This window comes from Ellagibacter sp. (assembly GCF_048412355.1).
GTDB lineage: Bacteria > Actinomycetota > Coriobacteriia > Coriobacteriales > Eggerthellaceae > Ellagibacter.
Genome location: NZ_DBFSAP010000022.1, coordinates 57,672 through 115,342 on the forward strand (window position 1 = coordinate 57,672; position 57,671 = coordinate 115,342).

The window sequence follows — 57,671 nt, forward strand, 5'->3', positions numbered from 1 at the left end:
GCACGTAGGGCTCATAGGTCGCATACGCCATGACCACGAGGTCGTCCGAGGCAATTGAAGGGTCGTTTCCGCAGGTGGCAGCTTTGTTGAAGCGTGACGCGATCTTTTCGGGGGAATAGAGGCCGCGAGCTGCGAGGTGTGCTGCGCCGCAAGCCGCACGCTCGATCGCGCCGAGCGCTCCCTTGTGAGGCACGACGATGCTCTTCGCATGGGAAAGATACGACACGCTTTGCCAGAAACGGCAGTCGCGACGCTGCTTTGCCGCCGTCGCCGGGTCGGACGAGAGGGCGTCATAGGGCAGAAGGTCGACAAAGATTCCCTGGTCAAAGCCTGCTTCGATGGTCTCCTCCGTCGCGAAGCGCGTACCGCGAAGCCACACCTTGCCGAACAGCGCCGCCTGATGCGGGTTCGTCTCGGGAGTCGACACGACGTATTCCTCGCCCAAAAGCGCCGGCGCCTCGGCGACGAAGCGGTCGTAGTCCGCGCGCGGCATTCCCAAATCGATGTCGTCGTCCCACGGGATGAAACCCCCATGGCGCAGCGCCCCGAGCACCGATCCCGAATCGAGGAAGTACGTGATGCCCAGCTCGCGGCAAACGCGATCGATTTCCTTCAAGATGCGCAGCTCGAGCAGCTGGAGTTTCCTTAGGTCCCTATCATCGTATTGCATTGCATTTCCTCATCTATCTGCCCGAATAATCCTTGCAACCTACCATTGCGTGCGCTGACCCGCCGCCGCTGCCTCATAAAACGCCGCAAGGCGTGCCGAGGTGTCGGCGATGTCGAACCCGTGCGCGCGAACCTGCTCGCACGCGTCGCTGCGCGCAGAGTCCGCCGCAGCATGAAGCATCCGCACGCATTCGCCAGCCCATGCCTCGGCGCCTGCGGAAAGCGGCATGCGGCTCGTGCGGTCGCTCACCACCGCGAGCTCGGGCACGCCCGTCGAGACGATGGTCGGAAGCCCCGATGCCTGCGCCTCGACCGCCGAGAGGGCAAGCCCCTCGTTCACCGAGGGGAACACGAACGCGTCCGCCGCCCGCAGAAGCCGCGGCACGTCGTCCACTACGCCGAGGAAGCGCACCGCATCGCCCAGCCCCAGCTCATCTGCGCGCGCCTTCAGGGACTCTTCGAGCTCGCCGCGTCCGGCGCACAAAAGCGCTGCATCGGAGAGCTCGCGCGCTACCTGAGAAAACACCTGTAATAGGAACTCGTGGTTCTTCACGGGAATCAGACGGCCCGTATGGCACACGACAGGGCGGCCGGAAAGCCCCAGTTCAGCCTTCGCCTGCTCATGCGCAGCCTCGTCGCACGCATAGCGCGTCATATCGATGCCATTCGGCACGATGGCGAAGCGCTCGCCTTCCACAATCGCGCCCCCGAAGCGGTCGAGCCCCGCCTCACGCGAGCATGCCATGAAATAGTCAGCCACACGGCGCACGGGATGCGCAGCCACGTTGAAAGCAAGTCCCGCCAGGCCGCCCACGTAGTTCTGCGCATGGCTGTGCGCAATCGTGAAAGCTCCCGCCCGCTTCGCCTCCGAAAGGTAGACAGGCGCGCACGAGCCGATATGCCCATGCACCACGCGCCATTCCGGATGCTCGGCGAAAAGCGCGCGAACGCTGCGCCGATAGGCACCCGCATTCAACCCCGTGAAGCGCGGCACGCGGAAAAAGCGCCCGCCGAGCCGCTCGATTTCGGCATCGTAGTCGCCTTCGCGCTGCTCGTGCACGAGAAAGTCGAACTGGATGCGATCGCGATCCATCGCGCGGTAGAGGTTCATCACCATGGTCTCGGCTCCGCCGCGATCCATCACGCCGATCACCTGCAGCACACGCATCAGCAAGCCTCCTTAGCATCGGCCGCGCCGTCCCGTATAGCTTCGCCCTCGGCCCCGATGATGTGGTCGGGCCCCTTCTTCACGACTCTCGCCAGAAAGAACAGCAAGATTGCCACACCGGCGAGGCACGCACCCGCGCCCGCGAAGCTCACGCCGTTCATATCCCACCTATCCACGCAGAAAAACGTGAGCGGGATGACGGCGAGAAACGCGACGACGTTGCCCGCGAAGTTCGCCCAGAAATGGCGCAACGTAATGAGCAGGTCGCCGAAGAACCACAGAAACGCAGTGGCGGCGGTCGAGACGATGATCGGCTGCAACAGGTAGACGTAGGGCACGATGCTCTCGCCGAACAAAAGCGCGAGCGCCCAGGCGCCAATGAACTCGAGCACGATCGCGCAGGCAACCGTGACGCCCACGATGCCCGCGACCGTCTTCCCCAAAAGCGCCACGAAACCGCGCGCGTTCCCCTCGAAGAACAGCTTCGGGAAGATGTCGAGCAGCGGCCCGTAGAGATACTGCGCGCCCATCTGGATGACGAGCGCGGGCGCGGCGACCGACGAGTAGATACCGAGCGCCGCCGAACCCACGGTGAGCGCCAGGTACTGCTTGGGGATCGCGAAGATGGCGCTCGCCGCCACCGAGGCGACCACGGCAGGAAGCGAGGTCTTCAGGAAGAAGAGCGCCTTCTTGCGGGAAAGCGAGATGCGCACGGGCTCGAATCGCTTGCAGTGCGGCAGGTCGAAGGCGAAGAGCACGACCGCCGCGGCGACGAGCATAGCGATAATCGCCGCATCGAGGTTGCGCGTCGCCCAGTAGATGACCACGAACGCCACGAGGGTCGAGGTGCCCTGCAGGATGAACGACTTGCCGATGTAGTCCATGCGGCGGTTGATCTGGTCGACGCCGTGGAGGATGTCGATCACGAGCCCCACGCCCTTGAAGGCGTAGAAGAGCGCCACCGTGATGAGCGCCTCGGGAGCGCAGGTGAGGGCCGCATATATCATGCAGGCAACGAACGCGCCCGCAAGCGTGAAGCAGCGGAATCCCATGTACTCGCCCACCGTGTTCTCGCGGCGGATGTCGGAGATCTGGTAGGTCCCCATCTTGTAGTTGGCGAAGGTGCCGAAGATGCCCACGACCGACATGGCGAGCGAGAGCAGGCCCGCATCGTCGTAGCCCGACGACAGGCGCACCACGAAAATGGTGGTGAACCACTGGCAGGCGAGGTAGGTCATAGAACCGATGGAGTTCCAGATCATGTTCGCCTTCACGGAAAGCTTCTCAGGCACCTCGGTTTCTACCGCCGCGTCGGCTTCGAGCGCATCGCTGGCCTGCGAAGCGGCTTCCCGAGGCGTTTTCGCATCGCTCATAGGCGATAGGCTTCCATCACGTGCACGGCGCGATCGGACTCGGCGGGCGGCGTGCGCCAGTCGCCGTACTCGATGGTAAGGAACTCCTCAGCCCCGGCGGGAGCTGTGTACTCGCGGTCCTCGAACTTCATGCGCACAGGCTTGAACAGGCTCTTTGGGTACGTCTTGTTCGGATTCCCCTCGCCAACGACATCGATGACGCAATCGGAAGCGCCCTCGTTCACCTCGCGCGCGATGCCGTCGAGCTTCGCCGCGAGCTTGTAGAGATCGGCGTGCTTCGCAAACGGGCACACGATCTTCTTCGCCAGGCGGACGACGGCGCTCGAACCCACCGTCGGGTCGGCCACGGCGAAGCTGCGCCAGAGCCCCACACGGGAGTGCTTCTTGAGAAGTCCCGCGCGTGCCGGATCGAAGTTTTCCAAGGGGAAGATGTCCACCCACACGCCCGTGGCCGCCTTCTTCCCCACGAAGTTCTCGTAGATGATCGTGGTCGTGTCGACGATCTTCGCAAACTGGTAGATCGACGATTTGTCGCGATAGGACACGAGCTTGAAGCGCTCGGAGGTGCGCCACTCGTTGAAGTGGTCCATGAGCAGCTCGTACTGGTCGCGCATCATGACGATGTCCATGTCGTCGTCCCACGGGATGAAGCCCCCGTGGCGCACAGCGCCGAGAAGCGTGCCGTAGCCTAAGAAGTATTCCACGCCATGCGCGGCGCACACGCGGTCGATCTCGTCCATGATGTCGAGCTCGATCGCCTTCATGTCGTCGACGGAGAGGCGCTCCATGTTAGTCCTCACCTGCGCCTACGTTCGCGTCCACAGGCTTGTTCGCAGCCTCGCCCGCTTCCGTATCCGTGTTCTCTATAGCGTCCAGCTCGGCAAGCGCCTCGGCCTGCGCGAGCGCCGCGACCTTGTTGCGCAGCTGCGAGAGCTCGACGGTGGTGAAGAACTCGCGCACGAGCAGGATGGCGATGATGGCGAGGAACACGCAGTTCGACGGCGATTCGATGCCGAAGATGTTCGAGAAGAAGAACGCGATGTGTGGGAACACCGCCAAAAGCAGGATGACGAGCGCGAAGATGAACCAGAACGTGCTGTCGGCGATCTTCAGCTCGGAGTGGCGGATCTTGCGCAGGACGTAGATGAAGACGAGCAGCGCACAGACGATGAGCGTGATTCTGAATAAGAGGGTCATTTACTTTCTCCTCCTGAACCATTGCACGATGAGAATGGACAGGCTGATGCGCAGCATGTAGGACACCGATTTCGTGAAGTTGAGGTAGCTCTCGCCGGCGGTGCGCTCGCGCATCTCCACCTGCATCTCCTCCACCTTGTAGCCATGGCGCATGAGAAGCGAGATGGTGTCGGGCTCGGGGCCGAAGTCGAGCTCGTTGGCGAACAGCGGGATCATCTTCGAGTCGAACAGGCGCATACCCGACGTGGGATCTTGGATGCGCTTGCGCGTGGTCACGAAGATCATCGCCGTGATGAGCGCCGAGCCCGCCATGCGCGCGGAGAAGGGCTTCTTGCAGTCGGCGAAGCGCGATCCCACGACCACGTTCGCGCCAGTTTCCTCCGCGACCTCGACCATGTCGTCGATGTAGGCTGCGGAATGCTGACCGTCGGCGTCGAACTGGATAGCGTAATCGTAGCCGTGCGCGTACGCGTACTTCATGCCTGTCTGGAACGCCCCGGCAAGACCGAGGTTCACCGGCAGCGAGATCAGATGATAGCCTCGCTCGCGGCAGATGGCGGCGGTTCCATCCTTCGAGCCGTCGTTCACAATGACGTAATCGATGTCGGGCGCGTTCTTCCGCAGATCCTCGATCGTCGATACGATGTTCTCCTCTTCGTTATACGCAGGTATAACGGCGAGCACTCGTTTGTTCATAACCTTCCAACCTGATACCGTGCAGCCCCTCGAGCGAGCGCGGTGAGCTGCGTGAAATTTGACACACGATTCTTTATTTTACCTCTTTTCGATATCGTTCACGGACTCAACCTATAATAAGGGCGAACGAAGAGAGGACCTTCAGGAGGAAATTGTGGCGACCCCCGCTGAAAATCGCACGGCGCAAAGCTTGCGCATCTGTTTGTTCTCGGCGCTTTACCGGCCGAGCATGGGAGGCGTGGAAACCTACACCGAAAGCCTTGCGCGCGCATTATACGAGATGGGAGCCGAGGTAACGGTTGCAACTTGCAATACCCACGACCTCGCCGCGCGCGAGCGCGAGGACGGCGTGAACGTCGTCCGCTTCCCGTGCAAGCCGCTTTTGGGGGGTCGGTTTCCCTTCGTGAAGAATGACGAGGAAGCGAAGCGGTTGTGGAAGCATCTTGAAGACGAGCACTTCGATTACGTGATCGCGAACACGCGCTTCTACACCCTGACCGAGCGTGCGCTCGACTTCGCGGCGCGCACCGGCGTGGTGCCGCTGCTCATCGAGCACGGGTCGGCGCACCTTACGATGGGTAGCGCCCTTATCGACCCGGCGGTGCAGGCGGTCGAGCATGCGCTCACGAAGCGCGATCTGCGCTACCCATTCGTCGCGTACGCCGTGTCGAGGAAGGCGAGCGCATGGCTCGGGCATTTCGGGATCGAGTCGGCGGGCGAGCTTCCCAACTCGATCGACGCCGATGCGTACACGGCCCAGGCGAGCGCGCGAGACTTCCGCGCCGAGCTGGGCATTCCCGCAGATGCCCTCACGGTTGCCTTCGCGGGGCGCCTCGTTCCCGAAAAAGGCGTGGTTGAGCTTGCCCAGGCCACAGCGGCGATCGCCGAGCACCCGGATGCGGGCGGGCGTGCCGTGCATCTTATCATCGCGGGCGCGGGCCCCAAGCAGAGCGACATCGAGCGAATCGGATGCGGAAGCGTCCATCTGGCAGGGCGGCTGGAAAGGCAGGACTTGGCGGCGCTCATGTCGCAGGCCGACGCGATGGCGCTGCCCTCCCGGTCGGAAGGCTTCGCCACGACTCTGCTCGAGGCCGCGGCGTGCGCCACCCCCGCGATCGTCACCCCCGTCGGTGGCACCGACGAGCTCGTAAGCGACGAGCGCTTCGGCACCATCATTCCCGATGCGCGCACCGAGACGGTCGAGGCAGCGCTGCGCGAGGCGGCACGCAACCCGCAACGACTCGCTGAGCAGGGAGCGAACGTCGCGAGGCGCGTGCGGGCGGAATACAGCTGGAGGCGCACCGCCGAGCGAGCGCTCGCCGCGTGTCGCAAGGCGAACGAGAAGTAAGGTTCCTAGTCGTCGATCGCGGTGATGCGGTACAGGCGCATGTCGTCGCGCGCGAGCACCACCTCGAACCCGGGCGTGGAGTCGCGCACGTAATCGATGCCGCACCACAGGCTGTTGTCGTCGTAGGTGAAGAAGAAGTTGCTGTCGGGATCGGATGGGTTGTACCATCTTCCCTGGTCAAGCAAAAGCAGGTACTCGGCTCCGACGTTCTCGACGGCTTCCTTCACCCGATCGTCGTAGGAAATGCTGTCAAGGCGGCTGCGGATGAGCGCGCTGTCCCCGGTTTCCCCACCTTCGCCATAGGTGCGCAGGTAGCGATAGTACGTGCGCATGCCGTCGACCACGTAGCAGAAGCAGCTGCCGTCGTTGGGATTGTTGATGACGACGGCATCTTCGGGAAGAATCTGCTCGACCTCGGCGACGAATTCCTTTTCCGCGGTCGTGTAGATATAGTCCACGTTGTTCTGCCACGAAAGCCGCTGCCAGACCAGCGTCATCGCCCCGCGGCCCATGTTGGGAACCTCGCTCGACGGATTGATGTCGGTGCGCGGGTCATCGAGGAAAAACGTTCCCCACACCAGCACAAACGCGCAAAGAGCGCATGCGATGGAAGTCGCCCACACAGGTGCCTTGTCGCGCGAGCGGGAAAGAAGCCGCGCAATTGCGCGCGCAACGAGCGCTATGCCCATCGCCGCGAGGGGGATACCGAAGATGGCAGCCATCGCCGCCACGCGGTAGTAGTCGGTGTACCAAAAACCGGTCAGCAGATGCTGCAGGCGGCCGGAGGTCGACACGTCGACGATGAACATCCCACAGGCGAGCACATACGAGGCAGAAAGCCACAGCCAACGGCGCTCCTTGAACGTCCAGAACATGCCCACGAACACGAACACCATGAGCACGAGCTGCACGCCGTCGTCCATGAACCCGAGCATGAGCGTATGGAGCAGCGCCTCGAGCGGATACTGCGCGGCACCCCACGAGTGTTCCACCACCGCGCTCAGGAAGGGCAGATGGTACACCACCCACCAGATGATGCAGATAAGGACGGCCGCGACCGCCGCGAACAGGATGCGCAGCCGCCATTTCGCCGCTCCCTCGCGACGGAGAAGGTCGGCCGCGATTGCCGCCCGGTAGATGCAGAAGGGAATGAGCCACACGGCTACGACGAACACGGCGTTCGGCTGCGCGAGCGCCAAGGCGATGATACCGATGACGAACAGAGCCCCCGCGCAGATGCGCTCACGGCGCGAAATTCCCGTGCGCAAGATCGCCACGAACAGCGCCGCTACGAGCGGCAGCAGGCAGTAGGCGGACGTGTTCGGGAACAGCGGGCCCCAGGCGAGCAGCATCCAGGGAAAGGCCGAGAACATAGGCGCGCAGGCGGCGCCCCAGCACACGATGTCGCGACGCCCTTGGAAGACGATGCGCATGAACGCGAACATGCTTGCAGGCAGCGCCAGCGCCACGAACACGAAGTTCGCGGCATTTTCCGAAAGCGGAATGGGGACGTCGAGCAGGCTCACCATGAAGGCCGCGACGTTGTACCAGGCCGTCGGGTAGAAGCCGCCGCCGGGAAGCGGGTTGATCGCCGCGTCGGCCGCGCCCGCATAGAGCGACGTGCTGAAAGGCGACCAGTTCCCCGTCTCGACGAAGCAGCGAATCGAGCCTAAATGGCTCACGTTGTCGTATTCCTGCATGTAGTTCGAGGGGTCGCCCAGAAACGTGGTGAACATGCCCACCGACACGACAACGCCCACCAAAAGGTAGAGCGCGAGCGCGCACAGGTCGAAGCGGCATGCCTCGCGGCTGCGCTCACCGAAGCGACGGCGAGACAGGTCGCGTGCGCGCACACGACCGACGATGCAGATGATAAGACCCACCGCGAGCTGGGGGAAGAAGATTGTCGCCCAGTTGGTGTTGATACCCAGGGCGGCGTATGCCAGACAAAGGGCGATCGTCGCCGGAATGCCCAGAAGCGGCGCGAAGGCGATAGCCGACGCCACGTGCATACGAAGGCCCGCAAGCACGAGCGCTCCCGGAACGAACAAGAACACAGCCCCCGCAAACGCAGCAGCGAAGAACAAACCCCACATACCTTACCTTCCTAAACATCGCACAGCGCGATGCGAAATCACAAATTCAAGCCAACGAGGGCGCCGCATCGGACGCCCGCATGCCAAACTCAGTCATTATACTATCGTTTCTCTTGCAGGTACTTTGCCATCCCAGGCAATGCGAATGAGAATTCGCCAGCCACAGGCTCATCGATCACGCCTGCTTCAAGCAAACGCTTTTTGTAGGTCGACACCCAACTCGATTTCTTTCCTGTGCGTTTCGCTATCTCATCCCGAGGAGTTTGGCCCTCGCTATTCATTGCCCTTAGAAAAGCCACGTCTCCCTTGGACAGCTCGGAGCAGGTGGCGCTCAAGACCCTGTCTTCAAATTCCATCCGCGCGACTTGAATACCGCTTTGAACGTGGTTCGCCGTTATCGTCTTTTCTCGACGAGAAGCATTCCAAGAGCGGTAGCCAACCAGCTGGAACATGAACGGGAAACCGCCTATTGCTTCGCACGCTACATCCAACGCATCGTCGTCGATGGTTTTGCCAGCATCTTCTATGGTCAAGCGAAACGCCTCGTACACCTCATAATCGGGAATTGTACCCAGGTCATGCCTTGCAGCACGCCTTAAAAACGAGGTGGACTTTCCGGAAAGCAAAGCGGAAACCTTAGAGGGCAGGCCAGCCATCAGCAATGCAACCTTCTTCCCTTCGCGGACGAAGTGCTGGTAGGTAGTCACCAGTTCGACCATTTCCGAAAGATCGCCGTCAATTTCATCGACGGTAATCACGACACCCGTCTGTGTTTCTTCAAGCTGGCTGAATATCGCATTCATTTTCGTTCGCCAGTTCCCGGAGGCAACATTGTTTTCCCACGACACGCTTGCGATCGAAGCCACGCCGATGCCGGTAAGCTTCCTGGGACAATCAGCGGCGAGCAAGTGGGACGCCGCATCGCCGATTCTCTGAAGAATGTCATCGAGCATTCCACGAGACGCCGTCGTATCCGCGACTATCCACCCCTCTTGCTGGGCGCGATAACCAAGATAAGTAAGAAGCGCCGTTTTGCCGGTGCCGCGGGCACCAACGAAAATAGAGCAAAGATTCGGATTGGACTCAGGGAACTCAAACGCTTGGACCATTTCGTCGATGAGAAGTTCCCGGCCAGCCATATATGCAGGAACCTTCCCGAACATCGGGGTGAACGGATTTGTCTGATTATAAGCAGTTGCCGCAGACATGCATGGCCTCCTTTGGAGAATCGACTTCCCAAATATCATAGCGCAGTAATCATTGTTTCTCTTGAGCGACTTTAATTTTTTTGAGCATTGTTGACTTTTTTGACTTTCGTTGACTTTTTTCTGCGCGTATCTCAGTTTTCAAGAAACTTAAATGTGCACGTTTCTATGAGTTGACAGCAAAAAGGGCCCGCTTTGAGCGAGCCCTTAATCAAATGAAGCGCAAGGAACTACCAGTACCAGGAATTCGGCAGGGCGCTTGTGGCCACGATCACGCCGTCCTTGTAGTACTCGCGCTGCGCGGCGGCGGAGTGCGAACCCGTCCACCAGGAAGAGACGTCGATGTAGTCGTACCAGTCGGGCTGGATGCCCCAGATGTCGCAGTTGAGCGTGCGATCGTAGTTGTCGACGACGATCTTCACGGGGAAATCCCAGTCGTTGCGGAAGCGGAAGTCGGAAGAGCCCCAGTTCACCATCGCGTCTTGCCCGATGGGCACATATGTGGAAGGCGTCGTGTGGTTCTGACGCTCCACGATGGTGAGGCCCGCGCGAACCACCGCGCCGTAGAGCGTGGTGGACGCCTGGCAGATGCCGCCGCCATAGCCCGAGCCGCCGACGACGCCGGCGATAAGGTAGCCCTCGGCCGCGCCGCACGGTCCGCAGGTATCGAAGAACGACACCGTCTCGCCCGGCCACACGACCATACCGTCGAAGTTGGAAAGCGCACGCGACATGTTGTACCACCCGTTGAACGTGTTGGTGGAAACGGTCGAGAAATGCGCGAGAAGATCCGAGAAGTCATCGGGGACGTACGTCGTGGGAGTCAGCACGAAGCGCTGCGCGATGGAATTGTTGCGCGTGTAGACCTGCACGTTCGTACCGCTTTCCGCAATGCCGTCGGCAATGTCGAGCGCGAGGCCGTTACCCTTGCACACGAAGCTAAACGACCGGTCGCCCGCATACTTCGGGTACCATTTCTGCGCGTCGTTGCCGAACGGCGTGCACTGCCACACGTTCGTGCCGGGGGTGCGGCCGCCGTTGGCCACATCGAGCACCTTGCGCGAGAAGGGGAACGCGATCGTGTAGGAACCGTCGGCGTTCGCCGAGATCTTCACCACCTGCGCGTTCGACCCGTTCTCGGTATGCAGCTGCACGTTCGCGCCGCTTGTGCGGGAGGCATCTTGCACGTCAAGCTTCACCGACGGATTGGTGTATGCGCCGATAGTGTAAAAGCCCTCGATGATAATCGGAGTTTTCTTCAGGATGAACGACGATGCGTCCGCACTCGAGCCAAGTACAACGTTCTTCCCCGAAAGGGAGAGCGCGAACTCGCCGCTCTTCGAGGTGATGCGGTACGCGCCGTTTCCAAGCGGCACGAGCTTCCACAGCTGGGAATCGGCCCCGTCGGCGGTCTGCTGGCAGACGTTCGCGCCCGCCGCAGCGCTTCCGCCCTCGATTGCGAGCACATTGCCCGAGCACAGCGACTCGATCGTGCAGTAGCCGTCGTCGCAGGTCGTCACGTGCCACTTCTGCGCATAGCCGCCATTGTCCGTGTGAACCTGCACGTTGGCGCCCGATTCGGTTGATGCGTCGAACACGTCGAGGTCGGTACCCTTGTCGCTCGAAAGCGCAAGCTCGTAGGTGCCGTCGGCGTACGTGCTCTCGCACGGGCTGAAGACGAACGATTGGGCGATGGCCCCGTTCGGAGTCCACGTGCGCACGTCCGTGCCCGCGGCGCAGATTCCGTCGGCGATGTCGAGCGCGAGCACGTTGCCCTTCGAGATAAGCGAGAAGGAGCCGTTGCCATTGTCGACGAGGCGCCACTTCTGCATGCTGTTGCCAAACGGCGTGCATTGCCACACGTTCGTGCCAGGAGTGAGCCCACCATTGGAAACGTCGAGCACGAGCCCCGAGCCCATCGAGGTGATGGTGTAGTAGCCCTCAGAGTCGGGCTCGATATACCACTTTTGGGCCTGCGAGTGGTTGCTGGACCACAGGCGAACGTCGGCACCGGAGACAAGAGAGGCATCTGCTACGTCGAGCGCGTAGGATGTGTCGCCCGCGGCGCAGATTTCGTAGACGCCTGCGGCGAGCAGGGCCTCGGGGGCAGGGTCAGAAACGGGCGTGAGCGCGAAACGCTGCGCGGGAGCGCCATTGACCGTGTAGGTCTGGATGTTCGTGCCTGCAACCGCAAGCCCGTCGGCGATGTCGAGCGCGAGGCCCGAAAGCTTGGAGACGAGCGTCACCGAGCCGTCCGCCGCACGCGTGATCTTCCACTTCTGAGCATCATTGCCGAAAGGCGTGCACTGCCACACATTCGTGCCAGGGGTGCGCCCGCCGTTGACCACATCGAGCACCTTGCCGGTTGCTACCGAGGTAATCGTGTAGTAGCCCTCGCCCACCGACTCGATGCGCCACCTCTGGAAGAGCGTGCCGTTCGCGGAAGCGAGCTCAACGTTCGCACCCGAGTAGAACTGCGAGCCTGCCGTGGAGAGCACGGCCTTCGTATTCGCAGCAGCAGAAATCACATACACGCCTTCGAAGGACTCCTCACCTGCGGTTTCACCTTCGCCTGCGGCACCGCCCTCGCCTGTGGCGGAGGGTTGTGCGGCCTCGGGTCGCGCGGTCTCGGGCACGGCAGGCGCGACGGCACCGGCAGCATCAGACTGCGAAGGCGTTGCGACCTGGGATGTTCCCGCGTCCGCCCCCGCGCTGCCCGCGGCTAAGGAGCCCTCTGCCGCGGCATCCGCCGAGGGCGCGCCTGCGACCGCCGAACCATCGGATGCGCCGGGGGCTTCCTCGGCGAGCGCGCCCGCAGGCACGCACCATACCGAAAGCGACGCTGCGAGCAGCACCGAGAGCAACCGCTTCGGTCCCTTCAACTTCGGTCCCTGCATTCTCTCCCCTTTCCTGTCGACGGAGAGCCTCAAGCGCCAATGCGCCCGGACCCGCCTACATTCCTGATTCGAAACGCGCCATGAAAGCGTCGAAGTCGTCCATCATCAGATTGAGCATCTCCCAATCGGCCGGCGCGAACATGTCGCGCTCGAGCGTGCCCTCCTCGCGGGCCCGCAGATATTCCTCGCGCATGCGCTCGGCGAACGCGCGGCGGGATTCATCTGTCAGACGATTGAAGTTCCAGCGATACGTGCCAAGCTTCAGCAGGTTGACGATCGCGCCGAACGCGCGCTGCTTCTCGGGGTCCTTCGCCAAAAACTCGCGCGAGAGCTCGTACTCGTCGCACACGGCGAACACCTTCGCCGACGACTTCACCGAGGAGTTCGCATTGTCGACGCGATAGTGCAGATAGCCCTTCGGGAGGATTGCCGCGCGGTGGGCGCTCGCCCACACCTGGAACACGAACGAGGTGTCCTGATACGATGCGCCGGGCGTCCCGTTGAAGCGGATGCCCTCGCGCTCGATCATCTCGCGGCGGTAAAGCGCCGACCAGATGATGGGCAGCACGGTGAGCGCGCGCTGGTCAACGCGGGGATCGAAGACGGTCTTGTACGCAAACCCGGCGAACGGTTCCTGGAAGACGTCGCCCGCATCGCTGTGCTCGTAGTAGTTCGCCTTCACCAGGTCGAGGTCGTGTTTCTTCGCGAACTTGTACATGTCCTTGAACATGCGGGGGTCAGCGAAGTCGTCGGATTCCACGATGCCCACGTACTCGCCGCGCGCCTCGGAGAAGCCGCGGTTCATCGTCTTGCCGTAGCCCTCGTTTTCCTTCGAGATGAGGCGCACGCGGGAATCGCGGGCGGCGTACTCGGCGGCGATGTCTGCCGACGAGTCGGTGGAGCCGTCGTTCACGACGATGATCTCGATGTCCTTCAGCTTCTGTGCGAGCAGGCTGTCGAGGCATTCGCGCAGGTACTTCTCGACGTTGTAGACGGGAACGACGATCGAGACCTTGGGCGTATCGGAGGTTTTGTTGCTGAACATGATTTCCTTTCCAAACTATCCGCGGCGTGCCGCGTGGAGAACGCGCTTTGCGAGGTTCGCCGCCGCACGGGCGGGCGCAGTGACCGCGCGACCCGTTCGGTAGCTTATCGAGTGGTAGAACTCCTCGATGTCGGAGTTGAGCTGATTGATGTGCTGAGCCTGGCCTCCTACCGCAAGCAGGTTTTCCTCATTTTTCATGATAACGTCATTCAAGACGAGCGTGTCGCGGCATCCGGTGTACGCGTCGTAGGTTTCTCCGAGCAGCGCTTTGCAGGCGGCGCGCTCAGTTTCAGTGAGCTGCGACCCAGCGAGGGCGCGCGCTATAGCCTCGCCTCCGCGCTCGCGGGCATCCTCGAAACAGTAGCGGCGAGCAATCGGGTTGCGGATAAGGTCGACCATGAGGATCAGATGGCGCGCCGCCGCGGCATCGAGCCCGCGCGTGGCCTCCTCGTCGTCCGCGAAGTTCGCCCGCGCCTCTTCGAAGCCGGAGAACACATCGTCGAGCATGGCGCGCGCGCCGACAAGCCCCGTCGACGCGAAAGGCAGGCAGCAAAGCGTTGCGAGGGGGCGCTTGGTCACGACAATCTTGGTCGCTTGCGAGAAGGCCGCGCATTGGAGGCCCAACCAGGTAAAGCACTGCGACTCTTTCGCGCATTGCAGCAAGAATTCCCTGTTAAACGCCTTGTTTGCCGACGCGATGCTCGAAAACGAGAACAGCTGCGAGGAAAAATCGGAGGCGGGATGCGCCCCTTCGGGCACAATGGCCTCGATGGTGCTGGGTTCGTAGAAATCGAACAGGTCGCGCACGCCGAGCATGCCGGCGGAATCGGTGAACACCGCAATGTCGTAGGGCTCGCGATCGCCGACGACCGTGCGCCCCTCGCGTTCCCCTGCAAGCTGAAGCAGCTGGTCAAAGGCTTGCGGGTCGTAGACGACGTTCGCGTAGGAGCGGACGAGGTAGGTCCCCCGCGCGCTCGCGAGCGCAGAAGCGACATCGCGGGTGGGAAGGACGCGCGCGCGGCAATCGTTCTCCACGAAGTCGGCCACGAGCTGGGCATAGCGGCTGTTCGCATCAGCGGGCGGGAAGAACAGCACCTCGAAGGACTGCTCGTCCTGGAACTCGATTGCATCGAGGGCCGCTTTGGCGTCGTCAGCCTCGTCGGCGCATTCCACAAGGATGCTTATCGATGGAGCATCTGTTTCCACCTGGGGCGACACGAGGTAAGCCAAACGCCCGCGCACACCGTCATCGAGCCCAAGCGAATCGAGCGGGCGGCCTTCGAGCACCTCGTCGAGGAACGCCGAGAATAGCTCGGCGAAGCGGACGCGGTCGTTGTAGTAGGTCATCTTCGCCGACGTGAACAGGAACGACACGGCCCACGAGACGCCCTCGCGCCCGAACTCCACGAGCGTCCCGCGCTCCTTCCATGTGGTGAGCGCGTATTTCACCACGTCGAAGTGGAGGAAGAGCTGCTTGGCGCCATCTGAGCAGGTCGCGCCCACCGCCGAATCGCGACGCACGCGGTAGAAGTAGAGCATCTCCTTGCTGAAGGCGACCGTTTTCGCAAGCGGGAAGGTGATGAACTGGAAGGCGTGATCTTCCCCAAGCGAGAGGTCGGGGTTGAGAAGAAGCCCGTTGCCGCGCAAAAAGTCGGTGAGGTACATCTTGTTGCACATGAGGGGGATGCTTCCGCGCTCGTAGAGCAGGGCATCGACCCCGGAATGATACACGTTGTCGCGCCACGCGAAGGAATCATCCGCCCACGGGAGCGTGGGGAACGTCTTGCCGCCGAAGACGACGATGTCGGCTCCTTCCCGCTCGGCGGTGGCGACGAGGACCTCGCAGGTTCTTTGCGCGATGTAGTCGTCGGAGTCGACGAACAGGATGTACTCGCCGCGCGCAAGCCCGACGCCCACGTTGCGCGTCTCAGCAACGCCGCAGTTCTCGCGATGGAGCGCGCGGATGCGAGCGTCTTTCGCAGCGTAGGCGTCGAGAAGCTCCGGCGAGCCGTCGGTCGAACCGTCGTCCAGGCAGAGAATCTCGATATCGGAAAGCGTCTGCTCGATCAGGCTATCCAGGCATTGCGCGAGGTAGCTTTCGACGTTGTAGACGGGGACAATGATAGAAACCTTTGGATTATCCATGTAGCGCCTTCGGTTAGCTTCTCGGATGCAGGCACACGCCCGCAGCGTTTTGCTCTGAATGATACTGTATCGCAGCGACGATGCGGGGCAGCCTTCGAAAGAAGCACACGGCGTCCTAGCGCCCCGACGCGCCCAGCTTGCGCTGAATTGCGCGGGGGAAACGGCATATCGCCTGGCCGACGCGCTGCTCTGCCGCGCCCATGACCGCGTCGAACTCGGATACGACCCGATTTAGGTCGGCGCGCACGGCAGCTTCGCGCTCGCGCGCCGCATCGCACTCGGCGAGAGCTTCGTCGCGCGCGGCGCTCACCTCGTCGAGGACAGCAAGCGCATCTTCCCGCGCCGCATCGAGCGAGCGCGCACGGCCGAACAGGTACGCGGTTGGGTCGCATTCTACGATCTCACGCATGCGGGCGTGGTATATCGGGTCGAGGAAGTCGCGTTCTCCCAGGTCGGCAAGACCCAAGTCGGAGAAACCGCGGTCGGCCAGATAGCGGTACACCTCGCAAAAGGCGGGATAGGACGCAAGCGTGTTTACGTTGTACAGGATACTCGACATCGCCCAGGTGGCGTAGCTGCGCGAGAGCGCCTCAAGGCGCCCCGTTTCTTCCAAATAGTTGCGAAAGGAATGAATGGCGCGCACGAAATCGAACGCATGGCGGTCCTTCGTGGCCATGGCGGAATCGGCGCGCATCACGCGATAGCTGATGAGCCGCTCGCCCACCGTCGCGATGCGCTCAGCGTCCACAAGCGCGGGGTACACGAACGCGATGTCCTCCGAGCGTTGGATGTCTTCCGCGAAGCGATAGCCCCCCTCGCGCACGAACGAGGCGAGAAACAGCTTGTTCCAGGCCCACGTCTGAAAGCTCATGAGGAAGTCGTCGGGGCTGCGTTTCCACGAGAACGCCTGGCCGTCGAAGTCGAACGGGGCGAAATGGAGAATGCCGAGCGGCGGATGCTGCTGGCGTTTGCGCTGGTTGTTGTAAAACCAGAGGTCCCACACCACAATCTGCGCGTTCGTGCGGCGGGCCGCATCGAGTGCCAGCTCGAAGCAGCGCGGCGCCAAGAAGTCGTCAGCGTCCAGGAACATGAGGTAGCTCCCCCGCGCCAAAGGGATCGCGCGGTTGCGGGCGCATGCGCAGCCCGCGTTTTCCTGTTCGATGACGCGCAGCTTGCCGTCCAGGCGTCGCTCGTACTCGCGCAAAACCGAGACCGAATCGTCGGTTGACCCATCGTCGATGCAGATAATCTCCCACGACGATTCCGTCTGAGCGATGACGCTGTCGAGGCATTCGGGTAAATAGGCCGCGCAATTATACACGGGGATGATAACCGAAACCGCGGGAGCGCTCCCCGCTGAGATCTCCGACATACTTCGTCCTTTCGCAATGCAATAACTGCATAAGGGTACCACGCAATGGGCGCATCTCGGCTGATTCGCCCCGCAGAAACGACCCTCAATCGCATTTCGCCGTTTCGCCGCGGGAAGAAGATTCGATAGCCTCCTCCTCATGGCAATGCATCTTTCATTTCGATATCATAGTAAGGATTCGAACGCTACGAAAGGAACGCGACATTGTCTGAGGCAACCGCATCGAGTACTCCTTCACCCCCCCCCGAAGGCCAGAGTAAACCTGCAAAACAACGTATCTGCTATATCGATATTGCCAAGGGATTCGCCATGCTCTGCATCATTGCAGGGCACTTTGGAATCGCAAGCGCAAACCACTTTGTATACACCTTTCATGTCCCGCTTTTCTTCCTCTTAAGCGGGTATTTCCTCTCCACCAAAGTGAGCTTTCTCCCTTTCATGAAGCAGAAAGCCCGACAGCTGCTCGTGCCCTATTACGTCACCGGAGTCGTTATCCTTATCGTCGCCACCGTTGTCAATCACTTTGTCTGGCCGGAAATCGATGCCCTGAATAATGCGAAGAGCATGCTCGGTGCCTTATTGTATGGCGCAGGAATGCCCCATAGCGACCCTTTCGCGATTCGTCAAATTGGCCTGCTGTGGTTTCTCTGGGCTCTCTTCTTCTCGACGGGCTTTACCCGTCTCGCGCTCAAAACCAAATATCCGCTGCTCACTGTGTGCCTCATAGCAGCCGCAGGATGGGCGAGCGCAAAAGTGACTTGGCTTCCCTTCTCCATCCAGCCGGGCGCGATGGCCTCATTTTTCATGTACCTTGGATTCCTCGCACGAAAGCACGGAATCCTCGACAAGAAACCGCCTCTCGCTTTGATTGCCGCCTTGATTCTGCTCTGGATAGCGTCCATCTACTTTGGGATTTCTATCAATATCGTCGACTGCTTCCTCTCTCACGGACTTCTGAGCATCGCCACCTCGATTGCGGCGTCTTATCTCGTCGTCCTCGCCTGCAGGGTCGCCGAGCAACGGCTTCGCACCGTGTCTCGGTTCTTGAATTTCTTTGGGCAAACAACCCTCATCGTCATGTGTTTCCACGCGATTTCTGATTTCTGCTTCCCGAATCTCATGCTTTACAGCTGGCTCGAGCCCTTCGGCTTCCCTCATACCGCCGTGAGCGTTCTCATCCTCGTGCTCAACGTGTTGTGGCCGCTCCTTGGCGTTTTCGTCTCCTTGCGTGTTCCTTTGCTGAGAAAGCTATTCAGCGTCCGCCCGATATCGCCCCTTCCCGAGCGCGAGTCGGCCGCTTAGGGGACGAGCCGGGGCAAGCGCCTGTTCGACTACTCCACTCGCGCGGGCGAAGCAAGGCGCAAACGACCCGTTTCGCCATCGCATTAAGCGGGACGAAGCAAGGCGAGATTCCAAGGGAGCTAAGCGACCAATGCGCGAAGAGGGATAGTTAGATTAGCAGCTGATTTACCCAAAAAGCGGGTGATTCGTATACCAAATTACGAATGTTTACGCTACCAAAATACGAATGATTGACTTACCAGAAAGCGAATCTTGCACCAGTTAACCGCGCAACGCATTGCAGCATTCCGCACTCACAGATTCTTCAAAAGTTGGTGCATTTATGCGTTCGCATAAGTTGTGAGCAGACGTCCTGCAATTTATGCGAACGCGTAAATAGAAGAACAATGTGCTATTATTTATGCGTTCGCGTAAAGGGAGTGATATCGTGATCAATATCGGCAGCACAAAAGAACTCGGGGAACTCATCATGCATGAAAGAAAAGCCCAGGGACTCACCCAAACCCAACTAGCAGGATTGAGCGGCGTAGGCATAACATTTCTCTCGAACCTCGAAAACGGGAAGCAGACTGCGGAGCTTGGCAAAACCCTCAACGTTCTTGCAACGCTCGGATTAGACCTTCTCGCAGAAAGAAGAGACGATGAGTAACCTTCTGGTCTTACTCAACCCAAAGGCACCAATACGTCGCCTATCTCCAGCTTACGACCTGGTCAGTACATCGTTCTTCGATAGATTCAGCAAAGAGTTGGCTATGGCTGTCGGCGGCGCACGAGACATTAGAGACGTGAAGCCGAGCAGCTTCGATCTCCTTGCGAGCAGCTTAGGCATCACTTCAAGCTACTTGAGGTCAATTGTCGCGCCGATTGTCGATAATGCCGAAGCCGCAATTCGCGAAGCAGGCAGCGAGTCGCTTGGACCTTCGCAGGATTTTCTCCCCTATTTGGCAGACGATCTGCAGGAAGACATCACCCCACGCCTTCGCGTCCTAGAGGAGTTTTGCAATCTTTAGCGGCGTGCATACTTGCTGAGAAAGCTATTCAGCGTCCGCCCGATATCGCCTCTTCCCGAACGCAAGCCCGCGAGGCGACTCAACCTTCGTGCCCCGCTTTCCCAGCCTGCGCGTGTCAACGGACGCGCGGCTATGACTCCTTCGGCCCTTTCGCACCCTTCGACAGCGCCTCGCGAAGTTTGCGGGGCAGGGTGAGCAGCGTCGATCCCACGCGGTAGGAATACGAGTGCGCGTACTCCTCCACCTCGCCGCGCGCCACATCGCGCTCGCATTCCATCTCAGCGCAGCGGGTACGAGCCTCCTCGACGCTTCGACGCTCCCGCGCAATCTGCGCCTGGAGGCGATCCTTCTCGGCGATATCGTTCGCCACCCGGTTCAAGAAAAGCTCCTCGGGAATCTCCCCGCGCTTCGCGGGCGCGATCGAGGCGATGGCATCGAGCAGAATGCCCTCCGACTCGCCGCTCTTCTTACGCAGCTCGGACACGCGATTCGTCAGCGCGAACGCGCGCTGGGCGTCGAAGGCGAGGACGGATTCCAGAGCCGCAATGATCTCCGCAGTATCCGCGTTCATGGAAAGCAGCGTGTCCGCCTGCCCCAAATCCTCGTAAAGCGACACCACCTTGGGAAGATATCCCAGGCCAACGCACGGTTTACAGAACGATCCAAGCAGAAGGGACGCATGGTAGCGCATCGAGAGACCGGCCGAGCAGCGCGAGAGGAAGTCCGCCACCGGCTCTATGCGCTCCCCCGCATCGAAGATGCGGAGCGCCGCCTGAGCGGGGAGAAGCGCCCCGATGCGCTCGGCAAGCGCGCGGTCGCTCGAGTCGAGGATGCACGCTGTGAAGACCACGTCGCGATGGGCTGCCTGAACCCTCGCAATCGCGGCGGCCACCCGTTCGGCGAAATCGTCGGGCGCGTTCTCGTACTCGCGCAGCGAAACCGCCACGACCCTGCGCGACGCGGGGTCGATTCCTTCGGATGCGAACCATTCGTCGACGAACGAAGCGTCGGAAGCGCTTCCCAAAAACGCGCAATCGGCAAGCGCTATCACCTGCTCGCTGCGCACCCGGCACGAGCGGATGAGCTCGGCGGTCGCCTCATCGCGCGTGAGGAACAGCGCACCAAGACGTCCCATGAGGCGCACAAGCGAGCGGCCGTCCGCCACGTCGAGCGGTCCCGCGCCGATGCCGTAGAGCACCGGGCGCGCATCGTTCATGTAGGCAAGCTCCACGTAGGCGGCGATTCCCGCGATGTCGGTGTGCGGCATCGACGAGGCAAGCTCCGCCTTCCCGATCGACCAGCGAATTCCCTGGTCGAAGAGGAGACCTGCGATCACGAGGGCCGCCGAGGACGCGGCGAGCACCCGGTCGAGGACGCGCTTGTCCTGAAGCGTGATGGAGTAGATGCCGCGCTCGCGCAGGGTATGCAGCGGGTTTTCCCCGACAGCAACGATGGAGCAACCGCAAACCAGCTCCCGCAGGCGCCTATCGACCGTTGCCAGGATGTACTCGTCGCCGAAGTTGCCCATGCCCACGTAGCCGAGGACCGAGACGATCGTGCGCGGCGCGGGAAGGCCCGCCATAAGCCCCCGCTCGGCAAGCTGTTCGCGCACGCTCTCGAGGGCGGCAAGCAGCGACCCATCAAGGAAGGGACCTTGCGAATCGACGGGAAGGCGACGGCTCTCGAACGCGGCATCGCCCGAATGCTGCTCCGCAACCGCCGCGATGAGCGCCTCGCGCGCCGCGGTAACATCCTTCTCGCAAATGTCCATCCGCTCCGCGCGCCATGGGGAAAGGCCCTCGCCCACGCACGCAAGCTTCGCCCCATCGGCATGGACGAGCACAAGCGCCTCGTCCGTCAGCAGCGCATCCGCCGGGGACTTCACGTCCCGAGCGTCGGCTGGGGCGTTCGCATTCTGCGAGCCCGCACCCAGGTCCCCGAACACCACGCACGCCGCACTCGAACGGGCGGAGTAGGCGATGTGGGTAAACGTCGGGTCGGACGCGAAGCGCTCGGGCCACCCGGCGCCGAAGCAGCGGACGGCTCCCTTAAAGCGCTCGTCTGCGACCAGCTCATCGAAGAAGGCGACGCGAGCGGGCGACGCGTCTTGCAGGCACATGACGCCGGGCCCGAAGGCCACCAAGTTCGCAATCGGCGTCGAGGCGTAGGCGGCATCGACAGCGGGAGCGCACGCCCCCACGACGCCTTCGAACCCGTCGAGCTCCTCCAGACGCAGCGAGCGCCCGGAAATCGTTACCGCGAAGTCGAAAGGCGCACCGCTCGACTTCGCCACGCTCGCCTCGGCCTCGGATCGCGTGGCGGCAAGCATGCCCACGGCGACGCCGCGCGAGGCAGCCGCGTCGAGCCCGCGCGCGCCTATGCCCTCGGCGAGCATCAGGCAATCGGGACGCTGCACCTCGAAGAAGCGGGAAAGCATCGCAGCATCGAAGGTGCCAGCCTCGTCGAAAAGCTCGGGCCACATGTTCGGCGTGAAGAGGAACACCGTGTGCCCCTGCTTTTCAAACGCCCTCTTCGCGCAAAACGCGGGGGTTGCGACGCCCGCTCCCATGCGGGCGACGAGCACGATCTTGCAGTAGGTTTTTTCCATATCCGAAGCACCTTCCTTCGGGAAAGGCGCCGCACGACGCGACGCCTCCCATGCACAATCAACGTATCAAGACGAGCCCGACAACGCGGTACGCCGCGAGAGAGCGCACCTCAGAGAAGACGTACACCCGCGAAAAAAAATCGCGGCGGGCAAACTAGAAGCTTGCGTAGCGCTTCACCATCTCAGCCATCGAGGCGCGCCATGCGGTGCCGCCGGGCTCAAGGTCGGTGCCGTTCACGCCGGTGATGAGACCCGTGTCCACCGCCCATCCCATTGCTTCGCGCGCATAGTCGCTCACCTCGTCCGCGCCGTTCTTCGCGTTCATAGCCGCGCAATCGCTTGACGTATCGCGCCCGTCGACCACGCTCGCATAGCGCGCGAACAGCGTTGCCAGCTGCTCCCGCGTCACCGGGTCGTTCGGCCCGAAGCAATCGGTGCCGCTGTAGCCCGTCGAGACGCCGATTTCCTTCGCCCAGCAAAGCGCCTTATAGTAGTACTCGTTCGGGTCCGCATCGCTGAAAGGCTGCGAGATGCTCGAAATGGGGCTTCCCGCCAGACGCCACAAGATGGTCGCCACCTGGGCTCGCGTGATCGTATCGTAGGGGCCAAAAAGGTTCGTGCCCGAATAATTCCCCATGATTTCGCGGATAACCACATAGTCGAAGGCGCCGCTTTCGACGAACCAATCGCCGGCAGCCACGTCGCTGGAGTAGCCCGCACGGTACATGAGGTTCACGTCGACGCGTCCGCCCTCGTCATCGGCGGGATAGTCGATGCCTTTCACGCGGCCGCCGCTCGAGAGCTGCCACATGCCGTACTCACCGCCGTACTGGCACTGCGAGACACCGTATTCCGCGACCCAGCGAACCCAGTTGTCGAACACGGGATCGGTCAGGTAGTTCGAAAACCAGTTTCGGTTCGCGTAGATTCCCACGTCGTAGCCTGCAGCCTCAATCTTCTCGCTGAACGCACTCGCGATCTTCGCCAGCTCGGTCGGGTCGCCGCCCGTGGCATTGAGCTGGGAGTTGTCTTCCATGTCGAAATACACCGGATAGCTTAGGTCGTGCCCCGCAATCAGGCGAAGGACGTGGTCGGCCTCGCTTCTTGCCATGTCGGCGTTCTTGGCGTAGGAGTAAATGTAGACGCCGTACGGAATGCCCAGTCGCTCGCACTCGGAGACGTTGCGCAGCCAGTACTTATCGTCCTGGTTGGCAAGGTCGTTGCCGTAGCCCACGCGGATGATGGCGAACTTCACGCCATCGTTCTTCACTGCTTCCCAATCGATTGTGCGGTTCCACTCGCTCACGTCGATGCCCTTGGCGAGGGCGCCGGGGATAAGGCGCTGCGAGCCGGTCTGGCGGTTCACTGTGGCATAACCGTTAGGGGTAAGCGTCGCGTCGAACTCGGCGTAGCTTTCGCTCGAGAGAAGGGAAATACCGTCCAAACCGGGCACCGTCAACAGCTGCCCGTCCGTGAAACGCCAGCTGTTGGCGTCGTCTGTCTGTGCGTCGACTTCTGCAGCAAGCGCGCAACCAGGCGAGACGACGCACAATGCGCAAACTGCCGCGAGGATAAGGGCGCTCAAGGCGCAGATACTCCGATGTCGCAAGATAGCCATGTTTATACTCCGAATCTTGTGCGTATCGTAAGGGAAGGCGGCATTCCGTTCGCCTTCTCCTTGAGTATACGCGAGCGCGCGCACCGCGAACACATCGCACACGGCATCGGCACAACGGAGGGCCGCTGCGCCCGCACGACCCTCGCAATGCGCATGCACGCCCGCACGACCCCGCGCCCCCTCGCCCCCACGAGCGCCGCCCACGCCCCGCGCGCGCACCGCCGCTCGCGAGCAGTCGCACGACCGCTCGCGCGGGCAATCTGGGCTTTTCATGCGCATGCGGAAGACCCCGTCCAAAGCGCTATAAAATGATGAGTTGCGCCAAGGGCCGACCCTCGGCGCGCGCAATGCACCCGACCGTTGAGGACCCTATGGCTCAAACCGCATCGACCAAGGCCACGCTCAAGCGGAATTGGTTCACCATCACATCGCTTGTGTCGAAGGACTTCAAGCTCAAGTACCGCCGAAGCGTCCTGGGCGTTCTCTGGTCGGTCCTAAATCCCCTGCTCATGATGTGCGTGCTCGCCGCCGTGTTCACGAACGTGCTCAAGTTCGGCGACGACGTGCAGAACTTCCCCATGTACCTCATCCTGGGCAACGTGCTCTTCTCGCTCATGGCCGACTCGACGTCGTCCGCCATGGGCTCCATCCTCGAATCGGCGCCGCTCATCAAGAAGGTACGCGTTTCGAAGATGATTTTCCCGCTGGAGAAGGTGCTCTTCACGCTCGTGAACTTCGCCATCTCCCTCATCGCGGTCGTCATCGTCATGCTCTTCTTCCGCATCCCGCCGACGGTGAACCTGCTCGCGATGCCCATTCTGCTCGTGTTCATGCTGCTCTTCTGCGCGGGGCTCGGCATGCTGCTCTCCTCGCTCGCCGTGTTCTTCCGCGACGTGTGCCACCTGTGGGGCGTCGTCATCACCGCATGGACCTACGCCACGCCGTTGTTCTACCCGGTGGGCCTTCTGCCCGACTGGATGCAGGCGGCCGAGGCGTTCAACCCGATGTACCACTACGTGTGCTATTTCCGCGACATCGCGATGTACAACACGGTGCCCGGCCTCGCCGAGAACCTCATCTGCCTCGGCATGGCCGCGATCACCTTCGCCATCGGCTTCGCCGTGTTCAAGGCGACCGAGAAGAAGTTCATCCTCTACGTTTAGGCGGAACCTATGCCCGAGAACATCAACACAACCCCGCTCGGCGACATCGAGCGCGAGCTTGCCGCCGCAGTCGACGACCGGCCCGTCATGGTCGACGTGGATCGCGTGTCCATGGTCTTCAACATGGCATCTCAGCAGCTCAACAGCTTGAAGGAATACGCCATCGCCCTTGCAAAGCGCGAGCTTATGTTCAAGGAGTTCCGCGCGCTCGACGGCGTGTCGTTCACCGTCCGCAAGGGCGACGTGTTCGGCATCCTGGGCACGAACGGCTCGGGCAAGTCCACCATGCTCAAGATCATCGCCGGCGTGCTCGAGCCCACCGAGGGCACCTGCACCATCAACGGCAGCATCGCGCCTTTGATCGAGCTCGGCGCCGGCTTCGACATGGAGCTCACCGCGCGCGAGAACATCTTCTTGAACGGCGCGCTTCTGGGCTATTCGAAGAAGTTCATCCAGCAGCACTTCGACGAGATCGTCGACTTCGCGGAGGTCGAGAAGTTCCTCGACATGCCGATGAAGAACTACTCGTCGGGCATGGTCGCGCGCATCGCGTTCGCCATCGCCACGGTCATCGTGCCCGAAATCCTCATCGTCGACGAGGTGCTCTCGGTCGGCGACTTCATGTTCCAGCAGAAATGCGAGCGCCGCATCACGCAGCTCATTAAAGAACACGACGTCACCGTGCTCATCGTGTCGCACAACAACGACCAGATCGAGCGCTTGTGCAACAAGGCCATCTGGATTGAGAAGGGCCACACCCGCATGATGGGCTCGGCTGCCGACGTATGCCGCACCTACCGCGTGCTCGGCGGGCATGTGGGCTCGGCCGAGTCGGAGGCCGCCGTGTTCAGCATGCTGAACTCCCCCACCCGCGTGCCCGAGGGGCTCGTGAGCTCCGTCGCCGGCGAGAACCGCTACGGCACCGCCGTGAAAATCGCAGAGAAGTGCAAGTTCGCGCAGGATGGTAGCGTCATCCTGGCGTCGGGCGACTTCAGCCTGCCGTGCATGTCCGCGCAAGGGCTCTCCGGCATGCTCGACGCGCCGGTGTTGCTCTCGAAGAATGAGTCGCTGCCCGACGTGGTCGCTCAAGAGATCGCGAGTCTCGCGCCGCGCCGCATCGTCGTCTTGGGCGGCGAGGACGTGCTCTCTTCCGAAGTGGCCGAGCAGGCGAAGGACGCTGCAGGCGACGGGTGCGCGATCTGCCGCATCGATTGCAACGAGTCAGTCGAGCTTGCGCGCCTCATCTTCGACTTCGGAAAGCGCGCGGCGGAGGAAGACGGCGTGCCCGGCTGGAGCAAGCTCGCCATCATCGCGCACCACGACTGCCTCGGTGACCTGATCACGCTTTCGCCGCTGCTGTTCAACCAGCATATCCCCGTGTTCTACATTCGCGAACTCGGCGTGATCGACGACGCCACGGCAGCATCGATCCAAGGCGGCGACTTCACCGATCTGATTGCGCTGGGCGTCGACAAGCATATCCCCGACACGTTCCTCGCCGCCTGCGCCGAGCACGGCGTGAAAAGCGAGCGCCTCATCGGGAAGAACCCTTACGACGCCAACGAGAAGATCAACGACCTCATCACCTCGGGCCAGGTCGAGGGCGCGCGACTCACGATCGGCAACCTCATCGTGAGCTCGGTATGGAACCCCGCCGACGCGTTCGCCGCCGGCGCCTGGGCCGCCAAGACCGATTCCGCCTTCCTTCTGGAAGACCCGCAAAACCTCGATAGCGTCGCGCACGCCGTAAGCTACATCAAGAAGAAGGGCGGCAGCGTGAAGCACCTCACCTTCTTGGGCGATTCCTCGCAGTTCGGGCGACTCGACAAGGAGATGCTCGGGAAGGCTGTGCAGGAAACGCTCGTGGACGCAGGGCTTGCGGATGCGGGTGCCGAGGACGCGCAGCCCATTAAGACTGAGCGCACGGACGCCACGTCTGCCGATGCCGTATCCGCGGATACGCAGGAAAACGAATAGGAGCATCATGTCATCTTCGCAGTTCGCACCGCTGGTTTCCGTCATCATCCCCATCTACAACGCAGGTCCCTATCTCGATCAGGCGCTCGACAGCGTCGAGGGGCAAACGTACAAGAACCTGGAAATCATCTGCTTAAACGACGGCTCCACCGACAACTCGCTTGACATCATGCGCGCCCATGCCGCGCGCGACGAGCGCATCGTGGTGATCGACAAGCACAACCAAGGCTACGGCGCCACCTGCAACCGCGGGCTCGACGAGTCGCGCGGCGAGTGGATTTCCATCCTCGAACCCGACGACTGGATCGAGAGCGGCATGTATTCCGACCTGCTCGCGCTCGCGCGCATGTACCCCGAGCCGATCGACATCGTGAAGTCGGGTTATTGGCGCATCTGGTTGCCCGACACGCCCAAGCAGCGCAAGATGAACTGCAGCTACCACGGACGCATCAACCCGCCCGTCCAGCCGTTTGCCATTAAGGACGCGGCGCATCTGCTGTGCCACCACCCATCCATCTGGTCGGCGATCTATCGCAAGCAGTACCTGCTTGACAAGGGCATTCGCTTCCGTGAGATTCCCGGCGCGGGCTGGGCGGACAATCCGTTCCTCATCGAGACGCTCTGTCAGACCGACCGCATCCTCTACACCGACAAGGAGTATTACTGCTATCGCGAGGAGACGCCGGAGAAGTCCGAAGCGTTCGCAAAGCGCAGCACGCTTCTGCCGCTCGAGCGCTGGAACGACATGATGGATATCCTCGAGAAGCTCGGCGTGACCGACGAGAGCATCCTGCGCGCGCACAACAGCCGCGGCTTCACGTATCTCTCGGGCATCCTGGAAGTCGTCGGGCTCGACGGCGAGGGCGTGCGCCAAGCAGCGACCCATATGTTCGAGCGCATGGATGCTGTACTGGTGTTTTCCGACCCCGAAATCTCCCCTGGCTGCAAGCGCCTGTTCGCCGATCTTCGCGGCCTGGAATGCCCGCACATCGACAAGCTCGCCTATGTGCGCGGGCTTATGGGGCAGGGATTCTATAACCTGAAGAACACAGGCGTCGTGAACACGTTCTTCGCAACCACCAACTACCTCAAGAAGCACCGCGCCCGCGAGGCCAACGAGTAGGCAGCAAGCTCCGTCGCGGGGTAACGCGACGAGAAGCCGCTAAGCGAGCAATGCCCGCAACCTCCCCTGGTTGCGGGCATTTTTTAGCAATTCTTCGTGAAGTGATAGGTCGGGACGGCCTCTTCGAGAATCTTGATTGCCTGCTCATCGGTGTCGCGGATTGCCTCTTGCAGCTCGCCGAGCTTCTGCGCCACCTGCTCGTGGCTGATTTCCTGGCCTTGCGAAATCATGATCGAATGGTTGGACGTGGGAAGCGTGTTCTCCTCGTCCATCAGCAGCTCCTCGTACATCTTCTCACCGTCGCGCAGGCCGGTGTAGACGATGCCCACATGCGCGCCCGACAGACGGATGAGGTTCTTCGCCAGATCCGCGATCTTCACCGGCTCGCCCATGTCGAGCACGAAGATCTCGCCGCCCTTCGCCATGCCGCCCGCCTGGATGACAAGCTGCACCGCCTCGGGAATGGTCATGAAGAAGCGCTCAATGTCGGGGTGCGTCACCGTCACGGGGCCGCCTTCCGCAATCTGCTTCTTGAACAGGGGAATCACGCTACCGTTGCTGCCAAGCACATTGCCGAAGCGCACCGCCGCGAACACGGTCTTCGATGTGCGGGCGTAGTACTGCATGATCATCTCGCCCATGCGCTTGGTGGCGCCCATAACCGAAGTGGGGTTCACGGCCTTGTCGGTCGAGATGAACGTGAAGTGCTCCACGCCAAAGGCGTCCGCCGCGCGCACCACGTTCAACGTGCCAAAGACGTTGTTCTCGATGGCCTCGCGCGGGCATACCTCCATAAGCGGAACGTGCTTGTGGGCGGCAGCGTGGAACACCACCGCCGGGTGATACTTCTCGAAGACCTCGTTCACGCGAGCCTCGTTGCAGATACTGCCGATCTCGATGTCGATCGAGATGTCGTCGTAGGAGCGAAGCAGCTCTTGGCGGAGCATGTAGGCATCGTTCTCGCAGATGTCGAAGATAACGATGCGGCGCGGCGCGACCTTCGCCAGCTGGCGGCACAGCTCGCTGCCGATTGACCCGCCGCCGCCTGTGACGAGCACGGTCTCGCCCGCCACGTACGCATACGCGATGCGCATGTCGAGCTGCACTTCCTCGCGCCCCAACAGGTCGGTCACGTCAACGTCGCGCAGGGCCACATCGCCCAGCTCGTCGATTCGCAGGTCGCGGATGTTGGGCAGCGTCTTGAGGACGCACTCGGTCTTCGTGCACACCCTGTAGATGCGCTTGCGCTCTGCAGGGGTTGAGGAGGGAATGGCGACGACGATCTGCTGGATATCATACTTACGCACCAGCTCCTCGATGTCGTCGGTCGAGCCCTCAACCTTCACGCCGTGGATACGCAGGCCCCGCTTGGCTGGGTCGTCGTCGGTCGCGACGATGGGGATGCCCGGCATGTTCGGATCCTTCGTGGCCATGCGGTTGATGGTGAGCGAGCCGGTTTCCCCTGCGCCAACGACGAGCGTCCGCGGACGATCGAGGTTGTCCCCCGAAAACGCGCGCTTCTTGCGCCGCTTGATGCGCCACAAAAGGCGGTAACCGCCCATGAGGAACACGAGCAGAATCGACGCGCCAATGAACACGCGAATGGGAAGTCTCACGTTGATAACCCACAGGAACACGGCTCCCACCAGGGTGGATATGACAACGGAAAGCACAATCTGCAGCGCCTCGTCAACGCTCGCGTATTCCCATAGATTGTTGTACAGGCGAAACGCGCCCATGATCGCGATGTTCACCACGGCGAGGATTCCCAGGATGAAAAAGATCTCGTTGCTGGTGAACACCTCGTCGTAGACGTTGGTCAGAAGCGATGCCAGCCAATAGGCCACGTACGTGGCGATGATGTCCAGAATCAACAGAGGCGCCGTGCGCTTCGCTATGTGCAAATCCATGCGTGCCCTCGCTCGGGTTTAACGGCACCGCGGCCGCTGATATACAACCCTATGATTGTATACGATTGCGAGAACGACCGACCGCATTGCAGAAACACTGCACGGATGGGGCTGCGTGCGACGCGTCGCTCATGTCGAGACGGTGATGGGACGAGAGTGGGACGGGGGAGTGGGACGAGAGTGGGCAGGAGGGATGGGACGAGAGTAGGACGGGGGCGGGACGGGGACGGCGCGCAAGCCCTACCCCACCGACTTCGTCGCTACGAGAGAAACCCCCGTGCCGCACACGTTCTCGCAGATGACATCGCCCAATGCGATGGGGGCGCGCAGGGAGAGCCCCGCCGCCGCGCGGGCGACATCCCCCGCAAGCGCCTTGGGCACCGGCGCGCTCGTTCGATAGCTCACTGGTTCCAAGCATCCCGCAGCGCAGACGGTGCCGCACACAGTTCTGACCGGGTTAGTTGCCTCGGCCTAGGCATACTTCTTCCCACGGCCGCACGAGTTGCCCTCGACGCTCGTGACCTCGCCGTTCTCGGCGAACCCGACGTTCATGACGCACCCCATCGGGCACTGGATGCAGGTGATCCTCCGGCTCATCGTGCGCCCCCTTCCGCGGCGGGCACTTGTCGCCCGGCAAGCCCGCTTACCGCCGACACGACGATGCGCGAGCACTCGGCCAAGCTCTCCGCATCGACCTTCATGCGCCGCATCTCGGCGGGAACCGCCACCATATCGCGAGCCCGCGCAAGCACCTCGCCCGCACCCGCGTCATCGCACGAGCGAACCTCGAACCGCACACCCTCGATAACATCGGATACGCGGAAGGAAAGCGTCACCGGCTCTTCCGCATCACGGGAAATTACCTGGGGCACGACGTAGCGCACGCCTTTTCCGGCTACCACTTCGATGGACGGCTCGCCCGGCACGCCCTTCGTGCGCGTTGCGGCCGACGTGTCGCCACGCGCGAAGGCGGCCGCAGAAGCCCCCGCCCGCTCGCCTTCCTCGGACGCGAAGTCTGCCAAATCGTGCACGTGCAGGGCATTTCCGCAGGCGAAAATTCCGGGCACGCTCGTTGCCAAGCGCTCGTCGACGACGGCACCCCCCGTTATCGGCGAGAGCGTCACCCCAGCCGTTTTCGCAACCTCGTTTTCGGGAATGAGTCCGCACGAAAGCACCAGCGTGTCGCAGGGGATGCGCTCCTCGGTGCCCTCGATGGGACGGCGCGTCGCAGGATCGACGTCCGCCACAACGACGGCTTGAAGGCGCGTCTCGCCCTCAAGCCGCACCACCGTGCGCGACAGGTGCAACGGGATGCCGAAGTCATCGAGACATTGCACGATGTTGCGGCGCAACCCCGAGGAAAACGGCATGATCTCGTACACGCCGAGCACCCTGATTCCCGAAAGCGACATGCGGCGGGCCATGATAAGCCCGATATCGCCCGAGCCGAGCACCACCGCAGTCGACCCAGGAACAAGCCCCTGCAAGTTCATGAAGTTTTGCGCGCAGCCCGCCGTGTAGACCCCCGAGGGACGCGCCCCCGCGATGCCGAGCGCCCCCAGCCCGCGCTCGCGGCTTCCCGTCGCCAAAACCACGGCTTTCGCGTGGAGGAAAAGTTCGGCACCGAATCGTGTGCCGACGACGAGCTTTCCTGCGCCCTCGTCGTCGATGCGCAGCACTGATACGCCGTATTCGCAGGTCACACCCACATCGATGACGGCTTGCTCCTCCATTGCGGCGTATTCGGGGCCAGTGAGCTCCGCCTTCATGCGATGCAGGCCGAAGCCGTTGTGCACGCACTGCTTGAGCACGCCGCCCGGGCGCTCCTCGCGATCGACCATGGCCACGCGAGCCGCGCCCGCACGCCGCGCGCTCGCAGCCGCCGCCATGCCCGCCGCGCCGCCGCCGATGACGACCACGTCGAAGCTGTCCTCAATCCGCGCGGGCGCACCCAGCTCGCTTCGCTGCACATCCGGCGCCGCATGCCGCGCGTCCGCTTCCTCAGGAGCCTCGCCTTTGGTGGGGCCCCCGCCCGCGCACACGAGCTCGACGTAGTCGGCGCGGGCGGATGCAATCATCCTCGACCCCGCAAGCCGCTTGTTGATCGCATCGGGTGCGCAACCCAGCTCGCGCGACATGATTTCCACAAGCTCAGGCGAGCAAAAGCCGCCATGGCAGCGCCCCATCGTAGCGCCCGTGCGCCACTTGATTGCATCGAGCGAGAGCACGGGAAGAGGGCCATGCAATGCGCGCACCACTTCCGCCTCGGTCACCTCGCAGCAGCGGCAGACCACATGCCCGAACGCCGGATTGCTCGCGATAGCACGTTCGCGCTGCTCGTCGGTCATGGCCGTGAAGGGAAGCTGCGGCGCGCGGCGCGGGTTAAACGACGGATTGCCGTCCACACCCAGGCGAGCCGCAACCTGGGAGGCGATGAAGGTCGCCACCGCAGGAGCAGACGTCAGGCCAGGCGATTCGAAGCAGGCGATGTTGAAGAACCCGGGCGCATCCGCCGCCTCGCCGATGACGAAGTCGCCCGATTCGCCCGCCGCGCGCAGCCCTGCGAAGTTCGTGATAGCACCGCGGGGAGAAGCCGCAGGCCAGGTGCGGCGCGCGCGTTCGACGATGTCGGCAAGCCCCTCCTGCGTCGTCGAAAGGTCGGTCTTGGAAGTCTGGGAAACCGAGTTCGGACCGATGAGCATGTTGCCGTGGATCGTGGGCGTGACGAGCACTCCCTTGCCGAGCGGGCCGGGCACCTGAAACATCGTGTGCTCGAACGTGATGGCGTATTCGGTGTCGTAGAGATAGTACTCGCCCCGGCGCGGTGTGATGGAGAAGCGCTCCCCCGAGACCATGTTGTTCAGCTCGTCGGCGAAAAGTCCCGCCGCGTTCACGACCGCCCGCGCGAAGAAACGCTCCCCCGAGGCCTCGACGCGAAAACCGCCGTCCGCGCGAACGATGCGCTCCGCGCGGTGATTGAACAGGAACCTCACGCCGTTGCCGCACGCGTTCTCGGCCGCTGCGAAGGCGAAGCCGTAGGGATCGACGATGCCGCCCGTCGGTGCCACCAGTGCGCAAGCGACCTCGGGCGAGACGTTCGGCTCCATCTCGCGCGCACAATCGCCCGGCACGATGTGCACACCCTCGACCCCGTTCGCCTGGGCACGGCGGGCGAGCTCATCGAGCTTCGAACGGCCCTCGTCGTCGAAGGCAAGCACCATCGACCCGTTGCGGCGGAACTGCACGCCAAGCTCGTCGCACCAGCGCGGATACGCCTTCGAGCCCTCGGCGTTGAAGCGCGCCTTGAGCGTACCGGGCGCGGGGTCGAAGCCCGCATGCACAATAGCGGAGTTCGCTCGGGTCGCACCGCAGGCAATGTCGTTTCCCGCCTCGAGTACACAGATGGACAGGTCATAGCGCGCAAGCTCGCGGGCCGCCGTGCACCCGGCAATGCCAGCTCCGACGACCACCACATCGAAGGAACAAGCCTTCCCTTCCTGCATATGCGAACCTACCCTTTCCTCTTCGTTCCTCGGCCGCGTTGCCCCTCACCAGGGGTTTCCTTGCGCTTGCCCCTGCCGGTGTGCGAATGGGGAACCTTGCCCTTGCCGCCGCCTGGATGGGAATTCCCGCTCTTGCTACCGGGCGAGCGTCGGGCTTCATCCTTACCGCCACTCTGCTGGGCTGGCTTGCCCTTGCCGCCGTTCGAGCGAGACTGCTTCCCCTTGCGACTAGGCGCACTACCCGAAGAGCTACTCCTGCGGGCATCCCCTTTTGGCGCCGCTTTCCCCTTCGGCGTGCCCTTTCCCTTCGGCGGCGCGCCCCCGTGCGCCCCCTCCGGTCGCACGAGGCATTTCGCGTCGAAGCCGATGAGGTCCTCCCGGCCAGCGCGGTGCAACGCCTCGCGCACCAGGTCGCGATTCTTCGGGTCGCGGTATTGGATGAGCGCGCGCTGAAGCGCCTTCTCATGCGGGTTTTTCGGCACGTAGATCGGTTCCATGGTGCGCGGGTCGAGCCCCGTGAAGTACATCACCGTGGCCAAGCTTCCAGGCGTCGGGTAGAAATCCGACACCTGCTCGGGGTTAAACCCCATATCGCGCACGAATTCGGCCAGCTCAACGGCCTCTTCCATAGTCGAACCCGGATGCGAGGACATAAGGTAGGGAACGATGAACTGCTTCTTGCCCGCGCGGGCGTTCTCCTCCTCGAACAGCGAGACGAAGCGCTCGTAGATTGCGTGATCGGGCTTGCCCATGCACGACAGGACGCCGTGGGAAACGTGCTCGGGCGCGACGCGCAGCTGCCCGCTCACGTGGTGCTCGGCCAGCTCGCGCACGAACTCCCGCCCATGCTTCTCATCGAGCATCACGTAGTCGAAGCGGATGCCCGAGCGAACGAACACCTTCTTCACGCCGGGAACCTCGCGCAGCTCGCGCAAGAGACGGATGTAGTCGGAATGGTCGGCGATGAGTTTCTTACATGGTTCGGGCGCTAAACATCTTCTCCCCCGGCAAGCGCCATGGTCCACCTGCTTGCGGCAGGCGGGCGCGCGGAAGTTCGCCGTCGGGCCGCCGACGTCGTGGATATAGCCTTTGAAGTCGGCGTCGTGCGTCATCTCCTCGGCCTCCGCGACGAGCGAGGCGCGGCTGCGCACCTGCACGACGCGCCCCTGGTGGAACGTGAGCGCGCAGAAGGCGCACTCGCCGAAGCATCCCCGGTTGCTCGCGAGCGAGAACTTCACTTCCTTGATGGCGGGAACCCCGCCCGCGGCATCGTAGTCGGGATGCGCGGCGCGGACGAACGGCAAGCGATAGACCGCATCGAGCTCGGCGGTCGAAAGCGGGGCGGCAGGCGGGTTCTGCACGACGAACTCGTGCTCGCCATAGGGTTCGACCAGGCGTTTTCCCGTCACATGGTCGCTGTTGGCGTATTGTACGGCGAAGCTTTCCGCGTAGGCGCGCGGGTTGGCGCGCATGGCGCCGTAAGCGGGCAGCAGCTCGTAGTCGTAGACATGATCAAGCGAGCGCGTGCGGAATACCGTGCCATCGATGAAAGTAAGGTCACTGACCGAAAGCCCCGAATTCAGGGCATCGGCGATTTCCACAATGGAATGCTCCCCCATGCCATAGGACACAAGGTCGGCGTTCGAATCGAGCAGGATCGACCGCTTCAGCGAGTCCGACCAGTAATCGTAGTGGGCAAGGCGTCGCAAACTCGCCTCGATGCCTCCGATGATGATGGGAACGTCCTTGAACACGCGTCTGATCAGGTTCGAGTACACTACAACCGCGTGGTCGGGGCGCAGGCCGCCCTCGCCCCCAGGAGAGAAGGCATCCGAGTGGCGGCGCTTCTTGGCGACCGTATAGTGATTCACCATAGAGTCCATGTTCCCCGAGCTCACGAGGAACCCCAGACGCGGGCGCCCGAGCGCGGCGACGCTTTCCGGATCGCGCCAATCGGGCTGGGCGATCATGCCGACCTTGTAGTGGTTCGCCTCGAGAAGACGGCAGATGATGGCCGCACCGAACGACGAGTGGTCCACATACGCATCGCCGGACACGTACACGAAGTCGCACTCGTCCCAGCCGCGCTCGCGCATGTCCTCGCGATTTACGGGAAGAAAGCGCCGGCGGTAGGCGCGCGCATCCTCCGCCACCTGCTTATCGGAGCGAGCCCGTTCCCCAGGCCGCTCCCCCGCCCGCACAACGTCTTTGCGATTCGCCGAGCGCTTCGTCATGAGCGCGCGCTTTCGCCTTGGCGGGGAACGACAACGCGCAGGGCGCGCGGGGCGATTGAGATGCGGTAGGAGTCTGCCACGAGCGCCTCCCCGTCGATCTGCACGGGAAGCGGCGCGTCGAAGCGAAGGTCAATCGACGCCGCGCGGCGAAACTCGATCTGCTTGAAACGCGTATGATGAGCATCCTTCGCCATAAGGAAAATGAAGGTACCGGAAAGCCGCGTCAACGGCGGATGCGCGATGCAGATATCGAACAGACCGTCGTCAGGCGCAGCGTCGGGGCAGATGCGGAAGCCGCCGCCGTAAGTCTGCCCGATCTGGACCGCGAAGAGATACGACTCGCCGCAAATAGGCTCGCCGCCGTCGAGCGCGGCAGTGTAGCGGCGCAGGTCCATATGGTGGAGCAGCTGATCGATGCCCGATTGCAAATAGAGCATCGTTCCCGTCTTCCCCGTTCGTGCGCGGCGCTCGACGGTATCGAGCGCAATCGCGGCATCAAGACCGAACGACAGCGTCTCCAAGAACCATCGATCGTTGCATTTCCCCACGTCATGCGAGCGCAATTCGCCGTCACACAGCTGCAGAACCGCCGTGGGAAGGTCGGTCGACATGCCGAGCGTGCGTGCATAGTCGTTGCCCGAGCCGACGGGCAGCAGTGCGAAAGCAGGCTGCTCACCTGCCGGAATCTCCATGAGCCCGCAGGCGACCTCGTTTGCGATGCCGTCGCCGCCGAGCGCGCAGACGCAGTCGAACCCGCGCGATGCGGCACGGGCGGCGATGTCGCTCGCCTGCCCCGGGCGCTCGGTGAACTCAAGTGCGAAGGCGTCTTCCCCTAACGCAGACGCAAGCAAGGCGCGCGCCCGATAAGCGCACGCCTTGCCTTCACCGTTTTGCGCAACGGGGTTCGCGATGATGAGCAGTTTTCGAAAGCAATGTGACATGCCCCGTATTATACGACATGCCCCGCTTGCATTCGCTACATCGCCTAAGGTTTGGCGACCACCAGAGCGTTCTCCAGATATAGCAGCTGGCCGTAATTCAGGGTAACCGTTACCTTCTGGGTGAACGTTTGCACGGCCGTGCTCTCGGGAGCGAGAAGCTCGCTCGGGAGGGTCGCCACTCCGTACTTCGCCGGACCCGAGGTCGCATCGGCCATCGGGATGATGTCATACGTTCCTGCGGCAAGGTCGTAGTCGACGTCGTACATGCCCCAGCCCCGGATCTCACTCGCCGGCGAGCTCCTGTGATAAGGCACGGCAACGGCGCCGGAAATACCGACCCTCATACCCGGCTCAAGCTTCATATACCCGCGATACCCGAAATACGCAGCGTAAAGCGGCGCGTCGTCCGGGTCTGCACCCGCATGGTACACCTCGATGTAGCCAGGATAGTAGCCGTCAGCGCTGTCGAGGGCGAACCAGCCGGTAGGAATGTTCACGCCAGCGATATAGGAGCCCAACCCGAAGCGCGGAACCGCCATCTCGTTGAGCACGTCACGATCGAGCACTGAGACCATCTTCGCGAACATGGAGCGATCAGCGGTGTCCTGCGGCTTGATCAGGCGCACGACCGAGCCACCCTGATATATCTCCACGCCGGTGATGATATGGTTGTTCAAACACCACGCAACCTCGTTACGCGCCCATTCGCTCACCTCGTAGTTGTCGGGCATCTGCGCGAACAGGTAGCCGTGAGTCGTCGTGGAAATGCCCGCATGGATCCTGGCGAAGTTCGCGAGCATCTTGCAGAGCTCTTCGCGCGTGACGCTTTGGTACGGGCGGAACGTGCCATCGCCGTAACCCTGAACGATTCCCGCCTTGCTCGCCCAGCTCAGCGGCACCGAGAAAAACTCGTCGGGCGGCACATCGGTGAAGCTGTAGCCGTACTCCTCAGGCGACCCCGCGATGCGCCACAGCACCGTGACCACTTGCCCGCGCGTCACCGGATCGTAGGGACCGAACATGCCCGTTTCATCGTAGCCGCGCATAAGCCCATGCTGGAGCGCATACCCCAAGATGTCGTCGTTCGCAAACCACTCGCCCGGGTCGACATCGCTGAATCCGTAGTTGGGAAAATGTTCGGTTGCGAACGATTGCGTCTCGATTGCGCCCGCCGAATCACCCGGCGCAGGCTCGCTTCCCTGCCCCAGCGCGAACGCGGCCGCGGGAACAAGCCCTACCGCAAGCAAGCAGGCAAGCATGATTCCAAATAGACGTCGTCTCATGGCTCCTCCTCATCGTCGGAAAATCCACGCGGCGTATACCGCATCAGATTCAGTATACGGTGCGCAAGAAGCCAACCCTCAGCGCGCGCGTGCGATTGGGACACTGGAGCCAAAGAAAAGCGCCCCGCTGAACCTTACGTCCAACGAGGCGCTTGCAAAGGCGGAAAGTCAGCCTCCAAGCGGGGCTTTCTCCCCTCCATGCGATTCGGGAAAGCGGCTATTCTGCAGCGTCCGCAGCGTCAGCCTCGGCCTTGTCAGCGTCAGCCTGCTCGCCCGCGATCCTGATGTTCGCGCGCTCGAGCAGCCAGTTGTTCGCCTTCAGACGCTCAGCAGCCTCGCGCAGCATGAAGCCGCGACCCGTCTGCTCGAGGCGCTGACGCAGCATCTTGGGGTTCACCTGCGGATTCATAGCGCGGCAGGCGGCGTTGATGTCGTCATCGTTCAGCACGAGGTGCTCGTGGCGGAACAACGCGTCGAGAGCGAATCCCTGCACGAGCAGCTCGCGGATCTGCATCATCATCATCATGCCGAACTGCTGCTGGCCACCCTGCTCCTCGATGAAGGCGTCGAGGGTCTTACCCTGCTGCTGAGCGGTCTGGCGCACGTTGTTCATCAGCTGCTCGCGCATTGCCTCGTAGACCTCGTCGGCGATGCTGCCCTGAAAGCGGCGGGCAAGCTCGCTCGCAGCGAGCTGGCGGTTGTAGTCGTCGTACTGCTCGCGGCCCTGCTTCTCGAGGCTCTCGCGGATGCTGTTGCGGAAGTCGTCGGCCGACTTGTACATCGGCATGTACTTCGTCACCCACTCGTCGGTAATGGCGGGGATGACCTTCTTCTGGATCTCGAGAACGGTGGCGCGGCATTCCACCTTCTGGGTGCACTCGTTGCCGTCGTCGTCGAGGCTCGGGCCCTCGAAGGTGAACTCCTTCGTCTCGCCAACGTTCATGCCGATGATGTTCTCGTCGAAGCCGTCGGGCATGTAGCCAGCACCCGTGGTGTAGGTGCGGCCCTCGGTGGTCAGGCCCGGCATCGGCTTGCCGTCCTCGGAGCACTCGAGCTTCACCTTCACGCTGTCGCCCTTCGCAACCGGATGCGGGTCGTCGGCGACGTACTCGGCGTAGTGCTCGGCCGTTTCGTCCATATGGCGCTGGACCTCGTCCTCGCTCACCTCGAAAGTCTGCACCGTGATGGAAACCGGCTCATAGGAAGAAAGCTCGTAGTTGGGCTTCGGGAGCACCACGATGGTGAACTCGAACTCACGGTCGCGGGCGATGGCGCGATCATGCTCGGCCTTCGGCGGGTACGCGGGCGTGAGGTTCTTCTTGTCGATGGCGTAAGGGACAAGGCCCTCGATTGCCTGCTCCTGCACGACGGAATCGAGGTTCTTGATGCCCATCTGCTCCTCGGCGACCTGGGCGACCGTCTTGTCCTTTTCCGGACGCAGGCCCATCTGCTGAGCGAACTGGATGTAGGCGTTTTGCAGCACCTCGTTCACCTCAACGGGCGTTGCGACGCATTCGAGACGCAGCTTGCCGTCATCGAGCTTTCGCTGAGTAACCTTCATTGAACTAGTTCCCCTTTCGAATGAGAAAACTCCAACTCATTTGTAGAAATTGTAGCGCAACTTGTGCGATGCGCATCCTGCAAGACGTATGAAAGGGACGGATTACCCCCTCATCTTCGGGAATTCGCAGGTACAAGTAGGCGCCTATTCGTTCGATTTCAGGCTTTCGACCATATCGATTCGACGCAGCTTTGGGCGCATGGCAAGCGTGACGATCACCGAGAACACCATGGTTAACAGGAACGCAATGATAAAGCTTGCCGCATGGATGTCGCGGCCGAACATGACCTGATCAACCTCGGCCGTCACCACAACGAAGCCTTCCATCACGATGCCGAGCAGAAGGCCCACAAGTGCACCGATCACGGCAAGCAGAAGCGTTTCGCGATAGATGTAGGCATCGACTTCGCGCGGGGTGAAGCCGAGCACCTTCAGCGTGGCGATTTCGCGGACACGCTCGGTGATGTTGATGTTCGTCAGGTTGTAGAGCACGACGAACGCGAGCAGGGCCGCCGCGATCACGAGGACCACGACCACGCTGTCGACGCTCTTGAGCATAGTTCGGTAACTATCGATAGTCTCGTCGTTGTAGGTGACCGTCTTCACGCCGCCAGTTGCCAGAAGCTCGTCGGAGAGGACCTCTCGCGCGCCCTCGTCTTCCACCTCGTTCGCATAGAGCGTGGTAAACGCAGGTTCCTCGCCCATCACCTGCTCGTAGAGTGTCGGCGTGAAGTAGACGTAGTGCCCGACGTAGTTCTCCATGATGCCCGCCACGGTGACCTCGCGCCCGTCGCCCGTCACGTCGCCCACGGCGTCCTCATCGAAGATGGAAAACGTGCTGCCCACCTCAAGGGAGAGCTCCATCGCGAGCTTCTCGCTCACGAGCACGCCGTCGTCGGAGAGCGCAAGCTCCTCGTGCCCCTCGCGCGTTCGCATCGTGATGAAGTCGGAGAAGGCGTCGGGATGCTCGGGCACGATGATGTCGATGCGGTGCTGGCTTATGTCCGCGCCGTCGCCGGAGACGGACTGCGCCTGCTTGTTCGCGGCGGCAAGCCAAGTGAAATCTCCCGAGGCGTCTTCCCTAACCCGTTGTTCCACCTGGGATTTCTCGTCAGGCGTGCAATCGGAGTCCATACGGACGATGGTGTTGTAGTGGTAGAGCTCGCCATATTGCTTGTCGATGATGTCGTTGATGGCGTTTTGCAGCCCCAAGCCCGTGAGCAGAAGCGCCGTGCAGCCGGCGATGCCCACGATTGCCATGATAAAGCGGCGCTTGTAGCGGAAGAGGTTGCGCGAAGTAACCTTCCAGGAGAACGACAGGCGGTGCCACACGGGGCGAATGCGCTCGAGCAAGATGCGCTTGCCGGCCTTCGGGGCACGCGGCAGCATGAGGAACGCCGGGCGCTCGCGCAGCGTCGAGGCCGCAGCGAACCAGGTGGCGATTACGGTGATTCCCACGCCGAGCCCCGCGGCGGCGGCCGTCATGACGGGATCGACCGGGCACGGCCGACACGGGACGGCGTAGATGATCGCATAGGCGCCCATGATGAACCAGGGCAAAAACTTCGAGAGCGCGACGATGCCGATAATCGCACCGACGCCGCTTGCCACGATGGCGTAAATGAGGTACTTCGAGGTGATGCGCGCCTTGCTGTAGCCGAGTGCCTTGAACGTGCCGATGAGCACGCGCTCCTCCTCCACCATGCGCGTCATGGTGGTAAGCGAGACGAGCGCCGCCACGAGGAAGAACAAAAACGGGAAGACCTGCGCGATCTGGTCGATGCGGCCCGCGTCCGACTTGAAGCTCTCGGCGCCGATATTCTTCGTGAGGTCAAGCACGTACACCTCGCCCTCGGTATCCGCGATCGCATCCACGTCGGCCTGGGCATCGGCGAGCTTCGCCTCGGCGTCGGCGAACTGCTCCTCGGCATCCGCGCGCTGGGTGGACAGCTCGTTTGCACCCTCTTCGTATTGTGCAAGGCCGTCCTCGTATTCGGAGCGTCCCGATGCAAGCTGCCGCCGTCCCGATTCCAGCTGGGCGCGACCGCTGTCGATAGCCGCCTGCGAGCTTGCAAGCTCGCCCTCAGCGGCGTCCATGCTCGCCTGCGCCTGAGAGCGCTGCTCAGCAAGCTGGGCACGCCCCTGCGCAATCTGCTCGGGAACGCCCGCGGTCTGCGCATCGATTTGCGCGATGGCCGCTTCGAGCTGCGCCACGACATCGTACGCGCCCGCCGCCTGCGCCTGCGCGAGCTGCTCGACAAGCTGAGCACGCTGCGACATGGCCGCATCGTAGTTTGCCTGCGCGGCATCGAGCTGGGCCTCGGCAGCCGCAAACTGCTCCTCGGCAGCAACGCGCTGGGCTTCGAGTTCCGCCCGTCCGCTATCAATCTGTGATTGTCCGCTCGCAAGCTCGCGAGCGCTCGAGTCAAGGGTCGCCTGCGAGCTTGTGAGCTGTGCAGCCGCTTCGTCGAGTTTCGCCTTCGCATCATCAAGTTCCGCCTGCGCATCGTCGAGCTTCTGGAGCGCATCGGCTCGCTCAGCCTCGAAGTCGGCACGGCTCTCGTCAAGTTCCGCCTGCGCATCGGCGCGAATCCCGTCGAGACGCGAAGCGAGCAGATCATCCGAAATGCCGTTAATGCGCGAAGCCGTCGCATCAACGAGCAATTGGTAATCGTCGGTCGCCCACTGCGCCTCACGAGCACCAGCGACGGTAACGAACGCCTCGGTATAGGGGAAATCCTCCGCGAAGGCGCCTTCGGGAACATAAGCGAAAGTTGCGAGCTGCCCCGACCCGAGAGACGTTGACCCCACCGATGTTGAGCACGTGTAATACGAAGAGCGAACGAACCCTGAGACGGTGTACTCGTGGACGGCGAAGGTATCGTCCAGATCGGAGGCGCCCTCCGCAAGCAGGACCTTATCGCCGACGCTCACCTCAGTCGACCACACCGTATCAGCGGACAAAAGGCACTCGTCATTCGATTCGGGCCACGACCCTTCGACCAGGATGGGCCGGTTGATATAGTTCGGGTCCTCAGATTCGACATTCAGCCCATCGTCGCATTCGCTCGCCCGAGCCTTATCAACATTGAGGGAATGGATACGCGTTGTGTACTGCACGCCGTCAATCTGCGCGATGACGTCGGACTCGTAAGCAGGCATGAAGCCGCTCACGCCTTCCACCTGGGAAATCTCATCGATCTGATCATCGGTGAACCCGAGCGATGAGACAACGCGCAGATCGCACAGGTTGGTCGCGTCGTAGTAAGTATCGCCCGCAAGACGCATATCGGGGCCGGTGAGGCGCAAGCCCGCATAGAAGCCGCACCCGAGCGCCGCGATGATGGCAATAGCGAGGAAGCGCCCAAGCGAATGGGTGATCGACCGCATTACCTCTTTGCGGAATGCCCCTGCCATCGGCTACCACTCAATCGTTTCAGCGGAGGCGGGATGGGCGTTTTGCTCCACGGCGGCAACCTTGCCCTCGCGGATATGAATCACGCGGTCGGCGATGTCGGTGAACGCGGAATTGTGCGTGATGAGCACGACGGTCTTGCCCGTGTTCGCGCACGTGTCCTGCAAAAGCTTTAGGATCGCCTTGCCCGTCTTATAGTCGAGGGCGCCTGTAGGCTCGTCCGCCAGAAGCACCTTCGGGTTCTTTGCGAGCGCGCGGGCAATAGCGACGCGCTGCTGTTCGCCGCCCGAAAGCTGCGAAGGGAAGTTGTCGATGCGATGAGAGAGGCCAACTTCGGCAAGGACTTCAGCGGCATCGAGAGGGTCGGTGCAAATCTGGCTTGCGAGCTCAACGTTCTCGAGCGCCGTCAGGTTCTGCACAAGGTTGTAGAACTGGAACACGAAGCCGATGTCGTAACGGCGGTAATACGTGAGCTCCTTCTCGTCGAACGAGCTCACCTCGCGCCCGTCGAGCATAATCGTGCCCGACGTGCAGGAATCCATGCCGCCGAGCATGTTCAAAAGCGTGGTCTTACCCGAGCCCGAAGGCCCGACCACGACGACGAACTCGCCTTTTTCGACGGTAAACGACATACCGTCGACAGCGGCGACCTCAACCTCGCCCATCTGATAGATTTTGCGAACATCGCGGAACTCGATAAACGCCATGCGGACTCCTCGAAATATCGTCGTTTGTCCCATTATAGCGAAACCTCACCGTTAAACGCGCTCGAGGTTGGTCAAGAGCAAAGGATAGCGGGCGTCGAGAAAGAAAAAGCCCCAGGTCAAATAACCTGGGGCTTCGTAGCAGGCGTCAGTCGCTCAGAGATAGTACTCTAGGCGTTGAACAGCTCGATGGAATCGCCTTCCTTGAGCGTGACCATAGCCTTCTTCCACGTACGGGTACGGCCAGCCGCACCGCGCATGCGCTTCGGCTTGGACTTCACGTTCAGGGTGTTCACCTTGGTCACCGTCACGTTGAAGATGGCCTCAACTGCCTGACGGATCTCAACCTTGTTGGAGGTCTTGGCGACCTCGAAGGTGTAGGTGTTCTTCTCCATCATGTCGTAGCTGTGCTCCGTGATGACGGGGCGGATGATAACCTCGCGAGGATCCTTCATTTATGCAAGCACCTCCTCGATGCGGGCCAGGGTGGACTCAGTCAGCACGAGCGTCTTGTTATCCAAGAAGTCGTAGGTGTTGATCATGCACACCGGGACGATGGTGACGGTCGGGATGTTGCGGAAGGACTTGTAGGTGTTGATGTCCTCGTTGCCGATCACGAGCGTCGCGCGACCCTCGATGCCGAGCGCCTTCAGGGCAGCAACGGCGTCCTTGGTGCAGGGCTTCTCGAAGTTCCAATCAGCGACGACCATGAGCTGGTTGTCGGCGAGCTTCGCGGAAAGCGCAGAGCGCATCGCGAGCTTGATCTCCTTCTTGTTCACCTTCATCTCGTAGGAGCGGGGGTGCGGACCGAACACGGTGCCGCCGCCAGCCCATTGAGGTGCGCGGATGGTGCCCTGACGAGCGCGGCCGGTGCCCTTCTGGCGCCACGGCTTCTTGCCGCCGCCACGGACCTCGCCGCGAGTCTTGGTGTCATGCGTGCCCTGGCGCCACGAAGCGCGCTGCGCGCGGACCGCAAGGTGCATGACCGGGACGTTCGGCTCGATGCCGAACACGGAAGGATTGAGCTCGGCAGTGCCGGTCTTCTCACCCTTCGCGTCCTTGATATCAATCGTTGCCATATGTAATGCAGCTCCTAATCTTCGTTACTAACTACGCCATGCGCACGCGCACGATGCCGTTCTTGCCGCCCGGGATACCACCCTTGACGAGGATGAGGTTCTGCTCCTCATCGATGCGAACGACCTCGAGGTTGCGGACGGTCACCGTATCGCAGCCCATGTGACCCGGCATGCGAACGCCCTTGAAGACGCGGGACGGGGTTGCGCACTGGCCAACCGAACCGGGAGCGCGATGGAAGTGCGCACCGTGTCCGCCAGGGCCGCCGGCAAAGCCGTAGCGCTTGATGACGCCCGCGAAGCCCTTGCCCTTGGAAGTGCCGGTGACGTCGACCTTCTTCACGTCGGCGAATGCCGCGACGGTCTGCAGGTCGCCCGTCTTGTACTCGCTCGCGTCCTCGACGCGAACCTCGCGCAGGTAACGAACAGGCTCAGTGCCGAGCTTCTCGAAATGGCCCGCCATCGGCTTGTTGACCTTCTTCGGCTTGATTGCGCCGAAGCCCAACTGAACAGCTTCGTAACCGTCCGTAGCCTTCGTCTTCACCTGGCATACCTTGTTCGGCTCAGCCTGGATAACGGTAACGGGAACGACGGTTTCGTTCTCAGCGAAGATCTGCGTCATGCCGATCTTCTTGCCAAAGATTGCATTAATCATTTAAAAGAGCCCCCTTACAGCTTGATCTCGATGTCGACGCCGGCCGGGAGATCGAGACGCATCAGGGAATCGACCGTGTTCGGGGTCGGCTCCAGGATGTCGATGAGGCGCTTGTGGGTGCGCATCTCGAACTGCTCGCGGGAATCCTTGTCGACGTGCGGGCCCTTGACGACGCAATACATGTTGCGCTCCGTCGGCAGCGGAATAGGACCGGACACCTTGGCACCCGTCTTCTGCGCGGTATCGACGATGAGCTTGGTGGACTGATCCACGATCTCATGATCGTACCCCTTCAAGCGGATGCGAATCTTCTGATTAGCCACTTATCTTACCTCCATTAAGCTTGTTGCAGCCGCGCCTTACGCGTTGCCGCCAGCCTTGCTGATAATCTCTTCGGACACGCTCTTCGGAACCGGCTCGTAGGACGCGAACTGCATCGTGTACGTCGCACGGCCCTGAGTGCCGGAGCGCAGGTCGGTTGCATAGCCGAACATCTCGCCCAGCGGAACCTTCGCGGAGATGACAACGGCGTTGCCGCGCGATTCCTGGCCGCAGATCATGCCACGGCGGCTTGGGATGTCGCCCATGACGAAGCCCATGTACTCCTCGGGGGTTTCAACCTCGACGGACATGACAGGCTCGAGGATGACCGGGTCAGACTTGCGCAGCGCGTCCTTGATCGCCATGGAGCCTGCGACCTTGAATGCAGCCTCAGAAGAGTCGACGTCGTGGTAAGAACCATCGATGAGCTCGACGCGAACGTCCTCGACGGGGTAACCAGCCAGAACGCCCGTGTTGAGAGCTTCCTGGATGCCCTTGTCGATGGAAGGAATGTACTCCTTCGGCACGACGCCGCCGACAATCTTGTTCTCGAACTCGTAGCCTTTGCCGGCTTCCTGCGGATACATGTTGATGACCGCATGGCCGTACTGGCCGCGACCACCGGACTGGCGGACGAACTTGCCCTCGGCGGAGAGGACCTCGTGGCCCGGACGCTCGCGGTAGGCAACCTGCGGCTTACCAACGTTCGCCTCGACCTTGAACTCGCGCAGAAGACGGTCGACGATAATCTCGAGGTGAAGCTCGCCCATGCCGGCGATGATGGTCTGGCCGGTCTCATGGTTGGTCGACACGCGGAACGTCGGGTCCTCTTCTGCCAGCTTCTGGAGTGCGATCTCCATCTTGGTCTGGTCGGCCTTGGTCTTCGGCTCGACAGCAACGTCGATGACGGGGTCGGCGAATTCCATGGACTCGAGGATGATCGGCGCGTCTTCCTCGCACAGCGTGTCGCCCGTGGTCGTGTTCTTCAGGCCAACGACGGCGACGATATCGCCAGCGGAGCAGGCGTCGATGTCGACGCGCTGGTTGGAGTGCATCTGAAGCAGGCGGCCGATGCGCTCTTTCTTATCCTTGGTGGCGTTGGACACGTAGGAACCAGCGTCCAGATGGCCGGAGTACACACGCAGGTAGGTGAGCTTGCCGACGAACGGGTCGGTCATGATCTTAAACGCGAGGGCCGCAAACGGGGCCTTCGGATCGCTCGGGCGCTCATCTTCCTCGCCGGTCTCGGGGTTGGTGCCCTTGATGGCGGGAACGTCGATCGGAGCCGGGAGGTAGTCGACAACGGCGTCGAGGAGTTCCTGCACGCCCTTGTTCTTGTAGGCGGAGCCCACGAACACGGGGTTGATCTTGCAGGCGATGACGCCCTTGCGCAGGGCAGCCTTCAGCTCTTCGACGGAGACTTCCTCTTCCATGAGGACCTTCTCCATGAGGTCATCGTCGCAGTCGGCGGCAGCCTCGAGGAGCTCCTGATGGTACAGCTCGGCGTCATCCTTGAACTCGGCAGGGATCTCGTCCATGGGCTCAGGGTAGGTCATGCCCTTGTCGTCGGCCTTGAAGTCCCATGCGGTCATGGTGACAAGGTCGATGACGCCCCAGAAGTTGTCCTCAGCGCCCATCGGGAGCTGTGCAGCAACTGCCTTCGCGCCCAAGCGATCTTTCATGGTCTGGATCGCATGGAGGAAGTCGGCGCCAACGCGGTCGTACTTGTTGATGAACGCGATGCGGGGAACACCGTAGCGCTCGGCCTGACGCCAAACGGTCTCGGACTGCGGCTGAACGCCGGCAACGGCGTCGAACACGGCGACGGTGCCGTCGAGAACGCGCAGGGAGCGCTCAACCTCGGCGGTGAAGTCCACGTGGCCCGGGGTGTCGATGATCTGGAAGCGGTAGGTCTCGCCGTCCTTCTTCCAGAAGCAGGTGGTAGCAGCAGCGGTGATGGTCACGCCGCGCTCCTGCTCCTGCACCATCCAGTCCATCGTCGCGGCGCCATCATGCACCTCGCCGATCTTGTGGGTCTTGCCAGTGTAGTAAAGAATTCGCTCAGTGGTGGTCGTCTTGCCGGCATCGATGTGAGCCATGATGCCGAAGTTACGGGTGAGCTTCAGATCGTTAGTCTTAGCCATGTTCCCTCACGACCTAGAAGCGGTAGTGCGAGAACGCACGGTTGGACTCGGCCATCTTGTAAAGGTCCTCACGCTTCTTGACGGAAGCGCCGGTGTTCTCGGCTGCGTCCATGATTTCTGCAGCGAGGCGCTGCTTCATGGTGTGCTCCTTGCGCTTGCGCGAGAAGTCGACGATCCAGCGGATGGCGAGCGTGGTGGCGCGACGGGAATTGACCTCCATCGGCACCTGGTAGGTTGCGCCGCCGACACGCTTCGGCTTGACCTCGAGCGTGGGGCGAACGTTGTCCATGGCCTTCTTGAAGACGGACAGGGGATCCTGGCCGGACTTCTCCTCGACGATGTCGAAAGCACCATAGACGATGCCCTCGGCGATGGACTTCTTGCCATCGAGCATGATCTTGTTGATCAGCTGGGTGACAAGACGATTGTTGAACTTTGCGTCCGGCTGAGTTTCACGACGGACTGCTGCTGCACGACGCGGCATTGGGTAACTCCTTCTTTCCTGCGCGCTTCGAGGGGGCTTCCTTGCCTCCCATTAGGCCTTTCTCTTCTGGCCCGCGCGACTTAGCGGTTTACTTATTTCGGGCGCTTGGCGCCATAGCGGCTGCGAGCCTGCTTGCGCTTGTCAACTGCAGCGCAGTCGAGAGCAGCGCGGATGACCTTGTAACGGACACCAGGAAGGTCCTTAACACGACCACCGCGGATAAGCACCATGGAGTGCTCCTGGAGGTTGTGACCTTCGCCGGGAATGTAGGCCGTTACTTCCATGCCGTTGACGAGGCGGACACGGCAAACCTTACGAAGAGCCGAGTTCGGCTTCTTCGGCGTGGTGGTGTACACACGGGTGCACACGCCACGCTTCTGCGGGTTGCCCTTGAGCGCCGGCGTCTTGGACTTGGCGACAGCCGTCTTGCGGCCCTTGCGGACCAACTGATTAATAGTAGGCAAGTTCCTTCTCCTTCTTTACTACCTGGCTTCGCGCAACCTGACCATGTGGCTGCGAAAACCATATGCCTGCTGGGATCGCCCCGCGTGCGAGGCGCTCCCCCATTTTCATGTACGCTCAGCTGGTGCGCACACGAAAATACACGCCGCAATGCGGCGCGAGTTGGTACTATACGGCTCGAACACCAGCTTGTCAAACGCCACGCACCCGGGTGTGTCTATCCCCTAGGGTAAACGGTGCACAGGGTGGAACATCATGCGGATAGGTTGCTGTGAGCTGGCAAAACACAACTTGAAGAAGTTGTCTCGCTGCCGCTTTCGGGGCGATCGCTGCACCGGTACCTCCTCGTATGGGAGTCGTCTCCTTCTCTTCTCCACAATTTTGCAGCGCAACTTCTGGCAAGGCGGCACCTTTCTGCTTTTCTCGAGCAGCCCGGCAAAACTCGGACCCTTATGCGGAAAAGGGCGCCTGAGGGAAGGCGCCCTGTGAAATCGCGAGCCGTGATAGGGATGGAAGCAGCGACTCGCTGGAAGTATGCAGTTGATTCGGGCGCGTACGCTCGCTCCAAAGAGGGCCTCGGCGCCTGCGTTACTCGCGGCCTGCTGCACGAACCCCTTCGATGTAGCCGTTTTCCGCAGCCGCCACTGCACGATCGCGGCTTGCGCGACGCTCCTTGAGCGATTCGGCGGCATCGATGACGCCTCGCTCCTCATCAAGTTTACGATTGCGGAAATACACCGCCCAATTCACCGCAATGCACACCACATTGATGAAGTATACGATGAGCACCCAATTGATCGTGCCCGATACGAACTTCGCAGCGATGCCGGCAAAGTAGCCGAGCGTAATGAGCAGGATGAACTGCCAGCTCGTGCCCGCCGCCGTACGCGCCTTGTAATTCTTGTACGCATTCATCGGCCACGACAAGCCGAAACAAATGAGCATGACAGCTTCAAGCACTTCCGCCACGGTAATACCATCTCCCGAATCGAGCGTTTTACAACTTGATTCATGGTAGGCTTTCTCTTGATAATGTCCAATATATCTTTAAGATGAAAATCATAATGTTTTCCTTATGAGATGGAGAAGGATATGGAACTGCTTCAGCTGAGGTACTTTCTTGCCGTGGCCGAAAGCGAGCACATGACCAACACGGCGAAGCAGCTCCACATCGCACAGCCTGCGCTCACGCAGTCAATCCACCGCCTCGAGCAGGAACTCGGCGTAAGCCTGTTCGAGCGTGCGGGGCGCGGCATCCGCCTCTCCCCCGCTGGCGCCTACGTTCGAGACCGCGTGAAGCCCGCGATGGAAACCCTCGAGAATGTGGCGCGCGACGTGCAGCTTTTCCAACAGGGCGAGCAGGGCGTAGTCCGCGTCGGCGTGCATGCGGCATCTGGGGTGGCTATAGACGGCATCGCCGCCTATAGCGAGCTCAACCCGCATGTCTCATTCGAGATCACACAGGACGAGCGCGAGCGACATCGCGACGTCATCGTGACAACTATTACGCCGCGCGGCTCGAGCACAGTGGAGAACGCCGTCGAAAAGACGCCATTTTCGGAGCGCATCGGCATCGCCGTTCCCGCAAGCAGCGCGCTTGGGGATACCGCCTCGCTTGCGGACTTTGCAAACGAGCGGTTCATCGCCCTCGCGGGGTCGCGCCGCTTTCGCGAGGTGTGCGACACCTTCTGCGCGCGCCGCGCCTTCACCCCGCACATCGCCTTCGAAAGCGACAATCCACTCGTAGTGAAGAAGATGATCGGCCTCGGGCTCGGCGTGGGATTTTGGCCCGACCACAGCTGGGGCGACCTCGACCCGAAGTCCTGCCGCCTCGTCCATCTGCAGGAAACCGAATTCACGCGCGACGTCATCGTGGCGAAGACAAGCCGCTGCACCCCAGATTCCGAAGCACAGCGCTTCTACGAATTCCTGCTCGACTACGTGGCGAAACGCTGGGAAGAATAGCACCCGAACGTACGGCGGGATCTTGACGCGACCGCCCGTCGGTTGGGCAAAGACTCACGCTGGCAACATCTTTCCCGCAACGACCGCCCCGCAGGAACAGCCCCGACGTCGGCATAGTCGCTCGCGCACGCAAAAGACCCCGACGCCTGCGCGGATTTGCGCGAGACATCGGGGCCTTGTCACTTCAAAGAGCGAGCATCCGCCTTCGCGGACACATCCGCTTTCTTATGCGGCGAGGATAGGCGCCGCAACCTGCTTCTTGCGGGAGAGCACGCCGGGCATCCAGGCGCTTTCACCATCGTTCAAGTTCACACCGAACACGTCGGAGACGAACTGCGTATCGCCCTCGCAAATGAACTGCGAGCCCTCAGCGAGGATGTCAGTCGCAAAGAACAGCACGAACTGGTAGCCCTTTTCAGCGACGAGCGCCTTGATAGCCTCGCGAATCTCGGCTTCGCGGCCGAGGACCGCCTTCAAGTCGACGGTCTCGAACTGGCCGATGTAGACCTTGTTGCCATTCTTGAGTTCGAATTCCTTCGCGTCGGCGTTCACCAGCTTGTCGATAGGAAGCTCGGCGGGGTTCGAACGGCACTTGAAGATGTCCATTCCGTATTCGACCGGATCGACGCCCAGGGTCTTGGCCGTACGCGCAATCATGTCGCGGTCGAAATCAGTCGTGGTGGGCGACTTCATGATGACGGTGTCGGTGAGCATCGCACCGAGCAGCAGTGCGGCGATGGACTCGGGAAGCTCCACACCCTCGATCTCGAATTCGCGTGCGACGATGGCGGCGGTGGAGCCGACGGGCTTCACGTTCACGCGAATCGGTTGCGCGGTGGTAAGGCCGCCCAGGCGGTGATGGTCGACAACTTCGACGAGGTCGTCAGTGTTCAAGCCGTCCACGGACTGGAGCATCTCGTTATGGTCGACGAGGATGACCTTAGCGCCCTCGGGAACCGACTCGATAAGGCGGGGCTGCTCGATGCCGCGCTCGCCCATGATCCACTCGGTCTCGGGAGGAAGCGGCCCCAGGCGCACCGGCTCGAAGACGGCCTCCTCGCCCGCGCGGCGCGCGAGCTCGTTTTTCAGGTATGCATACCCGACAGCCGCGCTTATGGCGTCGTTATCAGGGTTTTTGTGACCGACGACGATGATCGATGACATGTTCTCTCTCCTTGTTTCTCCGCCGTGCAGCTCAAAGCGGCAGCGTACATCGTGATGCGCAGCTAACCTGAGCGATCTCGGCGGGATGTTAAAAATGCCCGAACAGTATAACGCACGCCCCGCATCGCGCGAGCTCGGAAACGCAATCGCGCTAGGCATCGGCGTGAAAGGGATTGCAGGTCGCGAAGCCTCTGCGCTTGCGAGCTCGCGCCTTCCATCCCCTTTGCCCCAACGCAACTGATATATAGTGTTGATGGAATCGGCACGGCGATGCGCGTCTCGAAACGGAAGTTGAGGATGCTTGTCGTGCACGTTATCTACGCAGCGTGCGCCATTGCACATATCGCGTATGCCACGGGTGGCTTCGCACACGCTGCACGCAATGTAAGCGCATTCCGCGAGACGCGCGCGACAGCATCAAACTGAGGAGAAACAGGAGCGCATTCCCATGAAAACGCTTGGACTTCGCGATATCATCGGCCCGATCATGGTCGGACCCTCCTCCTCGCATACCGCAGGCGCGCTGCGCATCGCGCTTATGGCGAGAAACCTGTGCGGCTCGGCACCCCAAAAAGCGGTGTTTCGTCTTCTCGGGTCGTTCGCGCACACCTACCAGGGGCACGGCACTGACAAGGCACTCGTTGCTGGCATGCTTGGGTTTGCCGCTGACGACCTGCGCGTTCGCGACTCCTTCCGCTGGGCCTCCGCAAAGGGGCTCGCATTCTCCTTCACCCCCGACCCCCAGGCCGACGATTTCGCGCACCCCAACACGATCGACGTCACCGTGACCGATGAGTCAGGTTGCACGGTTTACGTGCGCGGCGAGAGCATCGGCGGCGGCGCAGCCGTGATCACGCGCCTCGACGGCATCGACGTGCACATCACCGGCGAGCACACGAGCGTCGTCGTGCGACAGCGAGACGAGGCGGGCGTGCTCGCCCATATCGCAAGGTGCCTATCGGACGAGGGCGTGAACATCGCGACGACGCGCATGTTCCGCGAAAGGCGCGGCCAGGTGGCCTACACCGTGCTCGAGTGCGACCAACGGGTGAGCGACAAGGTGCGCCGCGCAATCGCCGAACACCCCGGCATCTTCGACGTGCGCGTGATTCCCGCCGACAGCACGGCTTCCGAGGGCGAAGGCGCGAAAGGCTGTCCCATCGACGAGGGGCAGGCGCTTATAAGCTTCGAAGCGCTCGATTTTGCGAGCGGGAAAGAGCTTTTGAACTGGTGCGATGCCCATGATTCGACCATCTCGCAAGCCTTCTGCGCCCGAGAGGAGGCCCTGTGCGCGTCGCAAGGATGCATCGCCGACACGCAGGAATACCTCAAGCGCGCGCTCGACGTGATGCGCGCCTCGACGCTGCGCCCGATCGAGGAGCCTGCCGAGTCCATGGGCGGCCTTTTGGGCAGCGAGGCGCAGCGGATGCGCACGTTCCACGCATCGGGGAGAAGCGTCTGCGGTGATTTGACAGTGAAGGCGGCGACCTATGCGATGGCTGTGCTCGAGACGAACGCGTCGATGGGCCGCATCGTCGCCGCGCCCACCGCCGGCAGCGCGGGCGCCGTCCCCGGCGTACTCATGGCTCTCGGAGAAGAGCACGGGTTCACCGATGAAGACTTGGCTCGCGGGCTTTCCTGCGCGGCCGCCGTGGGATTCCTCATCACGAGAAACGCCACCGTGTCGGGCGCCGAGGGCGGCTGCCAGGCGGAGGTGGGCGCCGCATGCGCCATGGCGGCTGCGGCGACGTGCGAGCTTGCCGGGGGCACGCCCGCGCAGTGCCTGAACGCTGCCGCGAACGCGCTCACTAGCCTGATGGGGCTCGTCTGCGACCCCGTGGCAGGGCTTGTGGAAGTGCCTTGCCAGAAGCGCAACGCGGCAGGCGCCGCCGTGGCGCTCGTGAGCGCGGAGATTGCCCTTGCGGGCATCGGGAACCTCGTCGACTTCGACCAGACGGTCGATGCGATGTTCGCTGTGGGCAAAAGCCTCCCCTTCGAGCTGCGCGAAAGCGCCCTCGGGGGCCTCGCCGCCACCCCCGCCGCCTGCACTTACTGCGAAAGCTGCATGAGCAGAAGCTAGAGGGCATTCCACCGAATGCCAGATTTGGGATAGCGCCTTCAGATTCGCTTTCCCAAATCTGAAGGCGCACAGGCAAAATGCGAAGTTGGCCGCGGACAAGAGCGCCGCCGAAAGCAGGATGCCAGAAACCAAGCCTATTTGTCCGAATAATGGCTTCTCGCCGAGTAAATGCGAATCGTATCGCCTTGCACGTCGTAGATAAGGCGATCCTTCTCATTGATCCTTCTCGACCACAAGCCAGACAAGCTGCCCTTGAGTTTTTCAGGCTTTCCCAGCCCCTCATAAGGGTTTCGCAGCGCATCTTCTATCAACTTGTTAATGCGTTTGAGCGTTCGCTTATCCTCGGCTTGCCACCAAAGATAATCTTCCCAGGCATCGTCGGACCACAGTTTAGGCATCCTCTACCTCGATGAGCTCGTGGTTTGCACCTCGTTCTTCGGCAAACTGCTTCATCCCTCTCTCAATCTTGCTCATCAAACGCGCGTTCGATTGAACCTCTAAGTTTTCAATGAGATTATCGTAATCCATCGCATTCATGACGACCACATTCGCGCTTGGGTCTTTGCTCGTGACCAACAGCGGAATAGCATCATCGCGCGTCTTATCCAAGTATGCCCGCAAATCCTTGCGAAACGTCGAGTACGCAACCGCTTCCATGGCGAGACCTCCATACTTGTACAGATTCTTGTACGATAATTACATTCTACGAAAGTACACAAACGATTGCAAGCGCAGAGACTTCATCTGGCGTTTTCTCAGAATACAAATGCACAACATACCAAGAAACGAATACTGCAAGGGAAGTCGGCAATCGGGGCAAAATCACTTCTTCCGCATGTATGCACCTCCACATCCGAGAAAACTGCAATGCCATCGCCGATAAAGCTTATTCAACATAGCAAGAAAGGATTACCGTGGAAGCAATTAAATGCGAACTATGGCGGCAGCATCTTTAAGATTCTTAATTGGAACGCAAACGCTCATTCGCGTCGGTTTCCCTTTGCCTTAGTCCTGTTTCTTGAACTCCGGAATCTTGTCTGCCCCAAGCCCGTTGCAAGGCGATTTCCATTTCGGCATCATGGCCGAAGGCGGGAAAGCGAAGGCGGGCATGGCTCGGCATCGCTCAAGTACGCTGCCGAGCCTTTGCGGGCTTTTGCGTTTGGAGCGCATTGCCGCCCGCAAAGGCTACAACCCCAAGTTCTGCGCATCGTGCATATTCTACCTATGAAAGTTCTGCGCATCGTGCATAATGGGGGCATGGAAGTTCTGCGCATCGTGTTAGGAAAGCCATGCTCAAAAGAAAAGCATACGAAAAGCTCCTTGAGTGGAAACAACAACAGGCTGGGAAAACAGCCGTTCTCATAGAAGGTGCCCGCCGCGTCGGGAAAAGCACGCTTGCTAAGGAATTCGGCCTAAACGAATATAAATCATGTCTCGTGATCGACTTCTTCCAAGCCCCCGACGAGGTCAAGCAGTACTTTCGCGATTACAGCAACGATTTCGACGCCTTGTTCCTGTATCTTTCCGCCTATTATTCCGTCGAGCTGTTCGACCGCGAGAGCCTCGTCGTTTTCGATGAAGTGCAGATGTTCCCCTTCGCGCGGGGGCTTGTGAAGTACCTTGTCGCTGACGGCCGGTACGACTATGTTGAAACCGGATCGCTCCTATCGATCAAACAGAATATCCAGGACATCGTCGTTCCGTCCGAGGAGCAGACGCTTGAGCTCGCGCCGTTCGATTTCGAGGAATTTCTCTGGGCTATGGGCGAGAAGCCCCTAGCGCAGCTCATCGGGTCAAGCTTTGACTCCCTCAAGCCCCTTCCCGACAACCTGCATCGCAAGGCGTCGGCCCTGTTCCGCGAATACATGCTAGTGGGAGGAATGCCCGAGCCTGTGAGGATATACACCGAGCAGCGAAAGTTCCAGCCAGTCGAGCAGGCGAAGCGGCAGATCATCGAGCTGTATCGCAACGACGTGGCGCGCTTCGCCCGCGGTTACGAATTCAAGGTCGTTTCGGTTTTGGACGGTATACCCGGGCAGCTATCCAAGCATGAAAAGAAGTTCACGCTCAGCTCCATCAGCAAAAATGCTCGCATGCGCACGTACGAAGAGGCGTTTTTCTGGCTTTCCGATGCGCGCATAGCGAACATTTGCTACGCCTCCACCGACCCGAGCGTCGGCCTGGGGTTGAGTGTGGAACAAACTTCCCTGAAGTGCTATATGGCAGACACGGGGTTGCTCGCGACGCTTGCACTGTCGACGGGAGCGACGGACGAAGAGGGCGTGTACCGGGCGGTGCTCAGGGGCGACGTGGGCCTCAACGAGGGGATGCTTGTCGAAAACGTGGTCGCGCAATGCCTTGTCGCCAATGGGCGCAAGCTGTTTTTCTATTCGCAGTCGGGGAAGAAGGAAAACCAGCAGCGCATGGAAATCGATTTCCTTATCGTACGACCGTACGTGAACGCGGCAGGAAAACCGCGGATAAGCCCTATCGAAGTGAAGTCGCCGCGGCAGTATGGCACCGTTTCGCTAGACAGGCTCAAAGAGACGTTCGATAAGAAAATCGGCACGCAGTACGTGTTGCACCCGAAACAGATGAAAATCGAAGGCGACCGGGTTTATCTGCCGCTGTATATGGCAGGGTGCTTGTAGCCGAGATGAACTAATCAAGCTCATCGAGTAAATCTTACCCTCATCACCATTATGAGCATACTTTTCCAAAAGCACCCCATTTCTTGTATCCAAGAAATGGGGTGCGGTTCAGCCTTCCCTAGCAGCCTCTTTGCTCACGCTACCCAATCTTCACGATGGGGGCATAATCCTTCAAAAGCTTCTTCGTCTGGCCGGTTTTCGCGAAACGGATATGGAGCGTGTCGCCGTCGACTTTCACGACCTTGCCGCGGCCGAACGTCTTATGGTCGACTGCGTCGCCGACGGAGAAAGTGACGCCCGCCGCCTCCTTCTTCCCCGCTTTCGGGTTGACGTAGCCACCCGAACCGTGAGTGCTCGACCCCGTATGCCCGCTTCGGCCTGCGCGGTCGCGGTCGCCGCGACCCGCGCTTCCCGATGCGCTCGAGCGCCCGAACACGCGACCGCCGCCCGCTTCCGTACCGCTTCCCGCGATACCGCGACGGCTTCCGCGTTTCTCCCAGCCAGTGCCGGAAAAGCCCGCAGAGCCCAGCCCCGAGGTTTGGCGCAGCTCGGCAGGAATCTCGTGGATGAAGCGCGATACCGGGTTCGCCGACGTCTGGCCGAAAATCTGGCGCTGCTGCGCGCACGTGAGGTAGAGCACCTTTCGCGCACGGGTGATCGCAACGTAGGCAAGCCTGCGCTCCTCCTCGATGCCCGCAGCATCGTTTACGCTGTTCATATGCGGGAAAAGGGTCTCCTCCATGCCTGCCGTGAACACGCAGTCGAACTCAAGGCCCTTTGACGAGTGCACGGTCATGAGCGTAACGGCCTTGCCATCCTCCCCCATGGTGTCCAAATCGGTGCGCAGGCGCACCCACTCGATGAAGTCGGCAAGGGAATCCCCGCGAAGCACGCGGACAGGTTCCGTGTCGCCGGCAACCGCGTCCCCTTCCGTCGGCGCAGCAAACTCGGCGTCGTCTTCCTCATGCGTCTGCGAGAACTCGTCGACAACGCCCATGAATTCCTGGATGTTCTCGATGCGCCCGCGCGCTTCATCGGTGTTCTCGTTGGTGAGCGCCGAGATGAGCCCCGCGCGATCGACGATCATCTCCACCACGCGGCGCAGC

The 57,671-nt window shown here is 61.6% G+C and carries 46 protein-coding genes (2 of these 46 cut by a window edge); 10 read left to right on the plus strand and 36 right to left on the minus strand.

Features of this window, described 5'->3' with window-relative positions; all coding sequences use genetic code 11:
* The 6 genes in view from ACMRQN_RS03255 to ACMRQN_RS03280 are tightly spaced (at most 39 nt apart) and all read right to left on the minus strand, a layout consistent with a single transcriptional unit that may run on beyond the window.
* On the minus strand, positions 1 to 670 hold the 5' portion of the coding sequence (locus ACMRQN_RS03255) for a LicD family protein (RefSeq protein WP_418733799.1). 173 nt of this gene lie to the left of the window's left edge; only the first 670 of its 843 coding nucleotides appear in the window; the start codon lies at positions 668 to 670; its stop codon lies beyond the left edge, outside the window.
* Between the two features lie 39 nt (positions 671 to 709).
* On the minus strand, positions 710 to 1,837 hold the full coding sequence (locus ACMRQN_RS03260) for a glycosyltransferase (RefSeq protein ID WP_418733800.1): 1,128 nt from the start codon (positions 1,835 to 1,837) through the stop codon (positions 710 to 712).
* Complete coding sequence (locus ACMRQN_RS03265) at positions 1,837 to 3,210, minus strand: lipopolysaccharide biosynthesis protein (protein ID WP_418733801.1); 1,374 nt, start codon at positions 3,208 to 3,210, stop codon at positions 1,837 to 1,839. The genes ACMRQN_RS03260 and ACMRQN_RS03265 overlap by 1 nt, the downstream gene beginning before the upstream one ends.
* Positions 3,207 to 4,010, minus strand: a complete 804-nt coding sequence (locus ACMRQN_RS03270; protein WP_418733802.1) for a LicD family protein — start codon at positions 4,008 to 4,010, stop codon at positions 3,207 to 3,209. Before ACMRQN_RS03270 ends, ACMRQN_RS03265 begins: the two co-directional genes overlap by 4 nt.
* Positions 4,000 to 4,407, minus strand: a complete 408-nt coding sequence (locus tag ACMRQN_RS03275; protein ID WP_418733803.1) for a DUF2304 domain-containing protein — start codon at positions 4,405 to 4,407, stop codon at positions 4,000 to 4,002. The genes ACMRQN_RS03270 and ACMRQN_RS03275 overlap by 11 nt, the downstream gene beginning before the upstream one ends.
* A complete protein-coding gene (locus ACMRQN_RS03280) occupies positions 4,408 to 5,103 on the minus strand; it encodes a glycosyltransferase family 2 protein (RefSeq protein ID WP_297150630.1) in 696 nt (231 codons plus the stop codon).
* A gap of 154 nt (positions 5,104 to 5,257) precedes the next feature.
* Here ACMRQN_RS03280 and ACMRQN_RS03285 point away from each other — a divergent pair, with 154 nt between their 5' ends.
* A complete protein-coding gene (locus ACMRQN_RS03285) occupies positions 5,258 to 6,451 on the plus strand; it encodes a glycosyltransferase family 4 protein (RefSeq protein ID WP_418733804.1) in 1,194 nt (397 codons plus the stop codon).
* Between the two features lie 5 nt (positions 6,452 to 6,456).
* Here the strand turns inward: ACMRQN_RS03285 and ACMRQN_RS03290 are convergent, their stop codons facing one another.
* The 6 genes from ACMRQN_RS03290 to ACMRQN_RS03315 all read right to left on the minus strand — a co-directional run bounded on the left by ACMRQN_RS03290 (position 6,457) and on the right by ACMRQN_RS03315 (position 17,211).
* Positions 6,457 to 8,547 (minus strand): DUF6541 family protein, encoded by a 2,091-nt coding sequence (locus tag ACMRQN_RS03290; RefSeq protein ID WP_418733805.1) that lies wholly within the window; start codon positions 8,545 to 8,547, stop codon positions 6,457 to 6,459.
* A 101-nt stretch (positions 8,548 to 8,648) separates the two neighbouring features.
* Positions 8,649 to 9,755, minus strand: coding sequence for an AAA family ATPase (locus tag ACMRQN_RS03295; RefSeq protein WP_418733806.1), 1,107 nt, complete (start codon positions 9,753 to 9,755; stop codon positions 8,649 to 8,651).
* A 227-nt stretch (positions 9,756 to 9,982) separates the two neighbouring features.
* Positions 9,983 to 12,649, minus strand: coding sequence for an RICIN domain-containing protein (locus tag ACMRQN_RS03300; protein ID WP_418733807.1), 2,667 nt, complete (start codon positions 12,647 to 12,649; stop codon positions 9,983 to 9,985).
* Positions 12,650 to 12,704: 55 nt separating this feature from the next.
* Entirely contained in the window at positions 12,705 to 13,694 is a 990-nt protein-coding gene (locus ACMRQN_RS03305; protein ID WP_418733808.1) for a glycosyltransferase family 2 protein, read from the minus strand.
* Positions 13,695 to 13,709: 15 nt separating this feature from the next.
* The gene (locus ACMRQN_RS03310) at positions 13,710 to 15,839 is read right to left on the minus strand and encodes a glycosyltransferase family 2 protein (protein ID WP_418733809.1); all 2,130 of its coding nucleotides are present in this window, start codon (positions 15,837 to 15,839) and stop codon (positions 13,710 to 13,712) included.
* A 115-nt stretch (positions 15,840 to 15,954) separates the two neighbouring features.
* Positions 15,955 to 17,211, minus strand: a complete 1,257-nt coding sequence (locus ACMRQN_RS03315) for a glycosyltransferase (protein WP_418733810.1) — start codon at positions 17,209 to 17,211, stop codon at positions 15,955 to 15,957.
* Positions 17,212 to 17,415: 204 nt separating this feature from the next.
* On the opposite strand from ACMRQN_RS03315, the gene ACMRQN_RS03320 reads away from it, so the two are divergent.
* The 3 genes from ACMRQN_RS03320 to ACMRQN_RS03330 all read left to right on the plus strand — a co-directional run bounded on the left by ACMRQN_RS03320 (position 17,416) and on the right by ACMRQN_RS03330 (position 19,523).
* Positions 17,416 to 18,513: an acyltransferase family protein gene (locus ACMRQN_RS03320; RefSeq protein WP_418733811.1), complete on the plus strand. Its 1,098-nt coding sequence runs from the start codon at positions 17,416 to 17,418 to the stop codon at positions 18,511 to 18,513.
* A gap of 427 nt (positions 18,514 to 18,940) precedes the next feature.
* The gene (locus ACMRQN_RS03325) at positions 18,941 to 19,162 is read left to right on the plus strand and encodes a type II toxin-antitoxin system Y4mF family antitoxin (protein ID WP_246155866.1); all 222 of its coding nucleotides are present in this window, start codon (positions 18,941 to 18,943) and stop codon (positions 19,160 to 19,162) included.
* Positions 19,155 to 19,523 carry a hypothetical protein gene (locus tag ACMRQN_RS03330; protein ID WP_418733812.1) on the plus strand — a complete coding sequence of 123 codons (369 nt, stop codon included), beginning with the start codon at positions 19,155 to 19,157 and terminating at the stop codon, positions 19,521 to 19,523. The genes ACMRQN_RS03325 and ACMRQN_RS03330 overlap by 8 nt, the downstream gene beginning before the upstream one ends.
* A gap of 130 nt (positions 19,524 to 19,653) precedes the next feature.
* Here the strand turns inward: ACMRQN_RS03330 and ACMRQN_RS03335 are convergent, their stop codons facing one another.
* Positions 19,654 to 22,131 (minus strand): polysaccharide pyruvyl transferase family protein, encoded by a 2,478-nt coding sequence (locus tag ACMRQN_RS03335; RefSeq protein ID WP_418733813.1) that lies wholly within the window; start codon positions 22,129 to 22,131, stop codon positions 19,654 to 19,656.
* A 154-nt stretch (positions 22,132 to 22,285) separates the two neighbouring features.
* Positions 22,286 to 23,749 carry a GH25 family lysozyme gene (locus tag ACMRQN_RS03340; RefSeq protein ID WP_418733814.1) on the minus strand — a complete coding sequence of 488 codons (1,464 nt, stop codon included), beginning with the start codon at positions 23,747 to 23,749 and terminating at the stop codon, positions 22,286 to 22,288.
* Positions 23,750 to 24,120: 371 nt separating this feature from the next.
* On the opposite strand from ACMRQN_RS03340, the gene ACMRQN_RS03345 reads away from it, so the two are divergent.
* From ACMRQN_RS03345 to ACMRQN_RS03355, 3 genes are read left to right on the plus strand one after another with little or no spacing between them, the layout of a single operon-like run.
* A complete protein-coding gene (locus ACMRQN_RS03345) occupies positions 24,121 to 24,912 on the plus strand; it encodes an ABC transporter permease (RefSeq protein WP_418733815.1) in 792 nt (263 codons plus the stop codon).
* A gap of 9 nt (positions 24,913 to 24,921) precedes the next feature.
* On the plus strand, positions 24,922 to 26,889 hold the full coding sequence (locus ACMRQN_RS03350) for an ATP-binding cassette domain-containing protein (RefSeq protein WP_418733816.1): 1,968 nt from the start codon (positions 24,922 to 24,924) through the stop codon (positions 26,887 to 26,889).
* A gap of 7 nt (positions 26,890 to 26,896) precedes the next feature.
* Positions 26,897 to 28,012 carry a glycosyltransferase family 2 protein gene (locus tag ACMRQN_RS03355; RefSeq protein ID WP_418733817.1) on the plus strand — a complete coding sequence of 372 codons (1,116 nt, stop codon included), beginning with the start codon at positions 26,897 to 26,899 and terminating at the stop codon, positions 28,010 to 28,012.
* 83 nt (positions 28,013 to 28,095) lie between these two features.
* On the opposite strand, the gene ACMRQN_RS03360 is transcribed toward ACMRQN_RS03355, so the two are convergent.
* The 18 genes from ACMRQN_RS03360 to ACMRQN_RS03445 all read right to left on the minus strand — a co-directional run bounded on the left by ACMRQN_RS03360 (position 28,096) and on the right by ACMRQN_RS03445 (position 49,674).
* Positions 28,096 to 29,922, minus strand: a complete 1,827-nt coding sequence (locus ACMRQN_RS03360; protein ID WP_418733818.1) for a polysaccharide biosynthesis protein — start codon at positions 29,920 to 29,922, stop codon at positions 28,096 to 28,098.
* Positions 29,923 to 30,162: 240 nt separating this feature from the next.
* Positions 30,163 to 30,366, minus strand: a complete 204-nt coding sequence (locus tag ACMRQN_RS03365) for a DUF1667 domain-containing protein (protein WP_418733819.1) — start codon at positions 30,364 to 30,366, stop codon at positions 30,163 to 30,165.
* Positions 30,367 to 30,393: 27 nt separating this feature from the next.
* Positions 30,394 to 30,519 carry a hypothetical protein gene (locus tag ACMRQN_RS03370; RefSeq protein WP_418733820.1) on the minus strand — a complete coding sequence of 42 codons (126 nt, stop codon included), beginning with the start codon at positions 30,517 to 30,519 and terminating at the stop codon, positions 30,394 to 30,396.
* Positions 30,516 to 33,425 carry an FAD-dependent oxidoreductase gene (locus ACMRQN_RS03375; protein WP_418733821.1) on the minus strand — a complete coding sequence of 970 codons (2,910 nt, stop codon included), beginning with the start codon at positions 33,423 to 33,425 and terminating at the stop codon, positions 30,516 to 30,518. Before ACMRQN_RS03375 ends, ACMRQN_RS03370 begins: the two co-directional genes overlap by 4 nt.
* 8 nt (positions 33,426 to 33,433) lie before the next feature.
* Positions 33,434 to 35,659, minus strand: coding sequence for a YgiQ family radical SAM protein (locus ACMRQN_RS03380; RefSeq protein WP_418733822.1), 2,226 nt, complete (start codon positions 35,657 to 35,659; stop codon positions 33,434 to 33,436).
* Entirely contained in the window at positions 35,656 to 36,600 is a 945-nt protein-coding gene (locus ACMRQN_RS03385) for a diacylglycerol/lipid kinase family protein (RefSeq protein ID WP_418733823.1), read from the minus strand. Before ACMRQN_RS03385 ends, ACMRQN_RS03380 begins: the two co-directional genes overlap by 4 nt.
* 44 nt (positions 36,601 to 36,644) lie before the next feature.
* Positions 36,645 to 37,883 carry an S-layer homology domain-containing protein gene (locus ACMRQN_RS03390; protein WP_418733824.1) on the minus strand — a complete coding sequence of 413 codons (1,239 nt, stop codon included), beginning with the start codon at positions 37,881 to 37,883 and terminating at the stop codon, positions 36,645 to 36,647.
* A gap of 217 nt (positions 37,884 to 38,100) precedes the next feature.
* Entirely contained in the window at positions 38,101 to 39,444 is a 1,344-nt protein-coding gene (locus ACMRQN_RS03395) for a trigger factor (protein ID WP_418733825.1), read from the minus strand.
* 144 nt (positions 39,445 to 39,588) lie between these two features.
* Positions 39,589 to 42,834: an FtsX-like permease family protein gene (locus ACMRQN_RS03400; RefSeq protein ID WP_418733826.1), complete on the minus strand. Its 3,246-nt coding sequence runs from the start codon at positions 42,832 to 42,834 to the stop codon at positions 39,589 to 39,591.
* 30 nt (positions 42,835 to 42,864) lie between these two features.
* A complete protein-coding gene (locus ACMRQN_RS03405; RefSeq protein ID WP_296061315.1) occupies positions 42,865 to 43,566 on the minus strand; it encodes an ABC transporter ATP-binding protein in 702 nt (233 codons plus the stop codon).
* 167 nt (positions 43,567 to 43,733) lie between these two features.
* Positions 43,734 to 44,018, minus strand: a complete 285-nt coding sequence (gene rplW / locus ACMRQN_RS03410) for a 50S ribosomal protein L23 (RefSeq protein WP_158049763.1) — start codon at positions 44,016 to 44,018, stop codon at positions 43,734 to 43,736.
* Positions 44,019 to 44,642 (minus strand): 50S ribosomal protein L4, encoded by a 624-nt coding sequence (rplD, locus tag ACMRQN_RS03415; RefSeq protein WP_158049764.1) that lies wholly within the window; start codon positions 44,640 to 44,642, stop codon positions 44,019 to 44,021.
* Between the two features lie 31 nt (positions 44,643 to 44,673).
* Positions 44,674 to 45,294, minus strand: a complete 621-nt coding sequence (rplC, locus tag ACMRQN_RS03420; protein WP_158049765.1) for a 50S ribosomal protein L3 — start codon at positions 45,292 to 45,294, stop codon at positions 44,674 to 44,676.
* 14 nt (positions 45,295 to 45,308) lie between these two features.
* On the minus strand, positions 45,309 to 45,617 hold the full coding sequence (rpsJ, locus tag ACMRQN_RS03425; RefSeq protein WP_158049766.1) for a 30S ribosomal protein S10: 309 nt from the start codon (positions 45,615 to 45,617) through the stop codon (positions 45,309 to 45,311).
* A gap of 36 nt (positions 45,618 to 45,653) precedes the next feature.
* Complete coding sequence (fusA, locus tag ACMRQN_RS03430) at positions 45,654 to 47,759, minus strand: elongation factor G (RefSeq protein WP_418733827.1); 2,106 nt, start codon at positions 47,757 to 47,759, stop codon at positions 45,654 to 45,656.
* Positions 47,760 to 47,772: 13 nt separating this feature from the next.
* Positions 47,773 to 48,243 (minus strand): 30S ribosomal protein S7, encoded by a 471-nt coding sequence (gene rpsG / locus ACMRQN_RS03435; protein ID WP_158049768.1) that lies wholly within the window; start codon positions 48,241 to 48,243, stop codon positions 47,773 to 47,775.
* Positions 48,244 to 48,335: 92 nt separating this feature from the next.
* On the minus strand, positions 48,336 to 48,707 hold the full coding sequence (gene rpsL / locus ACMRQN_RS03440) for a 30S ribosomal protein S12 (RefSeq protein ID WP_158049769.1): 372 nt from the start codon (positions 48,705 to 48,707) through the stop codon (positions 48,336 to 48,338).
* Positions 48,708 to 49,293: 586 nt separating this feature from the next.
* On the minus strand, positions 49,294 to 49,674 hold the full coding sequence (locus ACMRQN_RS03445) for a hypothetical protein (protein ID WP_418733828.1): 381 nt from the start codon (positions 49,672 to 49,674) through the stop codon (positions 49,294 to 49,296).
* A gap of 123 nt (positions 49,675 to 49,797) precedes the next feature.
* On the opposite strand from ACMRQN_RS03445, the gene ACMRQN_RS03450 reads away from it, so the two are divergent.
* Positions 49,798 to 50,670: a LysR family transcriptional regulator gene (locus ACMRQN_RS03450; protein ID WP_418733829.1), complete on the plus strand. Its 873-nt coding sequence runs from the start codon at positions 49,798 to 49,800 to the stop codon at positions 50,668 to 50,670.
* Between the two features lie 225 nt (positions 50,671 to 50,895).
* Here ACMRQN_RS03450 and ACMRQN_RS03455 read toward each other — a convergent pair whose 3' ends face one another.
* A complete protein-coding gene (locus ACMRQN_RS03455) occupies positions 50,896 to 51,834 on the minus strand; it encodes a manganese-dependent inorganic pyrophosphatase (protein ID WP_158049771.1) in 939 nt (312 codons plus the stop codon).
* 448 nt (positions 51,835 to 52,282) lie between these two features.
* Here ACMRQN_RS03455 and sdaAA point away from each other — a divergent pair, with 448 nt between their 5' ends.
* The gene (gene sdaAA / locus ACMRQN_RS03460; RefSeq protein WP_418733830.1) at positions 52,283 to 53,914 is read left to right on the plus strand and encodes an L-serine ammonia-lyase, iron-sulfur-dependent, subunit alpha; all 1,632 of its coding nucleotides are present in this window, start codon (positions 52,283 to 52,285) and stop codon (positions 53,912 to 53,914) included.
* A gap of 134 nt (positions 53,915 to 54,048) precedes the next feature.
* Here sdaAA and ACMRQN_RS03465 read toward each other — a convergent pair whose 3' ends face one another.
* Positions 54,049 to 54,312, minus strand: a complete 264-nt coding sequence (locus ACMRQN_RS03465) for a Txe/YoeB family addiction module toxin (RefSeq protein WP_418733831.1) — start codon at positions 54,310 to 54,312, stop codon at positions 54,049 to 54,051.
* On the minus strand, positions 54,305 to 54,571 hold the full coding sequence (locus tag ACMRQN_RS03470) for a type II toxin-antitoxin system Phd/YefM family antitoxin (protein WP_418733832.1): 267 nt from the start codon (positions 54,569 to 54,571) through the stop codon (positions 54,305 to 54,307). Before ACMRQN_RS03470 ends, ACMRQN_RS03465 begins: the two co-directional genes overlap by 8 nt.
* Before the next feature lie 632 nt (positions 54,572 to 55,203).
* Here ACMRQN_RS03470 and ACMRQN_RS03475 point away from each other — a divergent pair.
* Positions 55,204 to 56,565, plus strand: coding sequence for an ATP-binding protein (locus tag ACMRQN_RS03475; protein WP_158049775.1), 1,362 nt, complete (start codon positions 55,204 to 55,206; stop codon positions 56,563 to 56,565).
* A gap of 139 nt (positions 56,566 to 56,704) precedes the next feature.
* Here ACMRQN_RS03475 and ACMRQN_RS03480 read toward each other — a convergent pair whose 3' ends face one another.
* Positions 56,705 to 57,671, minus strand: the end of a protein-coding gene (locus ACMRQN_RS03480; protein ID WP_418733833.1) for an ATP-dependent helicase. 1,418 nt of this gene lie beyond the right edge of the window; only the last 967 of its 2,385 coding nucleotides appear in the window; its start codon lies beyond the right edge, outside the window; the stop codon is at positions 56,705 to 56,707.

Coding starts and splice junctions, on each gene's coding strand:
- ACMRQN_RS03355 (WP_418733817.1), top strand. CDS start 26,897: ATGTCATCTTCGCAGTTCGCACCGCTGGTTTCCGTCATCATCCCCATC.
- ACMRQN_RS03395 (WP_418733825.1), bottom strand. CDS start 39,444: ATGAAGGTTACTCAGCGAAAGCTCGATGACGGCAAGCTGCGTCTCGAA.
- ACMRQN_RS03330 (WP_418733812.1), top strand. CDS start 19,155: ATGAGTAACCTTCTGGTCTTACTCAACCCAAAGGCACCAATACGTCGC.
- rplC (WP_158049765.1), bottom strand. CDS start 45,294: ATGATTAATGCAATCTTTGGCAAGAAGATCGGCATGACGCAGATCTTC.
- ACMRQN_RS03390 (WP_418733824.1), bottom strand. CDS start 37,883: ATGAGACGACGTCTATTTGGAATCATGCTTGCCTGCTTGCTTGCGGTA.
- ACMRQN_RS03280 (WP_297150630.1), bottom strand. CDS start 5,103: ATGAACAAACGAGTGCTCGCCGTTATACCTGCGTATAACGAAGAGGAG.
- ACMRQN_RS03345 (WP_418733815.1), top strand. CDS start 24,121: ATGGCTCAAACCGCATCGACCAAGGCCACGCTCAAGCGGAATTGGTTC.
- ACMRQN_RS03360 (WP_418733818.1), bottom strand. CDS start 29,922: ATGGATTTGCACATAGCGAAGCGCACGGCGCCTCTGTTGATTCTGGAC.
- ACMRQN_RS03340 (WP_418733814.1), bottom strand. CDS start 23,749: ATGGCTATCTTGCGACATCGGAGTATCTGCGCCTTGAGCGCCCTTATC.
- ACMRQN_RS03450 (WP_418733829.1), top strand. CDS start 49,798: ATGGAACTGCTTCAGCTGAGGTACTTTCTTGCCGTGGCCGAAAGCGAG.
- fusA (WP_418733827.1), bottom strand. CDS start 47,759: ATGGCTAAGACTAACGATCTGAAGCTCACCCGTAACTTCGGCATCATG.
- ACMRQN_RS03275 (WP_418733803.1), bottom strand. CDS start 4,407: ATGACCCTCTTATTCAGAATCACGCTCATCGTCTGTGCGCTGCTCGTC.
- ACMRQN_RS03260 (WP_418733800.1), bottom strand. CDS start 1,837: ATGCGTGTGCTGCAGGTGATCGGCGTGATGGATCGCGGCGGAGCCGAG.
- ACMRQN_RS03335 (WP_418733813.1), bottom strand. CDS start 22,131: ATGGAAAAAACCTACTGCAAGATCGTGCTCGTCGCCCGCATGGGAGCG.
- ACMRQN_RS03385 (WP_418733823.1), bottom strand. CDS start 36,600: ATGTCACATTGCTTTCGAAAACTGCTCATCATCGCGAACCCCGTTGCG.
- ACMRQN_RS03265 (WP_418733801.1), bottom strand. CDS start 3,210: ATGAGCGATGCGAAAACGCCTCGGGAAGCCGCTTCGCAGGCCAGCGAT.
- ACMRQN_RS03310 (WP_418733809.1), bottom strand. CDS start 15,839: ATGGATAATCCAAAGGTTTCTATCATTGTCCCCGTCTACAACGTCGAA.
- ACMRQN_RS03380 (WP_418733822.1), bottom strand. CDS start 35,659: ATGACGAAGCGCTCGGCGAATCGCAAAGACGTTGTGCGGGCGGGGGAG.
- ACMRQN_RS03295 (WP_418733806.1), bottom strand. CDS start 9,755: ATGTCTGCGGCAACTGCTTATAATCAGACAAATCCGTTCACCCCGATG.
- ACMRQN_RS03370 (WP_418733820.1), bottom strand. CDS start 30,519: ATGAGCCGGAGGATCACCTGCATCCAGTGCCCGATGGGGTGCGTCATG.
- ACMRQN_RS03405 (WP_296061315.1), bottom strand. CDS start 43,566: ATGGCGTTTATCGAGTTCCGCGATGTTCGCAAAATCTATCAGATGGGC.
- ACMRQN_RS03475 (WP_158049775.1), top strand. CDS start 55,204: ATGCTCAAAAGAAAAGCATACGAAAAGCTCCTTGAGTGGAAACAACAA.
- rplD (WP_158049764.1), bottom strand. CDS start 44,642: ATGGCAACGATTGATATCAAGGACGCGAAGGGTGAGAAGACCGGCACT.
- ACMRQN_RS03470 (WP_418733832.1), bottom strand. CDS start 54,571: ATGGAAGCGGTTGCGTACTCGACGTTTCGCAAGGATTTGCGGGCATAC.
- ACMRQN_RS03290 (WP_418733805.1), bottom strand. CDS start 8,547: ATGTGGGGTTTGTTCTTCGCTGCTGCGTTTGCGGGGGCTGTGTTCTTG.
- ACMRQN_RS03305 (WP_418733808.1), bottom strand. CDS start 13,694: ATGTTCAGCAACAAAACCTCCGATACGCCCAAGGTCTCGATCGTCGTT.
- ACMRQN_RS03375 (WP_418733821.1), bottom strand. CDS start 33,425: ATGCAGGAAGGGAAGGCTTGTTCCTTCGATGTGGTGGTCGTCGGAGCT.
- sdaAA (WP_418733830.1), top strand. CDS start 52,283: ATGAAAACGCTTGGACTTCGCGATATCATCGGCCCGATCATGGTCGGA.
- ACMRQN_RS03350 (WP_418733816.1), top strand. CDS start 24,922: ATGCCCGAGAACATCAACACAACCCCGCTCGGCGACATCGAGCGCGAG.
- ACMRQN_RS03315 (WP_418733810.1), bottom strand. CDS start 17,211: ATGTCGGAGATCTCAGCGGGGAGCGCTCCCGCGGTTTCGGTTATCATC.
- rpsG (WP_158049768.1), bottom strand. CDS start 48,243: ATGCCGCGTCGTGCAGCAGCAGTCCGTCGTGAAACTCAGCCGGACGCA.
- rplW (WP_158049763.1), bottom strand. CDS start 44,018: ATGAAGGATCCTCGCGAGGTTATCATCCGCCCCGTCATCACGGAGCAC.
- ACMRQN_RS03400 (WP_418733826.1), bottom strand. CDS start 42,834: ATGCGGTCGATCACCCATTCGCTTGGGCGCTTCCTCGCTATTGCCATC.
- ACMRQN_RS03455 (WP_158049771.1), bottom strand. CDS start 51,834: ATGTCATCGATCATCGTCGTCGGTCACAAAAACCCTGATAACGACGCC.
- ACMRQN_RS03465 (WP_418733831.1), bottom strand. CDS start 54,312: ATGCCTAAACTGTGGTCCGACGATGCCTGGGAAGATTATCTTTGGTGG.
- ACMRQN_RS03300 (WP_418733807.1), bottom strand. CDS start 12,649: ATGCAGGGACCGAAGTTGAAGGGACCGAAGCGGTTGCTCTCGGTGCTG.